The 55,908-nt window shown below is 68.5% G+C and carries 51 protein-coding genes and 1 pseudogene (1 of these 52 only partly in view); 19 read left to right on the forward strand and 33 right to left on the reverse strand.

The window, feature by feature from the left end; translation table 11 throughout:
- From RGD00_RS14185 to RGD00_RS14245, 13 genes and pseudogenes are all read right to left on the reverse strand, one after another.
- Positions 1 to 98, reverse strand: a pseudogene (locus RGD00_RS14185) (electron transfer flavoprotein subunit beta/FixA family protein); the annotation flags it as partial.
- Between the two features lie 12 nt (positions 99 to 110).
- Positions 111 to 1,313 carry a 3-oxoadipyl-CoA thiolase gene (pcaF, locus tag RGD00_RS14190; protein ID WP_310457999.1) on the reverse strand — a complete coding sequence of 401 codons (1,203 nt, stop codon included), beginning with the start codon at positions 1,311 to 1,313 and terminating at the stop codon, positions 111 to 113.
- Positions 1,310 to 3,379, reverse strand: coding sequence for a 3-hydroxyacyl-CoA dehydrogenase NAD-binding domain-containing protein (locus tag RGD00_RS14195; protein WP_310458000.1), 2,070 nt, complete (start codon positions 3,377 to 3,379; stop codon positions 1,310 to 1,312). The genes pcaF and RGD00_RS14195 overlap by 4 nt, the downstream gene beginning before the upstream one ends.
- Before the next feature lie 40 nt (positions 3,380 to 3,419).
- The gene (locus tag RGD00_RS14200) at positions 3,420 to 4,181 is read right to left on the reverse strand and encodes an SDR family NAD(P)-dependent oxidoreductase (protein ID WP_310458001.1); all 762 of its coding nucleotides are present in this window, start codon (positions 4,179 to 4,181) and stop codon (positions 3,420 to 3,422) included.
- Positions 4,178 to 5,818 (reverse strand): cyclohexanecarboxylate-CoA ligase, encoded by a 1,641-nt coding sequence (gene aliA / locus RGD00_RS14205; protein ID WP_310458002.1) that lies wholly within the window; start codon positions 5,816 to 5,818, stop codon positions 4,178 to 4,180. Before aliA ends, RGD00_RS14200 begins: the two co-directional genes overlap by 4 nt.
- A gap of 23 nt (positions 5,819 to 5,841) precedes the next feature.
- A complete protein-coding gene (gene aliB, locus RGD00_RS14210; RefSeq protein WP_310458003.1) occupies positions 5,842 to 7,002 on the reverse strand; it encodes a cyclohexanecarboxyl-CoA dehydrogenase in 1,161 nt (386 codons plus the stop codon).
- Positions 7,003 to 7,017: 15 nt separating this feature from the next.
- The gene (locus RGD00_RS14215; RefSeq protein ID WP_310458004.1) at positions 7,018 to 7,725 is read right to left on the reverse strand and encodes an ABC transporter ATP-binding protein; all 708 of its coding nucleotides are present in this window, start codon (positions 7,723 to 7,725) and stop codon (positions 7,018 to 7,020) included.
- Positions 7,725 to 8,474 (reverse strand): ABC transporter ATP-binding protein, encoded by a 750-nt coding sequence (locus RGD00_RS14220; RefSeq protein WP_310458005.1) that lies wholly within the window; start codon positions 8,472 to 8,474, stop codon positions 7,725 to 7,727. The genes RGD00_RS14215 and RGD00_RS14220 overlap by 1 nt, the downstream gene beginning before the upstream one ends.
- Positions 8,471 to 9,421 (reverse strand): branched-chain amino acid ABC transporter permease, encoded by a 951-nt coding sequence (locus RGD00_RS14225; RefSeq protein WP_310458006.1) that lies wholly within the window; start codon positions 9,419 to 9,421, stop codon positions 8,471 to 8,473. The genes RGD00_RS14220 and RGD00_RS14225 overlap by 4 nt, the downstream gene beginning before the upstream one ends.
- Positions 9,418 to 10,290 (reverse strand): branched-chain amino acid ABC transporter permease, encoded by an 873-nt coding sequence (locus RGD00_RS14230; protein ID WP_310458007.1) that lies wholly within the window; start codon positions 10,288 to 10,290, stop codon positions 9,418 to 9,420. Before RGD00_RS14230 ends, RGD00_RS14225 begins: the two co-directional genes overlap by 4 nt.
- 57 nt (positions 10,291 to 10,347) lie before the next feature.
- Entirely contained in the window at positions 10,348 to 11,571 is a 1,224-nt protein-coding gene (locus tag RGD00_RS14235) for an ABC transporter substrate-binding protein (RefSeq protein ID WP_310458008.1), read from the reverse strand.
- A gap of 31 nt (positions 11,572 to 11,602) precedes the next feature.
- The gene (badI, locus tag RGD00_RS14240) at positions 11,603 to 12,385 is read right to left on the reverse strand and encodes a 2-ketocyclohexanecarboxyl-CoA hydrolase (protein ID WP_310458009.1); all 783 of its coding nucleotides are present in this window, start codon (positions 12,383 to 12,385) and stop codon (positions 11,603 to 11,605) included.
- A 4-nt stretch (positions 12,386 to 12,389) separates the two neighbouring features.
- Positions 12,390 to 13,157 (reverse strand): SDR family NAD(P)-dependent oxidoreductase, encoded by a 768-nt coding sequence (locus RGD00_RS14245; RefSeq protein ID WP_310458010.1) that lies wholly within the window; start codon positions 13,155 to 13,157, stop codon positions 12,390 to 12,392.
- 209 nt (positions 13,158 to 13,366) lie between these two features.
- On the opposite strand from RGD00_RS14245, the gene RGD00_RS14250 reads away from it, so the two are divergent.
- Positions 13,367 to 13,867: a MarR family winged helix-turn-helix transcriptional regulator gene (locus RGD00_RS14250; RefSeq protein ID WP_310458011.1), complete on the forward strand. Its 501-nt coding sequence runs from the start codon at positions 13,367 to 13,369 to the stop codon at positions 13,865 to 13,867.
- A gap of 18 nt (positions 13,868 to 13,885) precedes the next feature.
- Here the strand turns inward: RGD00_RS14250 and RGD00_RS14255 are convergent, their stop codons facing one another.
- The gene (locus RGD00_RS14255) at positions 13,886 to 15,052 is read right to left on the reverse strand and encodes an acyl-CoA dehydrogenase family protein (protein ID WP_310458012.1); all 1,167 of its coding nucleotides are present in this window, start codon (positions 15,050 to 15,052) and stop codon (positions 13,886 to 13,888) included.
- Positions 15,053 to 15,207: 155 nt separating this feature from the next.
- Between RGD00_RS14255 and RGD00_RS14260 the strand changes: the two genes are divergently transcribed.
- Positions 15,208 to 16,251, forward strand: a complete 1,044-nt coding sequence (locus tag RGD00_RS14260) for a zinc-binding dehydrogenase (RefSeq protein WP_310458013.1) — start codon at positions 15,208 to 15,210, stop codon at positions 16,249 to 16,251.
- Positions 16,248 to 17,024 carry an enoyl-CoA hydratase-related protein gene (locus RGD00_RS14265; protein WP_310458014.1) on the forward strand — a complete coding sequence of 259 codons (777 nt, stop codon included), beginning with the start codon at positions 16,248 to 16,250 and terminating at the stop codon, positions 17,022 to 17,024. Before RGD00_RS14260 ends, RGD00_RS14265 begins: the two co-directional genes overlap by 4 nt.
- Positions 17,025 to 17,203: 179 nt before the next feature.
- Here the strand turns inward: RGD00_RS14265 and RGD00_RS14270 are convergent, their stop codons facing one another.
- The 4 genes from RGD00_RS14270 to RGD00_RS14285 form a co-directional block, all read right to left on the reverse strand.
- Complete coding sequence (locus tag RGD00_RS14270) at positions 17,204 to 18,124, reverse strand: LysR family transcriptional regulator (RefSeq protein WP_310458015.1); 921 nt, start codon at positions 18,122 to 18,124, stop codon at positions 17,204 to 17,206.
- A gap of 54 nt (positions 18,125 to 18,178) precedes the next feature.
- Positions 18,179 to 19,957, reverse strand: a complete 1,779-nt coding sequence (locus tag RGD00_RS14275; RefSeq protein ID WP_310458016.1) for a hydantoinase B/oxoprolinase family protein — start codon at positions 19,955 to 19,957, stop codon at positions 18,179 to 18,181.
- A gap of 4 nt (positions 19,958 to 19,961) precedes the next feature.
- Positions 19,962 to 22,061 carry a hydantoinase/oxoprolinase family protein gene (locus RGD00_RS14280; protein ID WP_310458017.1) on the reverse strand — a complete coding sequence of 700 codons (2,100 nt, stop codon included), beginning with the start codon at positions 22,059 to 22,061 and terminating at the stop codon, positions 19,962 to 19,964.
- A gap of 673 nt (positions 22,062 to 22,734) precedes the next feature.
- Complete coding sequence (locus RGD00_RS14285) at positions 22,735 to 23,196, reverse strand: Lrp/AsnC family transcriptional regulator (protein ID WP_310458018.1); 462 nt, start codon at positions 23,194 to 23,196, stop codon at positions 22,735 to 22,737.
- Positions 23,197 to 23,334: 138 nt separating this feature from the next.
- On the opposite strand from RGD00_RS14285, the gene cobA reads away from it, so the two are divergent.
- The 6 genes from cobA to RGD00_RS14315 all read left to right on the forward strand — a co-directional run bounded on the left by cobA (position 23,335) and on the right by RGD00_RS14315 (position 28,228).
- On the forward strand, positions 23,335 to 24,099 hold the full coding sequence (cobA, locus tag RGD00_RS14290; protein ID WP_310458019.1) for a uroporphyrinogen-III C-methyltransferase: 765 nt from the start codon (positions 23,335 to 23,337) through the stop codon (positions 24,097 to 24,099).
- Positions 24,096 to 24,425: a DUF2849 domain-containing protein gene (locus RGD00_RS14295; protein ID WP_310458020.1), complete on the forward strand. Its 330-nt coding sequence runs from the start codon at positions 24,096 to 24,098 to the stop codon at positions 24,423 to 24,425. The genes cobA and RGD00_RS14295 overlap by 4 nt, the downstream gene beginning before the upstream one ends.
- 71 nt (positions 24,426 to 24,496) lie before the next feature.
- Positions 24,497 to 26,167: a nitrite/sulfite reductase gene (locus tag RGD00_RS14300; protein WP_310458021.1), complete on the forward strand. Its 1,671-nt coding sequence runs from the start codon at positions 24,497 to 24,499 to the stop codon at positions 26,165 to 26,167.
- Positions 26,157 to 26,930, forward strand: a complete 774-nt coding sequence (locus RGD00_RS14305; RefSeq protein WP_310458022.1) for a phosphoadenylyl-sulfate reductase — start codon at positions 26,157 to 26,159, stop codon at positions 26,928 to 26,930. Before RGD00_RS14300 ends, RGD00_RS14305 begins: the two co-directional genes overlap by 11 nt.
- Positions 26,927 to 27,385: a DUF934 domain-containing protein gene (locus tag RGD00_RS14310; protein ID WP_310458023.1), complete on the forward strand. Its 459-nt coding sequence runs from the start codon at positions 26,927 to 26,929 to the stop codon at positions 27,383 to 27,385. Before RGD00_RS14305 ends, RGD00_RS14310 begins: the two co-directional genes overlap by 4 nt.
- Before the next feature lie 6 nt (positions 27,386 to 27,391).
- Complete coding sequence (locus tag RGD00_RS14315) at positions 27,392 to 28,228, forward strand: ferredoxin--NADP reductase (RefSeq protein WP_310458024.1); 837 nt, start codon at positions 27,392 to 27,394, stop codon at positions 28,226 to 28,228.
- Positions 28,229 to 28,309: 81 nt separating this feature from the next.
- Here the strand turns inward: RGD00_RS14315 and RGD00_RS14320 are convergent, their stop codons facing one another.
- On the reverse strand, positions 28,310 to 28,942 hold the full coding sequence (locus tag RGD00_RS14320) for a hypothetical protein (protein ID WP_310458025.1): 633 nt from the start codon (positions 28,940 to 28,942) through the stop codon (positions 28,310 to 28,312).
- Positions 28,943 to 28,967: 25 nt separating this feature from the next.
- On the opposite strand from RGD00_RS14320, the gene infC reads away from it, so the two are divergent.
- Complete coding sequence (infC, locus tag RGD00_RS14325) at positions 28,968 to 29,675, forward strand: translation initiation factor IF-3 (RefSeq protein ID WP_310458026.1); 708 nt, start codon at positions 28,968 to 28,970, stop codon at positions 29,673 to 29,675.
- Positions 29,676 to 29,923: 248 nt separating this feature from the next.
- Positions 29,924 to 31,501: a TerC family protein gene (locus tag RGD00_RS14330; RefSeq protein WP_310458027.1), complete on the forward strand. Its 1,578-nt coding sequence runs from the start codon at positions 29,924 to 29,926 to the stop codon at positions 31,499 to 31,501.
- A gap of 53 nt (positions 31,502 to 31,554) precedes the next feature.
- Here the strand turns inward: RGD00_RS14330 and RGD00_RS14335 are convergent, their stop codons facing one another.
- The 3 genes from RGD00_RS14335 to RGD00_RS14345 all read right to left on the reverse strand — a co-directional run bounded on the left by RGD00_RS14335 (position 31,555) and on the right by RGD00_RS14345 (position 34,936).
- Positions 31,555 to 33,186 (reverse strand): alpha-D-glucose phosphate-specific phosphoglucomutase, encoded by a 1,632-nt coding sequence (locus RGD00_RS14335; RefSeq protein ID WP_310458028.1) that lies wholly within the window; start codon positions 33,184 to 33,186, stop codon positions 31,555 to 31,557.
- A gap of 73 nt (positions 33,187 to 33,259) precedes the next feature.
- Complete coding sequence (locus RGD00_RS14340) at positions 33,260 to 33,607, reverse strand: DUF5368 domain-containing protein (protein ID WP_310458029.1); 348 nt, start codon at positions 33,605 to 33,607, stop codon at positions 33,260 to 33,262.
- 12 nt (positions 33,608 to 33,619) lie between these two features.
- Complete coding sequence (locus tag RGD00_RS14345; protein ID WP_310458030.1) at positions 33,620 to 34,936, reverse strand: NAD(P)/FAD-dependent oxidoreductase; 1,317 nt, start codon at positions 34,934 to 34,936, stop codon at positions 33,620 to 33,622.
- Between the two features lie 137 nt (positions 34,937 to 35,073).
- Between RGD00_RS14345 and RGD00_RS14350 the strand changes: the two genes are divergently transcribed.
- On the forward strand, positions 35,074 to 35,505 hold the full coding sequence (locus RGD00_RS14350; protein ID WP_310458031.1) for an RrF2 family transcriptional regulator: 432 nt from the start codon (positions 35,074 to 35,076) through the stop codon (positions 35,503 to 35,505).
- A gap of 109 nt (positions 35,506 to 35,614) precedes the next feature.
- On the opposite strand, the gene RGD00_RS14355 is transcribed toward RGD00_RS14350, so the two are convergent.
- A complete protein-coding gene (locus tag RGD00_RS14355) occupies positions 35,615 to 37,648 on the reverse strand; it encodes a polysaccharide biosynthesis protein (protein WP_310458032.1) in 2,034 nt (677 codons plus the stop codon).
- Between the two features lie 313 nt (positions 37,649 to 37,961).
- Here RGD00_RS14355 and guaB point away from each other — a divergent pair, with 313 nt between their 5' ends.
- Positions 37,962 to 39,410 (forward strand): IMP dehydrogenase, encoded by a 1,449-nt coding sequence (gene guaB, locus RGD00_RS14360; protein ID WP_310458033.1) that lies wholly within the window; start codon positions 37,962 to 37,964, stop codon positions 39,408 to 39,410.
- Between the two features lie 284 nt (positions 39,411 to 39,694).
- Here guaB and RGD00_RS14365 read toward each other — a convergent pair whose 3' ends face one another.
- Complete coding sequence (locus tag RGD00_RS14365; protein ID WP_310458034.1) at positions 39,695 to 40,591, reverse strand: LysR family transcriptional regulator; 897 nt, start codon at positions 40,589 to 40,591, stop codon at positions 39,695 to 39,697.
- A gap of 99 nt (positions 40,592 to 40,690) precedes the next feature.
- On the opposite strand from RGD00_RS14365, the gene RGD00_RS14370 reads away from it, so the two are divergent.
- Positions 40,691 to 41,911 (forward strand): acyl-CoA dehydrogenase, encoded by a 1,221-nt coding sequence (locus RGD00_RS14370; protein ID WP_310458035.1) that lies wholly within the window; start codon positions 40,691 to 40,693, stop codon positions 41,909 to 41,911.
- 177 nt (positions 41,912 to 42,088) lie between these two features.
- On the opposite strand, the gene RGD00_RS14375 is transcribed toward RGD00_RS14370, so the two are convergent.
- Entirely contained in the window at positions 42,089 to 42,799 is a 711-nt protein-coding gene (locus RGD00_RS14375; protein ID WP_310458036.1) for an NIPSNAP family protein, read from the reverse strand.
- Positions 42,800 to 42,922: 123 nt separating this feature from the next.
- Here RGD00_RS14375 and RGD00_RS14380 point away from each other — a divergent pair, with 123 nt between their 5' ends.
- The 3 genes from RGD00_RS14380 to RGD00_RS14390 all read left to right on the forward strand — a co-directional run bounded on the left by RGD00_RS14380 (position 42,923) and on the right by RGD00_RS14390 (position 46,380).
- Complete coding sequence (locus RGD00_RS14380) at positions 42,923 to 43,723, forward strand: sugar phosphate isomerase/epimerase family protein (protein ID WP_310458037.1); 801 nt, start codon at positions 42,923 to 42,925, stop codon at positions 43,721 to 43,723.
- Positions 43,724 to 43,851: 128 nt separating this feature from the next.
- The gene (locus RGD00_RS14385) at positions 43,852 to 45,126 is read left to right on the forward strand and encodes a cytochrome P450 (protein WP_310458038.1); all 1,275 of its coding nucleotides are present in this window, start codon (positions 43,852 to 43,854) and stop codon (positions 45,124 to 45,126) included.
- A gap of 117 nt (positions 45,127 to 45,243) precedes the next feature.
- Positions 45,244 to 46,380 carry an iron-containing alcohol dehydrogenase gene (locus RGD00_RS14390; protein ID WP_310458039.1) on the forward strand — a complete coding sequence of 379 codons (1,137 nt, stop codon included), beginning with the start codon at positions 45,244 to 45,246 and terminating at the stop codon, positions 46,378 to 46,380.
- A gap of 218 nt (positions 46,381 to 46,598) precedes the next feature.
- Here RGD00_RS14390 and RGD00_RS14395 read toward each other — a convergent pair whose 3' ends face one another.
- The 6 genes from RGD00_RS14395 to RGD00_RS14420 form a co-directional block, all read right to left on the reverse strand.
- A complete protein-coding gene (locus tag RGD00_RS14395; RefSeq protein WP_310458040.1) occupies positions 46,599 to 47,390 on the reverse strand; it encodes an SDR family NAD(P)-dependent oxidoreductase in 792 nt (263 codons plus the stop codon).
- Positions 47,391 to 47,399: 9 nt separating this feature from the next.
- A complete protein-coding gene (locus RGD00_RS14400) occupies positions 47,400 to 48,080 on the reverse strand; it encodes an NIPSNAP family protein (RefSeq protein ID WP_310458041.1) in 681 nt (226 codons plus the stop codon).
- On the reverse strand, positions 48,080 to 48,778 hold the full coding sequence (locus RGD00_RS14405; RefSeq protein ID WP_310458042.1) for a hypothetical protein: 699 nt from the start codon (positions 48,776 to 48,778) through the stop codon (positions 48,080 to 48,082). Before RGD00_RS14405 ends, RGD00_RS14400 begins: the two co-directional genes overlap by 1 nt.
- A gap of 9 nt (positions 48,779 to 48,787) precedes the next feature.
- A complete protein-coding gene (locus RGD00_RS14410; RefSeq protein WP_310458043.1) occupies positions 48,788 to 49,990 on the reverse strand; it encodes a cytochrome P450 in 1,203 nt (400 codons plus the stop codon).
- 15 nt (positions 49,991 to 50,005) lie between these two features.
- Positions 50,006 to 50,803, reverse strand: a complete 798-nt coding sequence (locus tag RGD00_RS14415) for a shikimate dehydrogenase family protein (protein ID WP_310458044.1) — start codon at positions 50,801 to 50,803, stop codon at positions 50,006 to 50,008.
- 65 nt (positions 50,804 to 50,868) lie between these two features.
- Positions 50,869 to 51,912, reverse strand: a complete 1,044-nt coding sequence (locus RGD00_RS14420; protein WP_310458045.1) for a TRAP transporter substrate-binding protein — start codon at positions 51,910 to 51,912, stop codon at positions 50,869 to 50,871.
- 171 nt (positions 51,913 to 52,083) lie between these two features.
- Between RGD00_RS14420 and RGD00_RS14425 the strand changes: the two genes are divergently transcribed.
- Positions 52,084 to 52,815, forward strand: a complete 732-nt coding sequence (locus RGD00_RS14425; RefSeq protein ID WP_310458046.1) for a glutathione S-transferase N-terminal domain-containing protein — start codon at positions 52,084 to 52,086, stop codon at positions 52,813 to 52,815.
- 5 nt (positions 52,816 to 52,820) lie between these two features.
- Here the strand turns inward: RGD00_RS14425 and RGD00_RS14430 are convergent, their stop codons facing one another.
- Complete coding sequence (locus RGD00_RS14430) at positions 52,821 to 53,726, reverse strand: aminotransferase class IV (RefSeq protein WP_310458047.1); 906 nt, start codon at positions 53,724 to 53,726, stop codon at positions 52,821 to 52,823.
- 344 nt (positions 53,727 to 54,070) lie between these two features.
- On the reverse strand, positions 54,071 to 54,919 hold the full coding sequence (locus RGD00_RS14435; RefSeq protein ID WP_310458048.1) for an SDR family NAD(P)-dependent oxidoreductase: 849 nt from the start codon (positions 54,917 to 54,919) through the stop codon (positions 54,071 to 54,073).
- Between the two features lie 192 nt (positions 54,920 to 55,111).
- Between RGD00_RS14435 and RGD00_RS14440 the strand changes: the two genes are divergently transcribed.
- Positions 55,112 to 55,908 carry the 5' portion of a TRAP transporter substrate-binding protein gene (locus tag RGD00_RS14440; RefSeq protein WP_310458049.1) on the forward strand. 238 nt of this gene lie beyond the right edge of the window, so the window shows 797 of its 1,035 coding nt (coding positions 1-797); its start codon is at positions 55,112 to 55,114; the stop codon falls past the right edge of the window.

Here is a 55,908-nt window from a genome sequence, read left to right on the forward strand (position 1 = left end):
ATCTTCACGTTCGACAGATCAACTCCACCCCCATCCGCACGAACACGCACCTTAACGTTGTAGTCAATAACTCGCTTGACGGCCACCAAGACCTTCATATCCTTGTCCTTTCACACACGTTCCAGCATCAGCGCGACGCCCTGGCCGACGCCCACGCACATCGTGGCCAGGCCATGGCGGCCCCCGCTGCGGTTCAATTCAAGCGCCACCGTCCCGGCGATGCGCGCGCCCGACATGCCCAGGGGATGGCCGAGCGCGATCGCCCCGCCGTTGGGGTTCACGCGCGGATCGTCGTCGGCCAGCCCGAGGCCGCGCAGCACGGCGAGGCCCTGGGCGGCGAAGGCCTCGTTGAGTTCGATCACCGACAGGTCGTCCAGCCCCACCCCGGTCTGGGCGCAGAGCTTTTTCACCGCCGGGACGGGCCCGTAGCCCATCACCCGGGGCGCCACCCCGGCCGAGGCCGCGCCGAGCACGCGGGCGAGCGGGCGCAGCCCGTATTGCCGCACCGCCGCGCCCGAGGCGACGATCAGCGCCGCCGCGCCGTCGTTCACGCCCGAGGCATTGCCGGCCGTCACCGTGCCGTCGGGGCGGGTGATGGGCTTGAGCCGCGCCAGATCCTCGGCCGTCGTCGGGCGAGGATGTTCGTCCTGCGTCACCTCGGCGGTGCGGCCACGGCCGAGGGGCACCGTGACGGGCAGGATTTCCGCCGCCAGCCGCCCGTTCGCCTGCGCCGCCGCCGCACGCATCTGCGAGCGCAGGGCGAAGGCGTCCTGATCGGCCCGGGCGATCCGGTATTCGTCGGCCAGATTCTCGGCGGTTTCGGGCATCGACTCCACCCCGTATTGCGCCTGCATCCGGGGGTTGACGAAACGCCAGCCGATGGTGGTGTCGTGCACCTCGGCCGCGCGGGCCCAAGGGGCAGATGCCTTGGGCATCACGAAGGGCGCGCGGGTCATGCTTTCGACGCCGCCGGCGATGGCCAGCGCGATTTCCCCGGCCCGCACGGCACGGGCGGCGGCGGCCACCGCCTCCATCCCGGAGCCGCAGAGGCGGTTGACCGTCACCCCCGGCACGGTGTCCGGCAGGCCCGCCAGCAGCACCGCCATGCGGGCGACGTTGCGGTTGTCCTCGCCCGCCTGGTTGGCGCAGCCCATCCAGACCTCCTCCACCGCCGCCGGATCCAGCCCCGGGTTGCGCGCGATCAGCGCGGCCAGCGGCAGGGCGGCCAGATCGTCGGTGCGCAGCGGGGCCAGCGCGCCGCCGTAGCGGCCGATGGGGGTGCGGATATAGTCGCAGATGAAGGCGTCGGTCATGTCTTCTCCTGGTTCAGGCTGGCGAGCGTGTGGCCCTGCGCGACCAGATCGCGCAGCAGCCCGGGCACGCGCCAGGACAGCGGGTCGGCGGCGGCCAGCGCGTCAAGCCGCGCCAGCACGGCGGGCAGGCCGAGGCGGTCGGCGGCAAACATCGGGCCGCCGCGCCAGCGCGGGAAGGCATAGCCATGCACCAGCACGAGGTCGATGTCGGCGGGGCGGCGGGCGATGCCTTCGGCAAGGATGTACAGCCCCTCCTCGATCATCGCCAGCAGGGCGCGGTCGGCGATCTCTGCGGCGGTGAAGGCGCGCGGGGTCACGCCCGCCTCGGCCGCGGTGCGGCGCACCAGATCGTCCACCACCGGCGAAGGGCTGCGGCGGCCGTCGGTATAATCGTACCACCCCGCCCCGGTCTTGCGGCCGAGGCGCTTCAGATCCTCCACCATCCGGTCGGCGATGGGGACATAGCGGATTCCGGGCTGCGCGCGCAGGTTCTTGCGCTGGCGGTTGGCATAGGCGATGTCGAGGCCCGACAGGTCCTGCACCGCATAGGGGCCCATCGCCATGCCGAAGGCTTCCATCGCCGTGTCGATCTGCGCGGGCAGCGCGCCCTCGATCAGCATCAGGTCGGTCGTCTGGCGATAGCGGGTCAGGATGCGGTTGCCGATGAACCCGTCGCAGACCCCGGCCTCGACCGGGATCTTCCGCAGCCGTTCGGCCAGGCGGAAGGCGGTGGCGAGCGTGGCGGGGCCGGTGCCCTCGGCGCGGACGATTTCCAGCAGTTTCATCACATGCGCGGGGGCGAAGAAGTGGAGCCCGAGGCAGCGCCCCGGCGCGCGGATGCCGGCGAAGATCGCGTTCACATCCAGATAGCTGGTGTTGGTGGCGAGGATCGTGGTCTGCGGCAGGCCCGCATCCAGCGCGGCAAAGATGGCGCGCTTGACGGAAAGATCCTCGAACGCGGCCTCGATGGCGATGTCCGCGGGGGGCAGATCGTCATAGCCCGCGACGAAACGGAAGCGCGCCGCAAGATCCGCCGCCGCCTGTTCCGCCGTGGTCTTGGCGCGCTTCACCGCCTCGTCGAACAGCTTTTCGACATTCGTGCGGGCGCGGGCCGCGGCCTCGGGCGTGGTTTCGACCAGCGTCACCGCGATGCCGAGGCCCGCGAGCGCATAGGCGATGGCCGCGCCCATCGTGCCCCCGCCGACGACCACGGCGGTCTTCACCTCTGCCGGGGTGACGCCGAGGGTCCTGGCGCGGCCGGTGGCGGCGCGTTCGGCGAAAAACAGATGGCGCAGGGCGGCGGCCTGTTCCTGCCGGCGGATGGTGAGGAAAACCTCCCGCTCGGCGGCGAGCCCCTGATCCATCGGGGCGGCGGCGGCCATCGCCACGAGGTCGATGGCGCGCTGCGGGGCGATCTGGCCGGGGGCGCGTTTCGCGGCGGCCTTGCGCGCAGTGTCCAGCGCGGCATCGTCGGGTGCGGGCGCCGGGCGGTCGCAGAGCGCCTTTTCAGGGCCGAAATCCGCCGCCGGCAGGGCCAGCGCCGCGGCCAGCGGGTCATCGGCCAGCGCATCGACAAGGCCGAGCGCCAGCGCCTGATCCGCCCCCACCACGCGGCCTTCGGAAATCAGCGCCACCGCCTGCGCCAGCCCCAGAAGCCGGGGCAACCGCTGCGTGCCCCCCGCCCCCGGCACGACGCCCAAGGTGACCTCGGGCAGGCCGAGGGTCGCGCGCGGATGGGCGATGCGCGCGCGGCAGGCGAGCGCGATTTCCATCCCCCCGCCAAGGGCCGCGCCGTTGATGGCGGCGATGGCGGGCAGGCGTTCCAGCCGGCGCAGGATGTCGGGCAGATGCGGGGCCACCGGATCGCCGTCGAATTCGCGCGCATCGGCCCCGGCAACAAAGGCCCGCCCCGCCCCCGTCACCACCACGCGCGCGACGCCCGCGGCCTCTGCCGCGTCCAGCGCCGCCACCAGCCCCTCGCGCACCGCAAGGCCGATCACGTTGACCGGCGGGTTGTCGATGGTGATGACGCAGGTGTCGCCGGTGATGCGGTGGGTGACGGGCATGGCTATCCTTTCACAGATGCGGGCGGATCCCGCGGGCCTTTCACAGATGCGGGCGGATCCCGCCGGACACCGAGATCATTTCCCCGGTGACGAAGCGGGCGCGGTCGGACAGGAAAAAGGCGATCGCATCGGCGGTTTCCTCGGGTTCGGCCATCCGCCGGTGCATCGCCGCGGCGACCAGCCGGTCGCGTTCGGCGGACGGGATGTTGCGCGTGACCGAGGTGTTGGTCAAGCCCGGGGCGACGGTGTTCACCGTCACATGTGGAGCAAGTTCCATCGCCAGTGTCCGCGACAGCGAGGCGACCGCCGCCTTGGCCGCGGCATAGTCCGCCTGCCCCGCCTCGCCGCCATAGACGATGCTGGCGATGTTGACGATGCGGCCCCATTCCCGTGCCAGCATGCCGGGCGCAAAGGCGCGCACCAGATGGAAGGCGGGCATCAGGTTGATGTCGAAGGTCGCGCGCCACTGGTCCTCGTCCATCTCGAGGAAGGGGGTATAGAGCCGGGTGGACCGGATCCCGCCCACGAGGTTCACCAGCGCATCGACGCGCCCCAGATCCGCCAGCGCGGCGGCGGCGAAGGCCCCGGCCTCGTCGGCGCGGGTGACGTCGCCGCGCAGCGCCACCACCGGCAGGCCAGGTGCGGCGGCAGCCAGTGCCGCCACCGTTTCCGCCAGCCGCGTGCCGGAAATGTCGGTCAGCGCCAGACCCGAGGCACCCTCGGCCACCAGCCGGTCCACCGTGGCGCGGCCCATCGGCCCGCCCGCCCCGGTGACGGCCACCACCCGCCCGGCAAGGGTCACAGCCCCGCCTCGTCGCGCAGCATCTTGCGCAGGGCGAACTTCTGGATCTTGCCCGAGGCCGTGGCCGGCAGCGTTTCGCGGATTTCCAGCCGTTCGGGCCAGTACTGGATCGCCAGATGGTGCGACCGCAGGAAATCCTGCATCGCCGCGAAGGTCAGCGCCTGCCCGGGTTTCGGCACCACGAAGGCGCAGGCGCGTTCGCCGAGGCGTTCGTCGGGATAGCCCACGATCGCCACCGCCTGCACGGCGGGATGCTTGAACAGGATCGATTCCACCTCGATCACGGGGATGTTTTCCGCCCCGCGGATGATGATGTCCTTGGACCGGCCGCAGATGCGGATATAGCCTGCGGCATCCATGCGGGCGATGTCGCCGGTGTCGAACCAGCCGTCGTCGTCGACATTGTTCAGATGCGGGCGCTTCAGATAGCCGCCGAAGTTGGAACAGCCGCGCACGTAAAGCTCGCCCTCCTCGCCCGCGGGCAGGGGTTGGCCGTCCTTGCCGCGGATCTGCAATTCGATCCCCGGCAGCGGCACGCCGTCGGAATTGACGGACCGTTCGTCCGGGTCCGTGGGCAGGACCAGCGTGACGGCGCCGTTTTCCGTCATCCCCCAGGCGGAAATCACCTTGGCGCCCAGAATCCGCTGCGCCCGTTCCACCACCGGCCCCGGGATCGCGGTGCCGGCACAGAGGAACACGCGCAGCGACGAAGGATCGGTGCCGCCCTCCTCCACCGCGGTCGAAAGATCCATCAGGAAGGGGGTGGAGGCCATGGTGAAGCTCACCCGGTCGGTCTCGATCACCCTTGCGGCCTGCGCCTTGTCCCAGTTGTCCATCACGATGAAACGCGCGCGCAGCATCAGCGGCAGCAGCAGCCCGTACATGAACCCGGTCTGGTGCGCCATGGGCGAGAACATCAGCACCACATCCCGCCCCGACAGGCCCAACCGTTCGGCAAAGGGGGCGAGGTTGGAATACATCGTGTTGGCGGTATGCATCACCCCCTTGGGCTCGCCCGTCGTGCCCGAGGTATAGATCAACTGGCAGACATCATCGGGGCCGAGGCGGCTGTCGCGGGTGATCGTGGCGCGTTCGGCGTCGAAGGCGGGGTTCAGCAGCGCGGTGTCGAAACCGTTCGGCCCCGCGCCCCCGGCGACGATGATGTGGCGCAGATCCGGCAGGTCGGGGCGCATGCCCTCTGCCATCGCCTCGTGGTCGAAGCCGCGGAAGAGTTTCGGCACCACGAAGACCTTCGATTCCCCATGGCGCAGCATGAACGAGAGTTCGTGTTCGCGGAAGATGTGCATCACCGGGTTGAACACCGCGCCGAGGCGCGAACAGCCCAGATAGGTGACGACGAACTGCCAGCTGTTGGGCAACTGGCAGGTGACGACATCGCCCCGCCCCACGCCCAGTTTGCGCAAACCCACCGCCACGCGGTCGGCAAGCAGATCGAGTTCGGCCCAGGTCAGGTCGCGCCGTTCGCCCGTCGCGACCGAAAGCGACGACAGCGCAAGATCCCCCGGCCCCGCCGCCAGCGCCGCATCGAAGTAATCGTCCGCCGTCTTGTTGCGCCAATGGCCTGCCGCCACCATGGCGGCGCGGCGCGGCTCGATCAGGATCGCGTCGAATTTCATGGCTTCCTCCCCTGTTCCCCGCCTCAGGCGCCGGTGGCGCTGCGGCCCGCGCGTTCCCGCGCGATGATGTTCTTCATGATATGCGCGGTGCCGTCCCCGATCTGGAGCCCGAGCACATCGCGCAGCCGCTGTTCGAACGGCAGTTCGTTCGAATAGGCGGCATGGCCGTGGATCAAGAGGCAAGCGTGGATCGCCTCATAGGCCAGCAGCGGCGGCCACCATTTCGCCATCGCGGCCTCTGCCACATGCGGCAGCCCGTTGTCCTTGAGCCAGAGCGCGTTCATCGACAAAAGCCGCGCGCCCTCGATACGGGTGTCGAAATCGGCCAGCTGATGGGTGATGCCCTGAAACGCCGCCAGCGGCTTGCCGAAGGCCTTGCGCTCGCCGATATAGGCCCAGGTTTCGTCCAGCGACTGCCGCGCGGTGCCGAGGCATTGCAGCCCGATCAGGCTGCGCGAAAAGTCGAAGCCCTGCATCACCTGCACGAAGCCCTTGCCCTCTTCGCCCAAAAGGTGATCGGCCGGTACGCGCACATTGTCGAAGAAGATCGAGCCGCGGCCGATGGCATGCTGGCCCAGATCGGTGAAGCGGGTGGTGGAAATGCCGGGCGTGTCCATCGGCACGAAAACGGCGGAAATGCCCTTGGCCTTGTCCTCGGGCCGCCCGGTGCGGGCAAAGACCACCGCGCCCTTGGCCTGATCGGCGGCAGAGATCGAGGTCTTTTCGCCGTTGATGACGTAATGCGCCCCGTCGCGTTCCATGCGCAGCCCGAGGTTCGCGGCATCCGATCCCCCGCGCGGTTCGGTCAGCGCGATGGCCAGCATCAACTCGCCCGCGATCAGTTTCGGCAGCCATTCGCGCCGGATTTCCGGGTTGGCGAATTTTGCGACGATCTGGCCGTTCAGCGAGGCGAGGATGTTGACATACCCCATGTTGAAATCGCCGCGCGCGATTTCCTCGATGATGACGCCAGAATAGATCGAGCCCGCGCCGAGGCCGCCGAATTCCTCGGGCAGTTCCGGCGCGATCAGGCCGAGGCTGCCCATGTCGCGCACCAGTCCGGGGCCGAAGGCGCCGGCCTGTTCGCGGGCGCGATAGCCGGGGGCCAGCCGCTCGGTTGCGAATTTGCGCGCGAGGTCGCGGATCGCGTCCAGTTCCTCGGTATCGAAGATCGTCTTTGCCATGTCCTTCCCCCGGCCCTACTGGACCATCAGATATTTGCGTGCGATTTCCGGGTCTTCGTAGAAACCCGCGACGGTGCCGTTCCACACGGTCATGCCCCGGTCCACGACATGCACCCGGTCGGCGCAGCGCCGGATCGTGTTCAGCGCCTGTTCGGAAATCAGCATCGACACCCCTTCGCGTTTCAGCGCGACGATGGCGTCCACCACTTCCTCGGCCACTTTCGGCGCCAGCCCCTCGTGCGGTTCGTCCAGCAACAGCAGCTTGGGCTGCGTCAGCAGCGACCGCGCGATGGACAGCATCTGTTGCTCGCCCCCCGACATCACGCCCGCGGTGCGGTGGCGATAGTCGTAAAGCTGCGGGAACAGCGCGAACACCTCGTCCAGCGTCCAGCGGCGGCGGTCGGTCGCCGTCACCGGGCGCGGGACGCGCAGGTTTTCCAGCACCGACAGCGAGGCGAAGACGCGCCGGTTTTCCGGCACATAGCCCACGCCCCGGCGGATGATCTCGAACGGGGCGAGCCCGGTCAGGGGGGCGCCGTCGAACACCACCTCGCCGGCGGTGACGGTGATCTGCTCGCGCACGATCGCCTTCATGGTCGAGGATTTGCCCACCCCGTTGCGGCCGATCAGGCAGACGACCTCGCCGGCGCCGATGGTCAGGTCGATGCCGTGCAGCGCCTCGGATTTGCCATAGGCGGCATGGATCGCGGTCATGGTCAGCATCAGTGGTGCCCCCCCAGATAGACGGCCTGCACCTCGTCGTTGGCGGCGATTTCCTCGGGCGAACCCGCGGCCAGAACCGCGCCGCGCACCATGACGGTGACGCGCTGCGCGATCTTCAGCACCACGTCGATGTCATGTTCCACGAACAGCAGCGTCTTGCCGGTTGCGTCCACCCGCGCGGCGACCAGTTCCATCAGGTGATGGCGTTCCTTGATCGACATGCCGGCGGTGGGTTCGTCCAGCAGCAGAAGGTCGGGGTCGGCGGCCAGCGCCATGCCGAATTCCAGCCGCTTGCGGTCGCCGAGGCTCAGGTCCGCCACCCGCGCCGCCAGCCGGTGGGTCAGCCCCACGGTGTCGATCATGTCGGCGGCGCGGGCGCCCGCGTCCGACAGCAGGGCGCGCGACAGGCTCGCCCACCGCCCGGCGGCGATGACGAAGGCCGCCGTCATGTTTTCCAGCACCGTCATGTGCAGGAAGGCGCGGCTGATCTGGAAAGTGCGCCCGATGCCGCGTTTGGCGAGGTCAGCGGGCATCAGCCGCGCGACCTCCTGCCCCTTGAAGGCGATGGAGCCTTCGACCCCCGGCAACTGCCCGGCGACGCAGGCGATGAAGGTGGATTTGCCCGCCCCGTTCGGCCCGATCAGCGCATGGCGTTCGCCCCGCGCCAGATCGAAATCCACGTTGTTCAGGGCGACGAAGGAGCCGTAAGCCTTGCGCACCCCCCGCGCGGAAAGAAGCGTGTCGGTCATGCCCGCCCCCCGATACCCAGCATCCGCGACAGCCGCCCTGCGACAGAGGCCAGGCCATGCGGCAGCGCGATGCAGATGACCAGCAGGATGACGCCCAGAAGCAGCCCCCAGTGGCCGGTGATCAGCGGCGCCCAGTGGCGCAGCTGCGTAAAGACGACCGCCCCGATCACCCCGCCCCAGAAGCTGTGCAGCCCGCCGAGAACGACCATGATCAACACGTCCAGCGTGAAGCCGAGCCCCGCGTAATCGGGGAACGCCGCGCCCTGGAACACCGCGAACAGCATCCCCGCGACGCCCGCGAAGGTGGCCGCGACGGTGAAGGCCACCAGCTGCACCCGCCGCGGCGCAAGGCCGAGCGCCTCTGCCCGGTAGCGGTCCTGCCCCACGGCGCGGATCGACAGGCCGAGCGGCGAGGCGATCAGCCGCGCCATCAGCAGCAGGCAGACCGCCAGCACCGCCACGGTGAGGGTGGTGAAATTCGCCTCGGTCAGCCCGAAACGGGCGGGCATGAAGCCGGTGATGCCGGTATCGCCGCCGGTGAAATCGTACCACTGGAACAGCACCGTATAGGTGATCTGCGCGCAGGCGAGCGTCAGCATGGCGAAGTAGATTTCCGTCAGCCGCACGCAGAGCGCGCCGAACACCAGCCCGCCGGCCGCCGCGACCACGGGGCCCATGACCAGCGCGGCCTCGACCGGCAGGCCCGCCTTGGTCACGGCCAGCGTGAAGCCATAGGCGCCGAGCCCGAAGAAGGCCGAATGGCCGAAGCTGACCATATGGCCATAGCTCATCAGCAGGTTGAGGCTGGAGGCGAAAAGCGCGAGGATCACCATTTCCGCCAGCACCAGCGACATCCCCGCCCCGCCGAGCCGGTTGGCCAGTTCCAGCACCACCACCGCCGCGATCACAAGGCCCCACCGCAGGGGCGTCATATGCAGGCCGCTCATCGTGCGGGCCCTCCCTGACGGCCCATGGAGCGGGCGACCAGAACGACGGCCATGATCAGGAAGATCAGCACCATCGACAGGCGCGGGAAATACATCACCCCCATCGCCTTGGTGACGCCCACCACCATCGCCCCCGCCAGGGCGCCGTACAGGTTGCCCAGGCCGCCGATGACGCAGACGATGAAGGCCGACACGATCACCGTGGTGTCCAGCAGATAGTTCACGTCGCCATAGGGCGCGGCCATTCCGCCGGCGAGCCCGGCAAGGAAGGACCCCGCGGCGAATACGCCGGTGAAGATCAGCTTTTCGTTGATGCCCAGAAGCCCCGCCATGCCGCGGTCATCGGTGCCCGCGCGCAGAAGGATGCCCGCGCGGGTGAACCGGATGGCGCCGATCATCGCCAGCACCACCACCAGCCCCGCGCCGAAGATCACGAAAGGGAAGATGGGGAAGTAATTGTCGCCGATCACCAGCGCGCCCATCAGCGCGTCGGGCATCGGCACCATCTGGCTGTTCGCGCCCCAGATCCAGCGCACCGCGTCGCGGATGATGAACACCAGCGCGATGGTGATGATCAGCTGCATCAGCGGATCGGCGCCATAGATGCGGCGCAGCGCCAGCATCTCGAACGCGACGCCCACCAGCGCCGTCACCAGCCCCGCCAGCAGCACCGCGGCAAAGAACCCCGCCACCGTCCCCGGCGCGATCACCGGGACCAGCGCATAGGTCACGAAAGCGCCGAGCATGTAGAGAGAGCCATGCGCGAAATTCACGATGCGGGAGACGCCGAAGATCAGCGTCAACCCCGAGGCGATGAGAAAGAGCATCATGCCCTCCATCAGCCCGTTGACCAACTGGACCCAGATCATGCTGTTGCGCCGCCGCCCCCGCGGGCAGAAGGGCCCCCGGGGGCGGCGGCCCCCCTTTTACTTCGCGGCGTCGCGCATGGACTGGATGACCTCTTCGCTGAACATCAGCGAGTCACCCGCGAAAATCTCGACGTTCTTCATCGTCGGGAAGGGGAAGGCCGGGTCGAAATTGACCTCGCCCACATAGGCGGGCACGTTCATCTGCCCGTCGAAGGCCCGCGTCTTCAACGCCTTGCCCCGCAGCCCGTCGAAGGCGGTTTCATGCACCACCTTCATCACCGCATCGGCCCCGGTCGTGCCGGCCTTTTCCACCGCCTCGGCATAGAACTTCATCGCGTCATAGCCGTTGATCGCCCAGTCGGTCGGGTATTCGTTGTAGGCGGCGCGATAGCTGTCGATGAAGGCGGCCAGTTCCGGCGTCTGGTCCAGCGCGAAGAAGGGCGCGCGGGCGATGCCGAACACGCGTTCCTTGGGCATGGCGTCGCCCATGGATTGCAGCGTGTCCACCGTCAGCAGCGTGACGAGGTTCGACCGCTTGAACATCCCGAAGCTTTCGCCCTGCCGGATCAGGCTGACGAGCCCGCCGCCGAACACGGCGGCAAAGATCGCGTCGGGCTGCGAGTTCAGCGCCGCGGTGATGTAGGGGCCCATGTTGGCCTCGCCCACCTTGGTGAAGACGGGGTTGGCGATCTCGATGTCGGGGCGCAGTTCCTTCAGCCGGCCGACGAAGGCATCGACCGAGGTGTGGCCCCATTCGTAATCGTAGCCCATCGGGGTGATGCGCTTCCATTCCGCCTTCTTGGCCACATATTCGGCCGCCGCGATCGCCTCCATCGTGGCATTGGCCTGGGTCTGCCAGAAATAGGGGTGGAACGCCTCGATATTCGCCTTCTGGGTGGACCCGATGATGGCCGAATGCGGGATCTTGAATTCGCCCGCCACCGCGTTCACCGCCAGCAGCACCGCCGAGGAACAGACACCCGTCAGCAGTTCCACCTTTTCCGCCGCTGCCAGTTCGCGCGCCTGCTTGCCGCCCTCTTCGGGCTTGGTCTGGCTGTCGCGCACCAGTAGTTCGATCTGGCGGCCAAGGACGCCGCCCCTGGCGTTGATTTCCTGCACGGCGATCTTGGTGCCGTTCAGCCCGTCCTCGGAAATCGGCGCGCAGGCGCCGGTCAGGCCGGTGACATAACCGACCTTCAGCGCATCGGCGGCAAAGGCGGGCGCGGTGAGCGCGGTGGCCATCGTCAGGGCGACGGCGATCCGGCGGGTGTTCTCAAGCATGTATTCCTCCCGTTTTGTGCTTGATTTTCGGTTATTCGGCGAATTTGCGGAAATCGGGCTTGCGTTTCTCCTTGAACGCGACGCCGCCTTCCTTGCTTTCGTCGGTGTCGTAATAAAGGCTCAGCGCATACATCCCGAGGCCGGCGATCCCGCGCTGGTGTTCGGTGTCGACGTTGAAGCTGCGCTTGGCGATGGCGATGGCGGTGGGCGATTTTTCCATGATCTCGGCGCACCAGCGGTCCACCTCGGCGTCCAGCTGGTCGTCGGGCACGACGGCGTTCACCAGACCCATCGCCAGCGCCTCGGGCGCCTTGTAGCGCCGGCACAGATACCAGATCTCGCGCGCCTTCTTTTCGCCGACCACGCGGGCCAGAAAGGCGGTGCCGAAGCCCGGATCGACCGAGCCGACCCTGGGTCCCACCTGCCCGAACTGCGCGCTTTCCCCGGCGATGGTGAAATCGCAGATTGTGCACAGCACGTTGCCGCCGCCGACGGCATAGCCGCGCACCTTGGCGATCACGGGCTTGGGCACGTCGCGGATGATGGAATGCAGATCCTCCATCGGCAGGCCGATGGTGCCGCGGCCGTCGTACTGGCCTTCATGCGCCGACTGGTCGCCGCCGGTGCAGAACGCCTTTTCCCCCGCGCCGGTCAGCACGATGACGCCGATCTTCTTGTCCCACCCGGCCTTGTTGAAGGCGTGGATCAGTTCCTCGCAGGTCTGGCCGCGGAAGGCGTTCATCCGTTCGGGGCGGTTGATGGTGATCGTCGCCACGCCGTCTTTGACGGTGTACAGAATATCCTGATATTCCATTGTCTTATCCATGCATCGTCAGGCCGCCGGACACCGAGATGACCTGGCCGGTAATGAAACTGGCCTCGTCCGAGGCAAGAAAGGCGATGATGCCCGGCAGATCCTCGGGCCGGCCGAGCCGGCCCATCGGCACCGCCTTGGTGAAGGCGTCGCGCAGCTTTTCCTTGTTGCCCGCGCTGTCCATGAAGTTTTCCAGCATGCCGGTTTCGGTCACGCCCGGGCAGACGCAGTTGAAGGTGATGCCGTGGCGCGAATTCTCGCGCGCCAGCGTTTTGGAAAAGGCGATGACCCCGGCCTTGCAGGCGGCATAGACGGATTCACCCGAAGACCCGCCGCGCGCGGCATCGGATGCGATGGACACCACCCGCCCCGATTTGCGCGCCACCATGCGCGACAGCACCGGATGGGTGATGTTCAGCACCCCGCGCAGGTTGATGTCGATCAGCTTGTCCCAGAACGCGGGTTCCGATTTCAGGAAGGGCACGAACAGGTCCCAGCCCGCGTTGTTCACCAGAACCTCGACGGGGCCCACGCTGTCCTCGATGTCCGCCACCGCCGCGCCGGTGGCGGCGAAATCGGTCAGGTCGAAGCTGCGCGCGACGGCTTCGCCCCCCGCGGCGCGGATGCGGTCGGCGGTGGCCTCGGCCGCATCGGCATTGATGTCGCAGACGACGACCCGCGCGCCGGCTTCGGCAAAGCGCAGGCAGGTGGCCGAACCGATGCCGCCGCCGCCGCCCGTTACGACAACTACTTTACCTTTCAGTCCTTTCAAGACGATCCTCCTGACGTGCCGGGACAGCCGTTCTGCGCCGCAGAAAGCATCTTTCATGCCTTTCTGCGCTTGCGAATACCGCGAATCTGGTGCTGTTCTCCTGTTCCCGTCATAAACCGGGCACGGGATTTGTGTCAACTTGTTTACTTAATATTCATCACCCGCCCCCGGCGGGCCAGCTTGACGCGCCGCGAAAAAAGGCGGACAACATGAATATGGCGCAAGACCTTGACACATCCGACATCCTTTCGGCGGGGCTCAGCAACCGGCTCGCGTTCCGGCTCTATCAATGCGCGAACCTGCTGAACAAGACCGGCACCAAGGCGCTGGAACGCCATCAGGTGACGACCCAGCAATGGGCGATCCTCGGCGCGCTGGTGCGCGACCGCTGGATCGACGGCATCGCGGTGGGCGATCTGGCGGCGCTGCTGATGGTCAGCCGCCAGAACCTGTCGGGCGTTTTGTCGCGGATGGAAACGCGCGGGCTGATCGAGCGGGCGGTGGATCCGCAGGACAACCGCTCGCGCCTGATCCGCATCACGGGCGAGGGGCGGCAGCGCTGGTCCGACATGCAGACCGAAATCAAGCAGTTCTATGCCGAGGCGCTTCAGGGCCTGTCGAACAACGACAAGATCCACATGCTGCATTACCTTGGCCTGCTGCGCGACAATTTCAGCGCCATCGACCGCCGTCAGGGCGGCGAGGACTGACCCCGCCGCCCTGCCCGGTCATGTCCCGGCGCGGGCCTTCGCCTCTGCGATCAGGGTCTTGGCGATGATCGTCTGCTGGATCTGGGTCGTGCCCTCGTAGATGCGGAACAGCCGCGCATCGCGGTAAAGCTGTTCGGCGCGATAGTCCTTGATATAGCCCGCCCCGCCATGCACCTGCACATTGCGGTCGGCCACCCGGCCCACCATTTCGGACGCGAACATCTTGGCGCAGCTGGCCGCCATCGACACATCCTCGCCCGCATCGCGCCGGCGTGCGGCATCCAGCACCAGCGCGCGGGCGGCCAGCGCCTCGGCCTTGCTGTCGGCGAACATGGCTTGCAGCAATTGAAAATCGGCGATGGCGCGGCCGAACTGCCGCCGGCCCACGGCATAGTCCAGCATGTCGTCGATGATGCGTTCGGCCAGCCCGGTGCAGGCGGCGGCGATATGCAGGCGGCCCTTGTCCAGAACCTTCATCGCGGTCTTGAACCCCCGCCCCTCGACCCCGCCGATCAGCGCCTCCGCCGGCACGCGGGCATTGTCGAAGATCACGTCGCAGACATGCGCGCCCTGCTGGCCCATCTTGCGCTCCGGCTTGCCGAGGCTCAGCCCCGGCACCCCCGCCTCGACCGCAAAGGCCGACACGCCCGCCGCCCCCTTGGCCGCGGGGTCGGTGCGCGCCATCACGGTGAACAGGCCGGCATGCGGGGCGTTGGTGATGAACCGTTTCGTGCCGTTGAGGATATAGTGATCCCCCTCGCGCCGCGCGGTGGTGCGCACCGATCCGGCGTCCGACCCCACCTCGGGTTCCGTCAGCGCGAAGGACCCGATGATCGCGCCCGAGGCGAGCCCGGGCAGGTATTTCGCCTTCTGCTCCGGCGTGCCGTCGATGGCGATGCCCTGGCTGCCGATGCCGACATTGGTGGCGAAGATGGACCGGAAGGCAGGTGCGGCGCGGCCGATCTCGAAGATCACCAGCGCCTCTTCCTCCATGTCGAGGCCGAGGCCGCCATAGTCCTCGGCGATCGACAGGCCGAAAAGGCCCATCCCGCGCATCTCGTCGATGATGTCGGCGGGCATGGCGTCGGCATCGGCCACCTCCGCCTCGCGCGGGATCAGGCGGTCGTCGACGAAGCGGCGGATCTGGTCCACCAGTTGCGCACGGGTTTCGGGATCGAGCGGCATGGGTCCTCCTCCGGGATTTTATGTCAATATATTGCCTGTATTTCCGCCACCAGGCGGAAAGGCCGCGCCGGTCATGCGGCAATCAACACCGAAACAACGCATACCCCTTGCACGATCAATGTCAATATGTTTGCATATATCGAGGGAGGACTCAGATGAAAGCCATCGTTCTGGAACATCGCGGGCCCGATGGCCCGCGCCTTGCGGATATCCCCGCCCCTACGCGCCCCGAGGGCGGCGCGCTGGTGCGGATGCTGGCGGCCTCGGTCAACCGGGTCGATCTTTACATGCGCGATTCGGGCGCGGGCATCACCCATACCCTGCCGCAGGTGATGGGCGTCGACGGCGTGGGCGAGGTGCTGGAGGCCGGCCCCGGTTCCGCCCTGCGCCCCGGCCAGCGCGTGATCCTTTATCCTTACGAATTCTGCGGCCGCTGCCGCCATTGCCTCGCGGGCGACCAGCCGCTGTGCACCCGCGCGCGGATCTTCGGCGAACACCGCGACGGCACCTTTGCCGAGGTCGTGGCCGCGCCGGAAACCGCGCTGGTCCCCCTCGCACCCGATACCGATGCGGCGGGGGCGGCGGCGCTTGGCGTCGCCTATCTGACCGCCTGGCGCATGGTCTTCGGCAAGGCCCCGGCGGGCCCCGGGCAGGTGGTTCTGGTGCAGGGCGCGGGCGGCGGCGTGGCGCATGCGGTGGTGGAACTGGCGCGCATGGCGGGCGCGCGGGTGATCGCCACCACCACGGGCGCGGAAAAGATCGCGCATTTCCGATCGCTCGGCGTCGAGGTGATCGACTATCGCGCGGGCGATCTGCCCAAGGCCGTGCAGGCGCTGACCGGCGGCGACGGCGCCGATCTGGTGATCGACAACGTGGGGGAAAAGACCTGGGGCGCCTCGCTGCGGTCGCTGGCGCGCGGCGGGCATCTTGTCACCTGCGGCGCCACCACCGGCGCGCATCCTTCCGCCGACATCCAGCGGCTCTTCGTGCGGCAACTGTCCGTCCACGGTTCCACCATGGGCGGGATGGACGAATTCCGCCGCCTGATCCGCGCCTTCGAATCGGGCGCGATCCGCCCCCATATCGACAGCACCTTCCCGCTGGATCAGGCCCGCGCGGCGCTCGACCGGCTCGAACACCCCGCGCGCATGGGCAAGATCGTCCTGACCATCGCCGCCCCGACAGAAGGCAGACCATGACCCAGAGCACCATCCTGACCCGCGTCGAGACCGGCGTGGGCATCATCACCCTGAACCGGCCCGAGGCGCTGAACGCGCTGAACGCGCAGATCACCCGGGAAATCGCCGAGGCCGTGGATACGTTCGAGGCCGACGACGCCGTGGGCGCCATCGTCGTCACCGGGTCCGACAAGGCCTTCGCCGCCGGCGCCGACATCAAGGAAATCAAGGACAAGACCTTCATCGACGTGTTCGGCGAACAGTTCATCACCCGGCACTGGGAACGCCTCGCCAGCGCGCGCAAGCCCACCATCGCCGCCGTGTCGGGCCATGCCGTGGGCGGGGGCTGCGAACTGGCGCTGATGTGCGACACCATCGTCGCGGCCGAATGCGCGCGCTTCTCGCTGCCCGAAACCCGGATCGGCGCCATCCCCGGCGCGGGCGGCACGCAGCGGCTGACCCGCGCAGTGGGCAAGGCGCTGGCGATGGACATGATCCTGACCGGGCGCGTGCTGACGGCGCAAGAGGCGCGCGCGGCCGGGCTGATCGCCCGCGTGGTGCCCGACGGCACGCATCTGGCCACGGCGGTAGAGATGGCGGCGACCATCGCCCGATCCTCGCGCCCCATCGCCATGCTGGCGAAAGAGGCGGTGAACAAGGCTTACGAGACCCATCTGGCCGAAGGCATCCACCTGGAACGCCGCCTGCTCTACGCCACCTTCGCCACCGAGGACCGGCGCGAGGGCATGAACGCCTTCGCCGAAAAGCGCAAGCCGCAGTTCAGGAACCGCTGAGGGCCCGCCAGGCGTTCCGGTCGGCGCCGGGGCGCTGCCCCGGACCCCGGGATATTTAGAGACAGAAAGTGAGCAGGGATCTACGCAAAACCCCTTCTTCTTCACTTTCTGTCCTTAAATATCCCGGGGGTCCGGGGGCGGGCCCCCGGCGCCACGCCCCCCACCGGAACGGCCGCCGGTCAGATCCGCCCCACCCAGTCGCCCGCGCGCACCAGCGCCTCGATCTGCGCGCGGATGTGGCGGACCACGGCGCGGGTCGCCGGGGCGGCGGCGCGTTGGGGGGCGTGGGCGAGGATCAGTTCGCGGCTGATCACCGGCCCCACGATCTTCTGCGCCACCAGCGCGCCGTCCTTCAGCCGCGCCTGCACCGCCGTCAGCGGCAGCACGGTGCGGATCGTCCCCGTCGCCACCAGGTCGCAGATCGTCGGCAGGGTTTCCAGTTCCATCGCCACGTTGAGCGGCACGCCCGTCTGCGCCGCGGCCTCGTCCACCAGCAGGCGCAGGCCGTGGGGCTGGCCGGGCAGCACCAGTTCCAGATCGGCCAGCGCCGGCAGCGGCACGGTCTCTGCCGCCCCGGCGGGGGCATTGGCGGCGGAAATCAGATACATGTCCTCGAACAGCAGATGTTCGGCATCCAGCAGCGTGCTGGTGCGGGTCTTGTAGAGCACCGCCAGATCCACGCGCCCGTTCACCATCCATTCGGCCACATGGCCGCTGAACCCTTCCAGCACCCGCATGCGGATCCCCGGATGTTCCGCCCGGATCCGCGCCAGCAGGGGCGCCAGCAGCGCGAGCCCGACCGAGGGCGGCACGCCCAACGTCACCGTACCCCCGAGGACGCCGCGTTGCTGGCCCAGTTCCTGGCGCAGGCTTTCGACATCGGCCAGCACCACGCGGCCGCGCGCCAGCAGGGTTTCGCCCGCCTCGGTCGGCACCACGCCGCGGCCGTTGCGGTAGAACAGCGTCACCCCCAGATCCGATTCCAATTCCCGGATCCGGCGCGACAGCGCGGACTGCGCGATGTTGTTCTTCAGCGCCGCCTTGGTGAAGCTGCCGGTTTCGGCGATGCTCACGAAATAGCGCAGGTCGAGAAGTTCCATACCTTCCCCATCGGTTCCGCCCGCCCGGGACCATGGCCCGGGCGGGCGGTCTGGTCAGGCGGATTGGGCGCGGCGCGCGCGCAGGGCGTCGGTCGCGGCCGTATCGAGGCCCCACCGATAGCCGTTCTGCACCTCCTGCACAACGACGCCATAGACCTCGCGCGCATGGTCGGGGGTGATGTAGCCGTCGAGCAGATCGTCCAGCACCTTGCGCGGGTCGCGCCGCAGCGGGTCGCCATAGCCCCCGCCGCAGGGCGACAGATACGTCACCACATCGCCCAGTTCCGCCCGCATGCCGGAAAACTTGGCCGGCACGTCCTGCGGGTCGGTGCCGCGGTCGTGGTTGTGGATGCGCACCGCCGCCGTCGCGCCCTCGTGCCCGCCGAAGATGCCCCAGGGGGTATCCTCGTTGCGGTCGGATTCGTGGGTCATGAAGCCCGGCGTCAGGAAACGCTGCGATTTCACCACCCCCATGCCGCCCCGGTATTCGCCCGCGCCGGGGAAAACATCGTCGCGGATCTCGTAGCGGTCGCAGATCATCGGCAGGTGCATGCCGAGGTCTTCCAGCGGGTTGTTGCGGGTGTTGCGCATCAGTTCCTCGATCGTGTCGGGGCCGTCCGATGCGGGGCGCCCGCCCATCGCGGCCTCGTTCACCTCGATCAGCACCCAGTAGTCGCCCGAGGGCCGCACACCCGAATAGCTGGCAAACGACAGGCAGGCGGCGTTGCCGGCGGTGCATTTGTCGGGCAGCACCGGGGCCAGCGCCTTGATGATCAGGTCCACGATGCGCTGGATCTGGTTGAAGCGCGCCTCGCAGGCTGCCGGCGCGATGGGGTTGAAGATGGACCCCAGAGGCGCCGTCACCTTCACCGGGCGGAAGGACCCCTCGTTCTGGGGGATGTATTCCTGATTGGTGTAGGTATCCAGCAACAGCGCGCGGAAGGCGAAATAGCAGGCCACCTTGGTCGAGCCCTCGAAGGGCACGTTGAAGGCGGTCGGCACCTGCGGCGAGGATCCGGTCAGGTCCACCTCCACATCGTCGCCGCGCACCCGCACCGTCACCTTGATCGGCAGATGCTTGCCCCGCGTGCGGCCGTCATCGTCCATGAAACCCTCGGCGGTATAGTCGCCGTCGGGGATCTTGGCGATTTCCCGCCGCAGCATGCGTTCGGAATAATCCATCAGCTGCTTGCAGGCCTGTTCGACGGTCCCGCGCCCGTAGGTGTCCATCAGTTCGCAATACCGGCGCACGCCCAGTTCGGCGGCGGCGATCTGCGCCTCCAGATCCCGCATCACCAGCCCCGGCACGCGGGTGTTGCCGCTGATGTAGCGCCAGAGCGTCTCGTTCCGCTTGCCGGCCTCGTAGAGTTTCAGCCCGTTCAGCAGCATGCCTTCGGCAAACACGTCCGGCACATCGATGATCAGCCCCGGCGTGGCCGCGCCGATGTCGAGGTGATGCGCGGTATTGGCCGAAAATCCCACCAGTTCACCATGGTAGAAGATCGGCATGACGATGCCGATGTCCGGCGAATGGCTGGCGCCGTAATAGGGGTGGTTGTGGATCACCACATCCCCTTCCTTCCACGACGACTTGGGGATGCTTTTCTCGATCCCGCGCATGTAGCCGGGGATCGAGCCGATATGCATCGGCGTCGAATCGGATTCGCACAAGGTGTTGTAATCCAGATCGAACAGCCCCGCGCCCAGGTCCTGGCTTTCGCGGATGATCGAGGAATAGGACATGCGGTACAGCACGTTGCCCATCTGCTCGGCGATGGCATGCAGCGCGCCGCCGATGACCTGGAGCGTGATCGGGTCGATAGTCTTGGTCATGGTCTCAAGCCTCCGCGCGGCTGCGGCTGATGACGAGATCGCCCAGTTTCATCACCGTGGCGGTGAATCCGGGCGGGACGATGGTGGTGGAGTTCTGCTGCACCACCACGGCGGGGCCGGTGATCGTATCCTCGGCGCGCAGCTTCATGCGGTCGAAGCGCGGCGTGGGCAGGGTCTGGCCATCGTCGAAGGTGGTGGGGCGGGCATAGAGCGCGGCCTCGGACGGGTTGTTGCGCCCGCCCTTGGGCAGGGCCGGCAGGCGCAGGGTTTCCGATTTCGAGGTGCCGATGACGCGCAAAGTGACCATCTGCACCGGCTGGTCCTCGAAGGCATGGCCGTATTCGGTGCGGTGGATGGCGAAGAAGCGTTGCTGCACCTCGCGCGCGGTGTCGGCGGTGAAGGGGCCGTCCGGCACCTCCACCCGCAGTTCGAACCCCTGGCCCACATAGCGGCATTCCGCGATGCGGGTGAAGGTCTGGTCGCCGGGCGCGATGCCGTCGGCGGCAAGCTGCGCCGCGGCCTCTGCCCGCAGCCGGTCGAAGATGCCGCCCACGGCGGCGAAGGCGTTGTCGTTCTGGCCCTCGAGGATGGTCAGCGCCGACTGGGTGAATTCATAGCGCGGTTCCGTCACCAGAAGGCCCATGGCCGCGGTGATCCCGGGATGCAGGGGCGAGATCACGTTCTTCGCCCAGATCATTTCCCCCAAGGCCACGCCATGCAGCGGCCCCGCGCCGCCGAAGGCCATCAGGCTGTATCCGCGCGGGTCGATCCCCTTGGCGACGGAGTTCGACGCGATGGCCAGCGCCATGTTGTTGTTGACGATCTTCAGCACACCCAAGGCCGCATCGCGCACCGACAGGCCAAGAGGTTCGGCCAGCCGTTCCCGGATCGCGCGTTCCGACAGGGCCGGGTCGATCTTGAGGCCCCCGCCGAGGAAATGTTCGGGGTCGAGCCGGCCCAGAACCACCTGCGCATCGGTCACGGTGGGCTCTTCCCCGCCCTTGCCATAGCATGCGGGCCCGGGTTCGGCGCCCGCCGACCGGGGGCCGACGCGGAAGGCGCCGCCACTGTCGACATAGGCGATGGATCCGCCCCCTGCCCCGATGGCGTCGATGTCGATCATCGGCACCAGCACCGGCAGATGCGCCACCTCGGTGTCGCGCGGGTTCTTGATCGTCAGGTCCCCGCCCCGGATGACCGAGATGTCGGCGGATGTGCCGCCGATGTCGATGGTGATGATCTCGTTCTGCCCGCAGGCCTCGCCCGTCCAGCGCCCGCCGATCACGCCGCCCGCAGGCCCCGACAGCAGCAGGCCCACCGGGTTGCGGCTGGCCTGTTCCACCGTGCTGACGCCGCCGTTCGACTGCATCATCCGCACATATGCGTTCACGCCCGCCTCGCCCAACCGGCGTTGCAGGTTGTCGAGATAGCGCGCCGTGCGCGGCCCGATATAGGCGTTCATCGCCGCCGACGAGAAGCGTTCGTATTCGCGGATCGTGTTCACCACCTCGGACGAGGCGCAGACGAAGGCGTCGGGCATCACGCGCTGGACGATTTCCTTGGCGCGCAGTTCGTGTTCGTTGTTGAGGAAGGAAAACAGGAAGCCGATCACCACCGCGTCGAGCTTGCGTTCGGCGAACAGTTCCGCCGCGCGTTCGACCTCGGCCTCGTCCAGCTTCGTCTCGATCCGCCCGTCGGGGGGCAGGATGCGTTCGCTGACCGCGATCCGGTTGCGGCGCTTGATCAGCGGCGCGCTCTGCCAGGGCACGTCGAATTGCAGGGAAAAGTTGTGCGGCCGCTTGTGGCGCCCCATGTGCAGGATGTCGCGGAAGCCCTTGGTGGTGATCATCCCCACCTCGGCGCCGTTCCGTTCGATGACGATATTGGTGGCCACGGTGGTGCCGTGGAACAGCGCATCCACCTGCCCCGGGTCCACCCCCGCGATCCGGCACAGTTCCACCACGCCCTGCACCACGCCCACCGACTGGTCGGCCGCGGTGCTCGGCACCTTGTGCGTATAAACCCGCTGCCCGCCCGCGGCATCCACCGCCTCGAGCACGAGGTCGGTGAAGGTTCCGCCGACGTCGACGCCTACCCTGATCATTCTGCACTCCCATGTCCCGGCCACCGGCGGACACCTGCCCGCCGCCGCGCCCGGGGTCCGGGCGCTGGCCTGTCGTTGTTGATGGCGACAGGAAAGCCGATGCGGGCGGACCTGCCAAACGGAATTTTTTCCCGCCCGGCGGCGGGGGCGGAGGGGGCGTGAGAGGCGGTGAAACGAGGGGTCTCGGGTAAACCTATGATATGTACAGGTTTTCCCGTATACTTTCGGGGAAGCCATGCCTTTTCGGGCAGTGCAGTCGGCCCCGCCATCTTTTGATGCGATAGCTGGTTTGCAACAGCCTGCAATTCGGGGGACAGGCGAGGTGCGGCAGGCTTGGGCGGTATGCAAAATGGAGATATAGAGGTATTAATCCATAAACAATCGGCATATCCCATCGCGCTGCCGTTCTGGCCGGGCGGGATCAGGAAACGCACCGCGTCTCCCCCGCCCGTTCGCGCGACAGGGCCGCAGGGGCGGCGATGCCGGGGAAAATGGTTAGGCCAGCGCCTGCCCCGGCGGGCGAGTAGCGCCCGCCATGGGCGGGGCGGGCGCTGGCCGGGGGCTTTGGGCCCCCGGCCGGGGCAACTCCACCTGTATTGGAGTGGCGAAGGCGCGCGCCTTCGCCAGACAGACCTTAGCGTGAATACCTGCCCGCCCTACACCGCCAGAATTCCTACACCGCCAGAATCGTCGTCGCCTTGATCTCTTCCATCGACAGCAGCGCGGTGACGTTGTGGATCTTCACCTCTGAAATCAGCGCCTGATAGAAGGCGTCATAGGCGCGCGCGTTCGCCACCCGGACCTTCAGGATATAGTCGATATCGCCCGCCAGCCGGTGCGCCTCCAGCACCTCGGGGCGGGCGCGCACGGCGGACAGGAACTTGCGCTGCCAGTCGGGCTCGTGCTCGCTGGTGCGCACCAGCACGAAGAAACAGGCCTCCAGCCCGAGCGCCTCGGGGTCGAGGATCGCGGTCTGGCGCAGGATCACGCCGGCCTCCTTCAGCCGCCGGATCCGGTTCCAGACCGGGGTCTTGGACGAGCCCACCCGCCGCGCGATCTCGTCCAGCGACAGGCTCGCATCCTCCTGCAGCGCGGCAAGGATTTTCCTGTCGATCTCGTCCAGACGGACATTCATTCGCCGATCCCCTTCGAAGCGGAACATGGGTTTCGTCCTGCCGGAATGGCGGAACAGAGTTCCTTATTTGCCCCGAGGTATCGCCTTTGACAAGAATTTTGTCCTATATTGCCCCAACCCAACCTGCCGGAGCCCGCCATGACCACGCGCCCGCATATCCCCGGAACCGTCGCCCTTGTCGGCGCGGGCCCCGGCGACCCCGACCTGCTGACGCTGCGCGCGCTGCGGCTGATGACGGGCGCGGATGTGGTGATCCACGACCGGCTGGTGGGGCAAGGCATTCTCGACCTCATCCCCCCTCATGTGCAGCGGATCGACGTGGGCAAGGAAGGCTTCGGCCCCTCCACCCCGCAGGTGGACATCCATACCGCGATGATCGCCGCCGCGCGGACCGGCGCGCGGGTGGTGCGGCTGAAGGCCGGCGATCCCGGCATCTTCGGGCGGCTGGACGACGAGATAGAGGCGCTGGACGCCGCCGGGATCGGCTGGGTGATCGTGCCCGGCATCACCGCCGCCGCCGCGGCCGCCGCAAGCCTCGGCCAGGGGCTGACGGCGCGGGGGCGCAACGGGTCGGTGCGGCTTCTGACCGGGCACGACGTCAAGGGTTTCGCCGAACAGGACTGGCGCGGCCTCGCCCGCCCCGGGGCCGTCGCCGCGATCTACATGGGCAAGCGCGCCGCGCGTTTCGTGCAGGGCCGCCTGATGATGCATGGCGCCGCCCCCGACACGCCCGTCACCATCGTGGAAAACGCCAGCCACCCCGATGAACGCATCCATCCCGCCACGCTCGCGACCCTGCCGGCCAGCCTCGAATCCGTGACCGGGCCCGCGGTGCTGCTGCTCGGGCTGTCGCCCCGCGCCGCCGCGCACGCCCTGCAAGACCTCAAGGAGATCGCTCTATGAGCACCCCCGCCCCCCGCGCCGCCGCGCGCAGCCGCTTCACCCCCAAGGTCGTCACCGCCAACGACCTGCGCGAGGGCGTTTCCGTCTGGCTGACCCCCGACGACCGCTGGAGCCGCGACATGCACGAGGCCGAACTGATCGAGGACGAGGCGCATGCGCAACTGCGCCTGCTGTTCGCGGCGGCGCAGACGGGCGTGGTGGTCGGCCCCTATCTGGCCGATGCCCGCCCGGGCGCCGAGGGGCCCGAACCCACGCATTTCCGCGAAATCTTCCGCACCCGCGGCCCGTCCAACTATCCGCACGAATGGCAGGCCCGTTCCGCCTGACCCCATCCGCCCTTGACCATCCCCCGCCGCAGGGCCATCGGCCCTTCCACGCAGGTGCAGAAGAGACGCCCATGTACAGCTATTCAGAATTCGACGAAGCCTTCGTCCGCACCCGGGTGGCGCAGTTCAGCCAGCAGGTGGAACGCCGCCTCGACGGCAGCCTGACCGAGGATGAATTCCGCCCGCTGCGGCTGATGAACGGGCTCTATCTGCAACTGCACGCCTACATGCTGCGGGTGGCCATCCCCTATGGCACGCTGAACCCGCGCCAGATGCGGCAACTGGCCCATATCGCGGAAACATGGGACCGCGGCTATGGCCATTTCACCACGCGCCAGAACATCCAGTACAACTGGCCCCGCCTGCCCGACGTGCCGGCGATCCTGACGGCGCTGGCGGATGTGGGGATGCATTCCATCCAGACCTCGGGCAACTGCGTGCGCAACGTGACCGCGGACCATTTCGCGGGTGCGGCGGCGGACGAGATCGAGGACCCCCGCCCCTATGCCGAACTGCTGCGCCAGTGGTCGACCGACCACCCGGAATTCCAGTTCCTGCCGCGCAAGTTCAAGATCGCCATCACCGGCGCCGCCGAGGACCGCGCGGTGACGCGCGCGCATGACATCGGGCTGCGGCTGGTGCGTAACGACGCGGGCGAGACCGGGTTCGAGGTGCTGGTGGGCGGCGGCCTTGGCCGCACGCCGATGATCGGGCAGGTCATCGCCCCCTTCGTGCCCACGGCCGACCTGCTGCCCTATATCGAGGCGATCCTGTCCACCTACAACAGCCGCGGGCGGCGCGACAACAAGTTCAAGGCGCGCATCAAGATCACCGTGTTCGAGGAGGGGCTCGACGCCTTCCGGGCCGAGGTCGAGACCCGCTTTGCCGAGATCAAGCCGCAGTTCGGCGGCGCCGACCTCGCCCTGCTGGATGAAATCCGCGCGGCCTTCGCCGCCCCGCAGTTCCGCAGCGGTGACACCGCGGCGCATGACGGCGCGCTGCGGGTCGATGCGCTCTACCGTGCCTGGGCGGAACGCAACCTGTCCGCCCACCGCCACCCGGACCATGCGATCGTGACCATCAGCCTCAAGGCCCATGGCGCGACGCCGGGCGACGCCAGCGCCGATCAGATGCGGGTGATGGCGGATCTGGCCGAACGCTATGGCTATGGCGAATTGCGCATCAGCCACGAACAGAACGTCATCCTGCCGCATGTGCACAAGGGCGACCTGCCCGCGGTGCATGCCGAACTGCTGCGCGCGGGGCTGGCGACGGCGAATGTGGGGCTTTTGTCCGACATCATCGCCTGCCCGGGGATGGATTATTGCGCGCTGGCCACGGCCCGGTCGATCCCGGTGGCGCAGCAACTGGCAAGCCATTTCAAGGCCATCGGGCTCGAGGACGAAATCGGCGCGCTGAAGATCAAGATCTCGGGCTGCATCAACGCCTGCGGGCACCACCATGTCGGCCATATCGGCATTCTGGGTCTCGACCGCGCGGGGGTGGAAAACTACCAGATCACACTCGGGGGCGACCATTCGCTCGACGCCGCGATCGGCGAACGGGCGGGGCCGGGCTTTGCCTATGACCAGATCGTGCCCGCGATCGAACGGCTCTTGCGCGCCTATCTGGATCTGCGCACCGCCCCCACGGAAAGCTTCATCGACGCCTTCCGCCGGCTCGGCCCCGCGCCGTTCAAGGCCGCGCTCTATCCCGACGAAAGGGAACGCAATGCGGCTTGACCTGCACGGCTCCGGCGCGGGGCTGGCGCCGGTGGCCGAACGCGTCGCGGCGCTGAACGCGCGCTATCGCCATCACGCGGCGGTGGCGGTGCTGGAACATGCGTTGGGCGACCCGGATCTGGGGCGGGTGGCGCTGGTGTCGTCCTTCGGGGCGGAATCGGTGGTGCTTTTGCATCTGGTGTCCATCGTCGCCCCGCGCACCCCGGTGCTGTTCATCGACACGCGGCTGCTGTTTCCCGAAACGCTGGCCTATCAGACGGAACTGGCGCAGACGCTCGACCTGCGGGACCTGCGGGTGATCCGCGCGGGCCTGCCGGACCTTGCGCTGCGCGACCCCGATGGCCTGCTGCACCAGACCGATACCGACGCCTGCTGCGCCCTGCGCAAGACCGAGCCGCTGGAAAACGCGCTGGCCGGGTTCGACGGCTGGATCACCGGGCGCAAGCGGTATCAGGGCGGCACCCGCGCGGCGCTCGACTTCTTCGAAGAGGAAGAGGGCACCGGCCGGATCAAGGTCAACCCGCTGGCGCATTGGGGGCGCGAGGATGTGGCCGACTACATGCTCAACAACCGCCTGCCGCGCCATCCGATGGTTGCGCGCGGCTACCCCTCCATCGGCTGCGCGCCCTGCACCTCGCCGGTCAAGGCGGGTGAGGATGAACGCGCAGGCCGTTGGCGCGGCAGCGAAAAGACCGAATGCGGTATTCACTTCATCAACGGCCGCGTGGTGCGCGGCCCGATGACCAAGGAGGACGCGGCATGAGCGTCATCGTCACCGACCGGGGCTTTGCCGCCGAGGATTTCGGGGCCGAGATCATCCCCCTCGACGCGATCGAGGGCCGCAACGACATCGCGGCAGTGGACCTGCCCCCCACCGCCGACCCGCTGGCGCTGCGCGACCTCTTGCCGGGGTTGAAGCTGATCCGCGTGGCTTTCCCCGCCTTCAGCGACGGGCGCGGCTTCACCGTCGCGCGGCGGCTCCGGGCGATGGGTTATGCCGGACGGCTGCGCGCCGCGGGCCATGTGCTGGCCGACCAGTACACGATGGCCCGCCGCGTCGGCTTCGACGAGGTGGAGATTTCCGACGATCTGGCCGCCCGCCAGCCCGCCGACCAATGGGCCTTCCGCACCGACTGGAAGGCCCATGACTATCAGTCGCGGCTGCGCGCCCGCCTTGCGGGTTCCGCCGCGGCGCCCGACATTGTAGAAGGGGCCTGAGCCACAATGAACGAGCAGACCAGCGTGACCACCGCATCCGCCACCCCCGCCGCCGCCCCCGTGCGCACCCTGCCCGACGCGCAGACCGTGACCGCCGTCACGCACTGGACGGACAGCCTGTTTTCCTTCCGGGTGACGCGGCCGAAATCGCTGCGCTTCCGGTCGGGCGAATTCGTGATGATCGGGCTTCTGGACTACAAGGGCAAACCCCTGCTGCGCGCCTATTCCATCGCCTCGCCGTCGTGGGACGAGGAACTGGAGTTCTATTCGATCAAGGTGCCCGACGGCCCGCTGACCTCGCGCCTGCAACATATCCAGCCGGGGGACGAGATCATCCTGCGCCCCAAGCCCGTGGGCACGCTGGTGCTGGATGCGCTGCTGCCGGGCAAGCGGCTGTGGTTTCTGGCCACCGGCACCGGCATCGCGCCCTTCGCCAGCCTGATGCGCGACCCGGAAACCTATGAACGCTACGATCAGGTCATCATGATGCACACCTGCCGCACGGTGGCCGAGCTGGAATACGGCCGCCAGCTGGTCGCGGCGCTGCGCGAGGATCCGTTGATCGGCGAATTCGCCGACAAGCTGGTCTACTACCCCACCACCACGCGCGAGCCGTTCGAACGCATGGGCCGCGTGACCGACAACCTGTCCTCGGGCAAGGTGTTTTCCGACCTCGGCATCCCGCCGATGGACCCGGGCACCGACCGCGCGATGGTCTGCGGCTCGATGGCGCTCAACGTCGATATCAAGGCGATCCTCGAAGGCTTCGGCCTGCGCGAGGGCGCGAATTCGGAACCGCGGGAATATGTGGTCGAACGCGCCTTCGTCGGCGACGGGATCTGAAGATCGCCGCGCAAGCCACCGGCACAAAATGAAAACGCCGCGCGAATGGATCGCGCGGCGTTCGCGTTTCCGCCCGTTGGCTCAGAGGCCGAGCGCGGCGCGGATCTGCGTCAGCGCGGCTTCGACCAGCACCGGGTTGCCGGCGGCGTTCGTGACCAGCGCGCTCAGCGTGGCCTTGGTGCCGGCGTCGAGCGACGAGCCTTCGATCAGCGCGATCACCTTGGCGGCGTCGAAATTGGCCGGGTTCAGCACCGCGGCGGCATCCTCTGCCGCGCCCTGCGCCGCCGTACCCGCGGCCTCGGCAGCCTCCTGCGCGGCTTCGGCAGCAGCCCCGGCCGCCTCGGCGGCGCCCTCTGCGGCCTCTTGCGCGGCCTCGGCGGCCCCCTGGACGGCTTCGCCGGCGGCGTCGGCGGCACCCTCGGCCGCTTCCTGGGCGGCCTCGGCGGCGCCCTGCGCGGCCTCGGCGGCTTCCTTCGCGGCGGCTTCGGCCTCTGCCGCGGCGGTGGCGGCGGCTTCTTCCTCTGCCTTCTTCGCGGCTTCTTCGGCGGCGGCGCGGGCGGCGGCCTCTTCCTCGGCCTTCTTGGCGGCGGCATCGGCCACGGCGCGGGCGGCAGCCTCTTCCGCGGCGCGCTGCTGCGGCAGGTAGCTGAACTGGTAGTAGCCCGCGGCGGCCAGAAGCACCACGACGGCCCCGATGATAACACCCTTGTTCATGGATCCACTCCTCTCATGCGGCAGGATGACTGCGCCCGCCTTCTGGCAGAGCCGGGCCGCAAAGGAAAGAACAATCGCCGCAGCGCGGCGCCATCGCCCGGAATACGGCCCCGCCCACGGGAATCCGGTTGAAACCCCGGCGCGTCAAGAGTATTTTTCAGCCGCATCCGGCAACTTCAGAAGGAACGCCACCATAGCCCGCAGACCCCACAACGCCCCGCCGCAACGCGAAACGGGCCCCCGCGTCAACGATCGCATCCGCGCCCCGGAAATCCGGCTGATCGGCGCAGAGGGCGAGAACATCGGCGTCGTCACCCCCGCCCGCGCCATGGCGCTGGCCGAAGAAGCGGGGCTCGACCTGGTGGAAATCTCGCCGACCGCGGTGCCCCCGGTCTGCAAGATCATGGACTTCGGCAAGTTCAAGTACGAGACGCAGAAGAAAGAGGCCGAGGCACGCAAGAAGCAGAAGGTCATCGAGATCAAGGAAATCAAGTTCCGCCCCGGGACCGACAGCCATGATTACGACGTCAAGATGCGCTCGGTGCTGAAATTCCTCGACGAGGGCGACAAGGTGAAGATCACCCTGCGATTCCGCGGCCGGGAAATGGCGCACCAGCAACTGGGGATGGAACTGCTGAACCGCGTCGCCGCCCATGTGGCAGAGGTGGGCAAGGTGGAATCGATGCCCAAGCTGGAAGGCCGCCAGATGGTGATGATGATCGCGCCGAAATAGCGCCCGCAGGCCCCGCCCGACGGCGGGGCCCTTGCCCGCGGCAACCGGGACGCGAAAGCGCCGTTGAACGGCGCCGCGGAAACCCTTACCTTTCCCCTGCCGCCGGAAACAGGAAAACCGCCCGATGCCGTCATCTTCGGAATCCTCCAGTACCCCAGAGGGCGACTGTAGCAGCGGTGATTCCGACCCGGCCGGGCTGACCGCCCCCCGGCGCACCTGCGCCCCCTTCCATACCGGAAATTCCGCCGATGCTGTTTGAATGGATGGCCGACCCCGCCGCATGGGTCGGGCTTGTCACGCTTGTGATCCTGGAAATCGTTCTGGGGATCGACAACCTCGTCTTCATCGCCGTGCTGGCCGACAAGCTGCCGGCGCATCAGCGCGAAAAGGCGCGGCTTCTGGGCCTGTCGCTGGCGCTGGCGATGCGGCTGGTGCTGCTGGCGTCGATTTCCTGGATCGTGACGCTGACCGCGCCGATCTTTTCGCTGTTCGACAAGGGCTTTTCGGCGCGCGACCTGATCCTGATCGTGGGCGGGCTGTTTCTGCTGTTCAAGGGCACGATGGAACTGCACGAACGGCTGGAGGGTCACAGCACCCAGAAATCCGGCGGGCCGGCGCAGGCGGTGTTCTGGCAGGTCATCGCGCAGATCGTGGTGCTGGACGCGATCTTTTCGCTCGACAGCGTGATCACGGCGGTCGGCATGGTGCATCACCTGTCGATCATGGTCATCGCGGTGGTGATCGCGGTGGGCGTGATGATGCTGACCTCCAAGCCGCTGATGGCCTTCGTGTCGCGCCATCCGACGGTGGTGATCCTGTGCCTCGGCTTCCTGATGATGATCGGCTTTTCGCTGATCACCGAGGGCTTCGGCTTCCATGTGCCCAAGGGCTACCTCTACGCCGCCATCGGCTTTTCGGTGCTGATCGAGGCGCTGAACCAGATCGGGCGGCGCAACCGCGAACGGTTCCTGACCACGGGCGACCTGCGCGAACGCACGGCAGAGGCCGTGCTGCGCCTTCTGGGCGGCAAGGGGGGCGAGGGCGATCTGGGCGGGGGCGCCGAGATGATCGCCGAACAGGTGGCGCAAAGCGGCATCTTCGACCGCGAGGAAAAGGAGATGATCCAGGGCGTGCTGACGCTGGCCGAACGCACCGCGACCTCGGTGATGACGCCGCGGACGGACATCGACTGGCTGGACCTGTCGCGCCCGCAGGAGGATCTGCGCAACCAGATCCTGCAAGAGGGGCATTCGCGCTATCTGCTGGCGCACAACACGCTGGAAAACTTCGTCGGCATCGCGCTGACGCGGGATCTGCTGCGCGACCTGCTGGAGGAAGGGGCGATCAACCTCGAACGCTCGTTGCGCCAGCCGCTGGTGGTGCACGAGAACATCACCGCGCTGCGGCTGATGGAAAGCCTGCGCAAGTCGCCGGTGCAGATGGCGGTGGTGGTGGACGAATTCGGGTCCTTCGAGGGGATCGTGACCCCCACCGACCTGCTGGAGGCGATCGCCGGCGAATTCCCCGACGAGGACGAGGAACGGCTGGCCATCGAACAGGCCGCGGACGGGTCGTGGCTGGTGGATGGCGGGCTGGATATCCGCCGCGCCTCGAACCTGCTGGACGTGCAGCTGGTGGACGACGCCAACCGCTATTCGACGCTGGCGGGCTATATCCTGTGGCAACTGGGCCGCCTGCCGAAAGAAGGCGAGACGGTGCGCGCGGGCGATCTGGTGTTCGAGGTCGTCAGCCTCGACGGCCGCGCCATCGACCGGGTACGGATCAGCCGCAGCGGCGCGGACGAGCTGGAATATGCGCAGGAGTGATCTTCATCCTTTGGATGAGGATCACCCCGTGACGCATTGTTCCCGCATGGAAATCAGGTGATCACATCCGGCACCGCCCGGCCCGTCAGCCGCGCGATCCCGGCCAGATCCTCGGCCGCCGCGATCAGGGGGGCAAGCGCCTCCTGCGGATCCTGCGCCATCCTGTCGGGGTCGTCCTCCATCCGGTCGAGGTAGAGCCGCAGCGTCGCGCCCTCTGTCCCCGTGCCCGACAGGCGCAGCACGATCCGCGCGCCGCCTTCGAACGCCACGCGCAGGCCCTGCCCCGCAGAGCTTGAGCCATCCACCGGATCGCGATAGGCGAAATCGTCCGCCGCGGTGACGGTCATCCCCGCCACCACCCGCCCCGGCAGCCCCGGCAGCGCGGCGCGCAGGCCCGCCATCACCGCCTCTGCCGCCGCGACGGGCAAGGCCTCGTAATCGTGGCGGGAATAGTAGTTGCGCCCGAACTGCCGCCAATGGCCGTCCAGCACCTCTGCCACCCCCTTGCCGCGCGCGGCGAGGATGTTGAGCCAGATCAGCACGGCCCAGAGCCCGTCCTTTTCGCGCACATGGTCCGACCCGGTGCCAAAGCTTTCCTCGCCGCAGATCGTGGCGCGGCCGGCGTCCAGCAGGGTGCCGAAGAACTTCCACCCCGTGGGGGTCTCGTGCAGGTCCACCCCCAGATGGGCGGCCACGCGGTCGGCGGCGGCAGAGGTCGGCATGGACCGCGCGATGCCGCGGATGCCGCCGGCGTAACCCTTGCACAGATGCGCATTGGCGGCGATCACGGCGAGGCTGTCGGAGGGGCTGACATAGACCCCGCGGCCCAGGATCATGTTTCGGTCGCCGTCGCCGTCGGACGCGGCACCGAAATCCGGCGCGTCCGGGCCCATCAACTCATCCCAAAGGTCGCGGGCATGGGCCGGGTTCGGGTCGGGGTGATGGCCGCCGAAATCGGGCTCCGGCACGGCATTGACCACGGTGCCGGGCGCGAAACCGATCCGGTGTTCGAGAATCTCCACCGCATAGGGCCCCGTCACCGCCGACATCGCGTCGAACCGCATGCGGAACCCGCCCGCCACCAGCGCGCGGATGGCGTCGAAATCCACCAGCCGTTCCATCAGCGCGGCATAATCCGTCACCGGATCGACGACCTGCACCACCATGCCGTCCAGCCGCGATTCGCCGATGCGATCCAGATCGGGCGCAGGCGCCCCGGCGATATGGTAGCCCGTCACCCGTTCCGTCGCCGCATGGATCGCCGCCGTCACCGCCTCTGGCGCCGGGCCGCCGTTGGCGATGTTGTACTTGACGCCGAAATCGCCGTCCGGCCCGCCGGGGTTGTGCGAGGCCGACAGAATCAGCCCGCCATCCGCCGCATTCAGCCGGATCAGATGCGAGGCCGCGGGCGTGGACAGGATCGCGCCGCGCCCCACGATCACCCGCGCCGCCCCCCCGGCGGCGGCCATGCGCAGGATCGTTTCCGCCGCCTGCCGCCCGAAATAGCGCCCGTCGCCGCCCAGGACCAGCACCTTGCCCGACACCCCGCCGATGGCGTCGAACACCGCCTGCACGAAGCATTCCAGATAGCCCGGCCGCATGAATTCGGCCGTTTTCTTGCGCAGGCCCGAGGTTCCGGGTTTCTGCCCCGCAAAGGGGCCGGCGGCGACGAATGTGCTGGTCATGCGGATCTCCTGGGCCGGAATGGCCGCAGGTAGAGCGGATCGCGCCGCCGCATGCAAGGCCCCTGCGCGCCCCCTAGCGGGGACGCGCCACCAGCGACTGCACCGTATAGACGAGGATCGCCGCCCCCACCGCGCCCAGGACCGCGACGCCCAAAAGCACGATCACGTCGATGGGCCCGCCGATGTTGCGCAGGCCGGAATTGGTGATCTGGAACACGAACACCACCGCCGCCACCGCGCCCACCGGCATCGCCAGCTGCGCCAGCAGGAACTTGCGCCAGGATACCGCCCGGTCGCGGACCAGCACGAAAAGATAGGCCAGCGTCACCACCACGGCGGCGGCGACCATCGCCCAGAACAGGCCCCGGCCGAACATGTCCTCGAACACGGCGATCAGGGTTTGCAGCGTCAGATCCTTCATGGCGGGTCCTCCTCAGGCCTTGCCGCTCAGCATGGCGTTATAGGTGGGTTTCAGCGCCACCTCCTTCATCAGCCAGGTGATCCACAGTTCTTCCAGCGGCGCGATGACGCCCGGGAAACTGGGGACGAGGTTGTTGTGATAGTCGAATTCCACCAGCATCGCGCGGCCGATGCGGGTGATCAGCGGGCAGGATGTATAGCCGTCATAGATCGCCGTGCCCTCTGCCCCCGCGATCTGGGCGACCAGATGGTCCTCGATCACCGGGACCTGCCATTTGACGCTGGCCGCGGTCTTGCCCTTGGGCACCCCCGCCACGTCGCCGAGCGCGAAGATTTCCGGGAAACGGGGATGGCGGAGCGTCTTCTGATCCGCCTCGACCCAGCCCTGATCCGTCCATTTGTCGGCCCATGGCAGGGGCGAGTTGCGCACCGCATCGGGCGCGCGCATGGGCGGGATGACGTTGATGAAATCGTAACCCAGTTCCTTGTCGCCGTCGGGCGTGGCGTAGGTGGCGATCCTGCGGCCCGGGTCGATGGCCTTCAACACATGGTCATAGGCCGCGTCGATCCCGCGTTCGGCGAACAGCATGCGCACCTTTTCCGACACGATGGGCACGCCGAAGAGCGTCTTGTTCTGCGCCGCATAGGTGATCTTCACCTTGCCGCGGTTGCCCTTGCGGGTGGCGTGGTCCTCGGCCAGGAAGGCGAGTTTCAGCGGCGCGCCGGCGCATTTCATCTCTGTCGCCGGCCGCCCGATCAGCGCCTGCCCGCCCGTGTCGGTGAAGGCGTCGAGCGCGGCCCAGGTTTTCGCGGCATAGTCGGGCCCGGCGTAATGCGCGCTGATGCCGTCGCGCCCCACCATGTCGAGCGAAAAGCCCTCCACCGCGTCCCAGTCGAGCTTCAGCCCGGTGGCGACGATCAGGAAGTCATAGGGCAGTTTCTGCCCGCCGGTGGTGGTGACGACCTTGGCGAAGGGGTCGATCTCTGCCGCGGCCTCTGCCACCCATGTCGCGGATTTCGGCAGCCAGCGCCCGGTGTCGGACACCGAATAGGACGCGGGTTTCAACCCCGCGGCGATCAGGGTGAAGCCGGGCTGATACCAGTGTTCGCGGCGCGGATCGACCAGCGTGACCTGCGCGCCGTCCAGCCGTTCGGCCAGCCGGTTGGCCAGCGCCGCGCCGCCCGCCCCGGCGCCGAGGATGACGATGCGCGCCTGTGTGCGCAGCGGCGCGGCGCGCCCGGGCGCCGGGACCGACAGCGCGGCGATTCCGCCGGCGGCGAGACCCAGGAAGGCCCGGCGCGAGGCGGAAGGGGATGACAGGGGCTTCATGGGCTCTCCTCACATATTCCGGTTCGTGAATGTCGCAACATATGCACATTATGGAATGATCGGAAATATACCTCTTTGACTCAAGTCAAGACGTCTGCCGCGCGGTCATGTCACAAAGATGCAAACAGGAGGTGAAGATGCGGCTGACGATCAGAACGAATCTGGCGATGCGCGTGCTGATGTATTGCGCCGTCAACCCCGGGCAGACGGTGCGCAAGCAGGACATCGCGGCGCGGTGCAACGCCTCGGAAAACCATCTGGCGCAGGTGATCCACAGTCTGGGGCTGCTCGGGTTCATCAAGACCCATCGCGGCCGGGGCGGCGGGATGCAGCTGGCGCGCGATGCGGCGGAAATCAGCGTGGGCTCGGTGATGCGCGCGATGGAGGGCGACCTGCCCTTCACCGAATGCTTCGCCGGCGGCGGCAACACCTGCCCCCTGTCCGGGTCCTGCCGGCTGAGCTGCGTGCTGGCCGATGCGGTCGAGGCGTTCTATGCCCAGCTCGACCGCCAGACGGTCGCCGATCTGGTCAAGGACAACAAGGGGCTGGAGGCGGTGCTGGCGGCCTGAACACGGGCCAGCCGGGGGAACGATGCCGGGGCAAGACCTGTGAACGGCGGGGCGGGGCCGGTTCGGATGCCCCTGCGATCACAGGGCGGGGCTTGCCCCGCCATGCGGCCTAGCTGCCCGCGCCGCCCATCACCGCCGACGGGTCGCGCCGCCCGGGCACCGGGGCGGCAGCCTCGGCCTTGCGCACCGCGGCCGCCGTCCCGGGGGCCTGCGGCGCGGCATCCGCGGGCCGGGCCCAGGTGAGATCGGCGATTTCCTCTGCCGGGGTATAGCCGGTGGGGGCGGCGGCGAAGATGTCGCGGATCGCGGGGATGTCGTCGGCCCGGCAGGCCTCTGCCAGCCGGTCGAGCAGCGGCGCGAGGCCGCCCCAGTCGAGCGAGCTTTCCGTCGCCGTCATGATCCGCGGATGCCGCGTGGTGGTGACATTGGCGCCGATCAGCAGTTCCTCTGTCAGCTTCTCGCCCGGGCGTAGCCGGGTGAACACCACCGGAATGGTGTCATGCCCGCGCGGCACCGGCCGGCCGCCGGCGGGATCGTGGATCACCGGGTTGAAACCCGACAGCCGCACCATGCGCCGCGCCAGATCGGCGATCTTGACCGGCCGGCCCATGTCCAGCACGAAGACATCGCCCCCCTGCGCCATCGCCCCCGCCTGGATCACCAGTTGCGCGGCCTCGGCGATGGTCATGAAATACCGCTCGATCTGCGGATGCGTCACCGTCACCGGCCCGCCCGCCGCGATCTGTTCGCGGAACAGCGGAATGACCGACCCCGAGGATCCCAGCACGTTGCCGAAGCGCACCATGGAAAACCGCGTCCGCCCCGGCCCCGCCGCCAGCGCCTGAAAGATCAGTTCGGCCATCCGTTTCGACGCGCCCATCACGTTCGTGGGCCGCACCGCCTTGTCGGTGGACACGAGGATGACGCTTTCCACCCCCGCCGCCACCGCCGCCCGGCCGAGCGTCAGCGTGCCGAAGACGTTGTTCGTCACCCCCGCGACGATGTTCTGTTCGACCAGCGGCACATGTTTGTAGGCCGCGGCGTGATAGATCGTCTGCACCCCGAACTGGTGCAGCAAGGCCGCCACCCGGTCGCCGTCGCGCACCGATCCCAGAAGCGGCACGATCCGCGTCGCCCGGCCCTCGGCGACGCAGAGCGCGCGCAGTTCCTGTTCCACCCGGTAGAGCGCGTATTCCGACAGTTCCAGCAGCACCAGCGTATGCGGGTCGTGCCGCAGGATCTGGCGGCAGAGTTCCGACCCGATGGAGCCGCCGGCGCCCGTCACCAGCACCGATTTCGCCCCGATCGTGGCGCCCATCAGCTGCGGGTCGGGCGGCACCGGATCGCGGCCCAGAAGATCCTCGACCGTGACCTCGCGCACCTCGCTGATGCGCGCGCGCCCGCCCACCAGATCGGCCATGCCGGGGATGGTCTGCACCCGCACCGGCAGGTTTTCCAGCTGTTGCAGGATCGCCGCCCGCGTCGCCCGGCTGGCCGAGGGCATGGCCAGCAGCACCACCTTGGCGCCGTAATCCGCGATCAGCCGTTCCAGCCGCGCGGGCGCGAAGACCATCAGCCCGGCGATCTGGGTGCCGTGCAGTTCGCGCGCATCGTCGACAAAGGCCACCGGCGCGTAATCCGGCCCCTGCATCAGCGAGACCAGCAACTGCCGCCCCGACTGCCCGGCGCCGTAGATGATGACCCGGGTCTTGAGCCGCGACTGCGTGCGCAGGTAAAGCGCGCGCAGCGCCGCGCGCACGCCGCCCACGGTGCAGAAGGCGATCAGCGCATAGATGAAGGGCACCGCCGCCGGGATCGGCGGCGCGAAGGCATAGAGCAGCAGCCCCAGAACCGCGCCCGAGGCCGCGACCCCCGCCACGATGGTGAACAGGGCCCGCGTGCTCATGTACCGGATGACGGCGCGGTAGAAGCCGAGCTTGATGAACACCGCCAGACTGACCGGCAGCATCGTCAGCAGGGCCGCCCAGAAATGCCAGTCGATCAGGAACGCCGGCGTTTCCAGCCGCAGCAGCATCGCCAGCGCAAAGCTGAACGCGATGAGCACGCTGTCGGCAAACAGTTGCAGTAGCCGTTTGTAGGGCCGCGGCAGACCGAACAGGGCGTTGAGCCAGTTCTGTGTCATCTCGATCGCCTCGCCGTTCCCTGGTCGTCATGCGGTCCGGTTACTGCCGGCTCACTCGAAAATCACGCTGCGAAAAGTGCCTACCTTCAAGGAATGGCAATACTCACTCCGTTGCACAGCATTACTGCGCCCGCAGCAACTTGCAAAGCGGTTTGATCGCCGTGGCATGCCGGGACAGGCAATTCCCCGCTTGCGGGCGATGCTGCGGGCGCGCGGTGCCGAAAGCCCGGGCACCTGCGCGGAACGGGCTTGCCTTCGCGCCCCCGGCGTGAAACAGGGAACCGCCAAACGATTCCTGACCGCGGAGTGAGTCATGCAGATTCGAGAGGCCCTTACCTTCGACGACGTGCTTCTGGTCCCCGCGGCCTCGAACGTCCTGCCGGCAGAGGCGGATGTGGGCACCCATGTCACCCGCGCGATCCGCATGAACATCCCGCTCCTGTCCAGCGCGATGGACACGGTGACAGAGGCGCGGATGGCCATCGCCATGGCGCAGGCGGGCGGCATCGGCGTGATCCACCGCAACCTCGGCGTCGAGGAACAGGCGCGCGAGGTCAGCCGCGTGAAGCGGTTCGAAAGCGGCATCGTCTATGCGCCCATCACGCTGCGCGCCGACCAGACGCTGGCCGATGCCAAGGCGCTGATGGAACGCTACAACATCACCGGCTTTCCGGTGGTGGACGACGCGGGCCGCGTGGTCGGCATCGTCACCAACCGCGACATGCGTTTCGCCAGCGACGACAAGACCCCCGTGCGGGTGATGATGACGGCCGAAAACCTCGCCATCCTTCAGGAACCCGCCGACCGCGACGCCGCGATCAGCCTGATGAAGGCGCGGCGGATCGAAAAGCTGCTGGTGACGGATGCCGCCGGCAAGCTGACGGGCCTTCTGACGCTGAAGGACACCGAAAAGGCGGTGCTGAACCCGCAGGCCTGCAAGGACGAGATGGGCCGGCTGCGCGTCGCCGCGGCCTCGACCGTGGGGGATGCGGGGTTCGAACGGTCGCAGGCGCTGATCGAGGCGGGGGTGGACATGGTGGTGATCGACACCGCGCATGGCCATTCCGAGGGCGTGGCGCTGGCCGTCGAACGCATCAAGAAACTGTCGAACACCGTGCAGGTGGTCGCCGGCAACGTCGCCACGGCAGAGGCGACGCGCGCGCTGATCGGCGCGGGGGCGGATGCGGTCAAGGTCGGCATCGGGCCGGGTTCTATCTGCACCACGCGGATCGTGGCGGGCGTGGGCGTGCCGCAGCTGACCGCGATCATGGATGCCGCGGGCGCGGCCGGCGATGTGCCGGTGATCGCCGACGGCGGCATCAAGTTCTCGGGCGATTTCGCCAAGGCGATCGCGGCGGGCGCGTCCTGCGCCATGGTGGGGTCCGCCATCGCCGGAACCGACGAGGCCCCGGGCGAGGTCATCCTGTGGAACGGCCGCAGCTTCAAGAGCTATCGCGGCATGGGCTCGCTCGGCGCGATGGCGCGCGGATCGGCCGACCGCTATTTCCAGAAGGACGCGGCCAGCGACAAGCTGGTGCCGGAAGGCATCGAGGGCCAGGTGCCCTACAAGGGCGCGGTGGCGGCGGTGCTGCACCAGATGGTGGGCGGGCTGCGCGCGGCCATGGGCTATACCGGCTGCCGCACCGTGGCCGAAATGCGCAAGAACTGCCAGTTCGTGCGCATCACCGGCGCGGGGCTGAAGGAAAGCCACGTCCACGACGTGCAGATCACCCGCGAAAGCCCGAACTACCGGCTCGGTTGAGGCGCGGCCACGCGGGGGAACCGATCCCCGTCACTCTGTCTGGCGAAGGCGCGTGCCTTCGCCACGGCGATGCAGATCGCGTTGCCCCGGCCGGGGGCCCAAAGCCCCCGGCCAGCGCCCGCCCCGCCCATGGCGGGCGCTTCTCGCCCGCCGGGGCAGGCGCTGGCCTATCCGGTGTTCCCGGCATCTCCGTCCCTATTGGCACCGCCGCGCGACGGGCGGGGGAAACGCGGTGCGTTTCCTGATCCCGCCCGGCCCGGCGGCAGGATCATCCCCGCCCCGCCCTACCGCAGCCCCGCCGTCACCCCCGCCAGCCAGTCGCGGAAGGCCGCCAGCGGCGGATAGGTCGCCCGCGCCTCGGGCCAGACCAGCCAATAGCTCCCCACGCCGCCGAAGGCGGGGCCGAAGGCCGGGACCAGCCGCCCCTCGGCCAGTTCGGGTTCGGCCAGGAAATCGGGCAGCAGCGCCACGCCGAGCCCGTGGACCGCCGCCTGCGTCATCGGCGCGAACTGGTCGAACAGCATCCCCCGCGGCGGCGGCGCATCCACCCCCTGCGCCTGGAACCAGCGCGCCCAGGCCGTGGGCCGCGTCTCGATCTGCAACAGCGGCAGGTCCAGCAGATCCGCCGCCCCCGCCACCGGATGCGCGGCCAGAAAGGCGGGCGCGGCGCAGGCGATCAGCCGTTCCTGGAACAGGTGCAGATGCCCCGCATCGCGCCAGTCGTCGCGGCCGAAATGGATCGCGGCATCGAACCCCTCGGCGGCGAAACTGAACCGTTTCAGCCGCGTCGCCAGATTCACCGTGATCCCCGGATGCGCCGACAGGAACCCCGCCAGCCGCGGCGCGAGCCACCGGGTGCCGAAGGCGGGCAGGATCGCAAGGCTCAGCACCCCCCCGCCCGGGTTCGCCGCCACCTCCATCGAGGCCCGCGCGATCAGGTCGAGCGCCCGGGTCACGTCGCGGCCATAGGCGCGCGCGGCCTCGGTCGGGATCAGGCGGCGGCGGTCGCGCAGGAACAGCGGCCGGCCCAGTTGCGATTCCAGGTTCTGCACCAGCCGGCTGACCGCGCCCTGCGTCAGGTCCAGCTCGCGCGCCGCCGCCGCCGTCGATCCGGTGCGCAACACCGCCTCGAAGGCCGTCAGCAGGCTGACCGAGGGCAGAAAACGCCGCGGGCGCGTCATTGGATATGCCTTCCATGCATATACTGCGGTACAAATAGCGTTATCGCCGCCACGCCCACAAGCCTATAACGCCCGCAAACGCCCCCAAGGAGAGACCCGATGACCGACCGGCCCAAACTCAAGCCCAAGGACGCCCCCGACCTGACCCGCTTCGACTGGGAAGACCCGTTCCGGCTGGAAGATCAGCTGACCGAGGACGAACGCATGATGCGCGACAGCGCCCGCGCCTATGCGCAGGAAAAGCTGATGCCCCGCGTGCTGACGGCCTTCCGCGAGGAACAGACCGACCCGGCGATCTTCCGCGAAATGGGCGAGATGGGCCTTCTGGGCGTGACCGTGCCCGAGGAATACGGCGGGCTCGGCGCCAGCTACGTCGCCTACGGCCTGATCGCGCGCGAGGTGGAACGGGTGGATTCCGGCTATCGCAGCATGATGTCGGTGCAGTCCAGCCTCGTCATGTACCCGATCTACGCCTACGGGTCCGAGGACCAGCGCAAGAAATACCTGCCGAAACTGGCCTCGGGCGAATGGATCGGCTGTTTCGGCCTGACCGAACCCGACGCCGGGTCCGACCCCGCGGGAATGAAGACGGTGGCGAAAAAGACCGCGGACGGCTATGTGCTGAACGGATCCAAGATGTGGATCTCGAACGCGCCGATCGCGGATGTGTTCGTGGTCTGGGCGAAATCCGAGGCGCATGGCGGCAAGATCCGCGGCTTCGTGCTGGACAAGGGGACGAAGGGCCTGTCGGCGCCCAAGATCGGGGGCAAGCTGTCCTTGCGCGCCTCGATCACCGGCGAGATCGTGATGCAGGATGTCGCGGTCGGCGAAGACGCGCTGCTGCCGCATGTCGAAGGGCTCAAGGGCCCCTTCGGCTGCCTCAACCGCGCGCGCTACGGCATTTCCTGGGGCGCGCTCGGCGCGGCGGAATTCTGCTTCCACGCGGCGCGGCAGTATGGCCTCGACCGCAGGCAGTTCAACAAGCCGCTGGCGCAGACGCAGCTTTACCAGCTCAAGCTCGCCAACATGATGACGGAAATCACCCTCGGCCTGCAGGCGTCGCTGCGCGTCGGCCGGCTGATGGACGAGGCGCAGGCCGCGCCCGAGATGATTTCGATCATCAAGCGCAACAACTGCGGCAAGGCGCTGGAGATCGCGCGGTGGGCGCGCGACATGCATGGCGGCAACGGCATCCAGGAGGAATTCCACGTCATCCGCCACATGGTGAACCTGGAAACGGTGAACACCTACGAGGGCACCCATGACGTGCACGCCCTGATCCTGGGCCGCGCGGCGACGGGGTTGCAGGCGTTCTTCTGAGCGCGAAGCGAACGGTGAGGGCGGCGCCGGGGCGCTGCCCCGGACCCCGGGATATTTGGGGACAGAAAATGAAAATGACCGTTTCCTGTCTTTCACCGTGATCCAAATATCCCGGGGGTCCGGGGGCTGGCCCCCGGCGCCGCCCTCTTCCCCCGCGCCACCGCCGGGCGATGGCCCTCAGGGCGCCAGCAGCGCGCGCATCCAGGGCACGGGCGAGGGCGACATCAGCGTCACCCGGTTGGCGCGGATCAGGGGTGCGGTCGCCGCGCGGGCGGCAACCCAGGCGGGATGGCCGGCGCGGGCCGCCTGATGGGCGCGGAAGGCCGCCATGTCGGGGAAAAGCCGCAGTTCCAGCACCCGGTGCAGCTCTCCGGTCAGCGACTGGAACATGCCCACCAGCCCTTCGGCCTCCACCCCGCCCGCCGCGGCGCAATCGCGCAGCGCCGCCCACCAGGCGGGGCCGGTGCCGGGCATCAGGTCCACCGTTTCCTCGGCCAGCACCGCCGTTTGCGCATCGAACGGCCCGAGACCCGGTTGCCCCGGCCGCCAGTCGCGCCCGGCGTGCCACAGGGGGCTCAGCGCCGCATCGGGCGCCGGGGTGAAGAAGGCGTTTTCCTGTGCGCGCAGCAGGGCCCGCGCCTTGCCGTAATATTCCCCCCGCCCCGGCACCGCCTGGTTCGCCGCCACCCGCGCCCGCCAGTCGGCGAAATCGTCATAGCGTTGCAGGTGCACGACCTGTTCCGCGGGGCCGGCCTGCACCTCGAAATAGCCCAGGTTGCATTCCAGATAGCCCTGGATCTGGTCCGGCCGGTTCCAGTCGTGCTGGAGCGCCCAGAACTCGGCCCCGCAGCCCCGGCGCAAGGTATAGGCCCGGCGTTCGATCAGCATCGCATCCTCCCCGTTCTTTTGCCGCCGATGCTAGGCCCCGCCCGCCGCCCGCGCTTCCCCGCCCGGGGGGACGCCGGGCCATGCGCTTTTGCCGCAGGATGGGGAAAACGGAAGAGGGATGGCATGCGACCCCTGTGCATCGACTGGCTGACCGCGCCCGAACTCGACGCCCCCGGCCTTGTGCGCGCCGCCGCCGCCAACGGGGTGGAACGCGTCAGCCTGATGGTGCAGACGATGTATCCCTTCGCCGACCGGACCCTGTTGGGCGACACCGCCGCGCGGCGCGAAACCCGGCGGCTCTGCCGCGATCTCGGCGTCAGGGTCGACTGCATGGAGGTGCTGCGCCTGCATGGCGACACCGACCCGCAGAGCCTGCGCCCGGCCTTCGACAGCGGCGCCTATCTGGATGCGCGCACCGCGGTGGTGCTGGCCTTCGACCCCGATGAATCGCGGCTGGCCGATCTGATGGCGCTGACCTGCGAGGTGGCGGCGGACTACGGCATCGCCGTGGTCACGGAACTCAACCGCCGCTTCACGCTGAAATCGCTGGAGGATGCGGCGCGGCTGATCGGCCGGATGGGGCGGGACGACCTCGGCGTGCAGATCGATTCGATGCATTTCTACCGCTATGGCAGCAAGACCGGTGACATCGCCCCCCATGCCCATCTGATCGCCCGCGCGCAGATCTGCGACGGGCCGCTGGCCGGGCCCGAATCCGCGCATGACCAGATGATCGAGGGGCGCACCAACCGCCTGCTGCCCGGCGAGGGCGAACTGCCGCTGGCCGGCTGGCTGGCGGAAATCCCGCGCGATGTGGTGGTGGCGCTGGAAAGCCCCTTCCTGCGGCTGGAGGTGCACGAACGCCTGCGCCGCGGCGTCGCGCGGCTGCGCGCGCTGGTGGCGCAGGTGGACGGCCAGCCGTGACGTCACGTCATGTCCCCTTGGCGGGGGAAGGGCCCGGGTGGGGGGGCTGGCCATATGGCGCTTGAAGCGGCCCCGCCGCACCCGGATCCGGCCCGGACCGGACCGGAAACAGACAGGAGGAGGTACCCATGACCAGCCCGACCGCCACCGGCACCTGCCCGTTCCACACCGCAGGCGGGGAAAAACCCGTCGGCCCCCTGCCCTATTACCGCGACACGCTCTATGCCGAACAGGCGGCGGCGCGGGCGGAAATGCCGGTCTATTACGTCCCCGACCTCGACTACTGGGTGGTGACGAAATACGAGGATTGTTTCCGCATCCTCAACGATCACGAGCATTTCAATTCCGTCAACGTCGCCGAACGCCCTGTGCCGCTGCATCCCGATGCGATCAAGATCCTGCAAGAGGGCGGCTTCGCGCCGGAACCGAGCCAGGCGAGCCTGTCGGCCCCGCGCCATACCCGCATCCGCAACGCGATGAACTCCATCCTCAACGTCAAGACCTTCCTGCCGCTGGAACCGCAGATCCGCGCGCTGACGGTCGAGATGCTTGACAGGTTCGAGGGCCGCAACCGCGTGGACCTGCTGGAGGAACTGACCTACGAGCTGCCCGCGCATGTGATCTTCCTCATCCTCGGCATCCCGTCCAAGGACGTGCAGGCGGTCAAGACCTGGGCCGGCAACCGCACGGTGATCGACTTCAGCCCGTCCACGACCGAACAGCAGATCGACGGGGCGAAGAACCTCGTCGCCTACTGGAAATACATCAAGGCGCTGGTGCAGGACCGGCTGGAAAACCCGCGCGACGATTTCACCAGCCGCCTGCTGGAATGGCGCAATGGCGATGACGGGATCCTGACGCTGAACGAGATCGCGACGCTGACCTATTCGCTGTCCTTCGCGGGGCACGAGACGACGACGAACCAGCTGACCAACCTGATCCGCGAACTGATGCACCAGCGCGCGGCCTGGGATGCGATCTGCGCCGATCCCAAGCAGATCCCGAACGTGATCGAGGAGGGGCTGCGGCTGGACGGGTCGGTCATCCACTGGCGGCGCACGGTGATCAAGGATACCGAACTGTCGGGCGTCGCGCTGCCCGCGGGGGCGCGGCTGATGATGTCCTTCGCCGCCGCCAACCGCGACCCCGACCAGTTCCCCGAACCCGACCTGCTGGACCCCGCGCGCAAGAACGCGCGCAAGCAACTGACCTTCGGCCACGGGATGCATGTCTGCCATGGCGCGGCGCTGGCGCGGCTGGAAATGAAGGTGGTGCTGGAGGAACTGACCAAGCGGTACCCGGACATGCATCTGGCCGCCGACAAGCCGGTGGATCACCTGCTGTCCTACGTGTTCCGCGCCGCGACCGCGCTCTGGGTCGATCTGGGGCCGAAGGCGGGGTGATCCCGCCCCCCGGGCCGGGCGCCATGGGCCGGAGGTGACGGGCCGAAGGAGGGGGGGCCGAAGGACGGGGGGCGGGCCGCACCGCCCGCTTCTCGCATCGACCAACGGAGGCGATCCATGCAGACCGGCGATTACACCACCCCGGCGCGGCAGCGCGTGATCTATGGCCAGCCGGTGGCGGCGGCACTGCCCGCGGCGCTCGCGGGCCTTTCGCGCGTGGCGCTGGTGACGACGGCCAGCCTGAACCGCCCCGGCGGGCTGGCCGACCGGGTGGAGGCCGCGCTCGGCCCCGCCTGCGCGGGCCGCTTCGCCGCGATCCGCGCCCATACCCCGCGCGGCGATGTGGTGGCGCTGGCGCGGTTCCTGCGCGAAACCGGGGCGGAGGGCGTCGTCTCGGTCGGCGGCGGGTCGGTCTGCGATGCGGTCAAGATCGCGCGGCTGCTGCTGGCCAACGATGTCCATGAGGCGGCGGGCATGGACCGCCTGCGCGCGCCCGCAGCCATCGAAGGGCCGCGGATCCCCTATGCCTGCATCCCCACCACGCTGTCGGCCGGCGAATACACCGCCTATGCGGGATCCACCGACGAACGCGGGCCGCTGAAAGAGGCCTATCACCACCCGATGCTTGCCGCGGAAACGGTGATCCTCGACCCCGCGATGACGCTGGCCACACCGCGCGATCTGTGGTTCAGCACCGCCATCCGCGCCGTCGACCACGCCGCCGAGGCCTTCTGCGCCGCCAACACCACGCCCATGGCCGAGGCGACGAGCCTGCATGCCCTGCGCCTGCTGTTCCGCGCCCTGCCCCGGCTGGCCGAGGCGCCCGGGGACATCGGGGCCCGGCTCGATGCGCAACTGGGCGCCTGGCTGTCGATCCAGGGCTTCTGCGCCGGGGTGGATCTGGGCGGCAGCCATGCCATCGGCCATGCGCTCGGCGGTACCGCGGGGATGAGCCACGGCCATACCTCCTGCGTGATGCTGCCGCATGTGCTGCGCTGGAACGCCGCCGTGAACGCCGGCCGCCAGCAGGCCATCGCCGAGGCCGCGGGCGCCCCCGACCGCCCCGCCGCCGATCTGGTGGCGGAACTGGTGGCCCGCCTCGGCCAGCCCGGCCGGCTGCGCGACGCGGGCGTGGCGCGCGAGATCCTGCCCAAGGTCGCCGCCGCCGCCCTGCACGACCCCTGGATCGCCACCAACCCCCGCCCGCTCGGCGGCGAGCCCGGCATCCGCGCGATGCTCGAGGCCGCCTGGTAGCGCACCCGCCCTGCCGCCGGGTGGCGTCGAGGACGGCGCCGGGGGCCAGCCCCCGGACCCCCGGGATATTTATGGACAGAAAGTGAAAGGGGCAATTTTCTCTTCGGACAGAACCCTTTGCGGCTTCACCTTTTCAAAAATACTCCGGGGATCCGGGGGCTGGCCCCCGGCGCTGCCCCCTCCATCACCCCGCCGCCGGGGGTAAAGCCCCGTATGGCTCAGCCGTTCGCCGGATGGACCTCGGGCGGGAACCAGCCCGAGGACAGCGCCATGTTGCCGCCGTCGACCGGCATGATCACCCCGGTGACATAGGATGCCTCGTCCGAGGCGAGGAAGGCCATCACGGTGGCCTGTTCGCGCGGATCCGCGCCGCGGCCCAGGGGCGTCTTGCGGGCGCGGAGCGCGAAACGGTCGGGTTCCTCCTTCGTCACCGCCTCGAAGATGCCGGTCATGGTGAAGCCGGGGCAGATGCAGTTCACGCGGATGTTGTGGCGCGCCCATTCCACCGCCAGCGACTTGGTGATGCCCACCACGCCGTGCTTGGCGGCGATATAGCCGATGTCGTTGGGATGCGCGACCAGCCCGCTGAGCGACGAGACGTTCACGATCGCGCCCTTGCGGTTGGGGATCATGCTCTGCCTGGCCACCTCGCGGCAGAAATAATAGGTGCCGCTCATGTTGACGCCGACCATCTCGTCCCAGACGTCATAGGATTCTGCCGGGCCATAGGCGGCATAGCCCGCGACGTTGAACAGCATGTCGACGCGGCCGAAGTCGTGCACCGCCTGCGCGGTGGCCTCGGCCACGAAGGCGCGGTCGCCGATGCTGCCGGGAATCGCCAGCACCTGCCCGCCAGCATCGCGGATCTCGTCGGCCACCGTAGCGAGGCCCTTTTCGTTCACATCGTTGATGACCACGGCGGCGCCGCGTTCGGCCATCAGCCGGGCGGTCGCCCGCCCCATGCCGGATGCCGCGCCGGTGACGATGGCGGTCTGGTTGTCGAAACGCATCGGGGTTCCTCAGGGTTGGGGATGGGGGGCGAAATCGGCGCGCGCCCGGCCATAGGGCGCGGGGCGCAACAGGAAGGCGTCGTGCGGGGGGCCGGCGGGTTCATCCGCCGCGCCATGGGCGGCAAGCGCGGTCACATCGCGCCACGCGGTGACGCTGACCAGCCGCTGCACCGGCGCGCCGATGATGGTTTCGAACACGCCCAGAATCTGCCCGCCCGCGGCCTGCATGGCGTCGAGCTGCCCGGCCACCTGTGCCTGCGCCGTCGCGCGGTCCTGCCCGGACAGATCGTGGCGGCGCAGTTCGTAGATGCCGTCCACCAGCCCGCCACCATCCGCCGATCCGGCCCCGCGATAGCGCGCCCACAGGGCCGCGGCGCGCATGAAGGCGATATGCGCGCGTTCCACACGCTGTTCGCCCTGATAGTTCGCCGTCATCTTCGCGATCCATTCCGGGTCGGAATAGAACGCGCCCCAGGCCCGCATGCGGTCGTCGAGGTTCCGCCAGCGCAGAAGATAGCCGTAGATCGGCCCGAACGGCCCGCCCACGCCCTCGTAATGCATCAGCGGCACGTCGAACCCGTGGCGGCGGAACAGCGGCGGCACATCCTCGCCCATCTGCTGCGACAGGCCCTGCCAGCGCGCCTGCGCGGTTTCGTAGATGCGCAGTTCGTAGAAATCGTCGTCCTGCATTACGGGGCCTCCACGGGTTGCAGCAGGATCGGTTCCACCAGCCCGATCAGGCGGCGGCGGTGGCGGGCGCGTTCGGCCAGCCGCCGGGCGCCGGTATCGGCGCGGGCGTCGAGTGCCAGCCAGACATCCGCCGGCAGCACGCCCGGGGGCCAGGCGAAGGTGGCCGCGATCAGCGGGCGTTCGGGGCCGATGGCGATCTCGTAAAGCCCGGTCGGCTGTGCCCCGGCCTCTTGCGCCGCCGCAAGGTCGTGGTCGGCAAGCGCCTGCGCCGCCTCTGCCACCGAACCGTTCAGGGCACGGTAAAGGCGCATCTCGTGCAGGCCCCCCGCGACCGTCGCGGGGCCGACCCGCCCGGCGCCTGCGGGGGAATCGATCAGGATCCAGCTTTCGGCATCGCGGATCAGGCCGCGCGCGCCATCCCACAACTGCCCCCGCGCCGCCGGCGTATCCAGCCATGCGCCGAGCGCCGCCTGCCGGTCGGTCAGCGAGGGCCAGCGGGTCAGCGTCACCAGCCCCGGGCCCCGGCTGCCGAGGCGCACCGTCCAGACGCCTTCGGGCGCGGGCACGCCTGCCGCCGCACGCCCCGGCGCGCTGTCCAGATGCCAGGCGCGCAGGTCCGCGATGGCGCGGCCCGGGGCCAGCATGTCGAACCGCAGTTCGAACAACTGCCGCTTCGTCGTATCAAGCCATGTCGTCATCGCCCGCCCCTACCGCAGCCGCAGCGGCAGCGCCGCCAGTTGCCGCATCTGGTTCACCGGCTGGTAGACTGGCGGCCCGGCCAGCGTCATCGTCTCGAACGCCCGCGACAGCGCGGTCAGGATCACATCGGCCTCGTGCCGCGCCAGCATCTGGCCCAGGCACATATGCGTGCCATGCCCGAACGACACATGGATGCCCGCCGTATCGCGCGAAAGGTCATAGCGGTCGGGCGCGTCGAACTTGCGCGGGTCGCGGTTGGCGGCGCCCAGAAAGACGCCGATCTTGGCATCCTTCGGCAGGCGGATGCCCGAGACATGGGTTTCCCGCGTCGTGGTGCGGTAGATCATCTGGAACGGCGCCTCCAGCCGGATCGCCTCTTCCACCGCCACACGGGCCAAGCCGCTGTCGGCGCGCAGCCGCGCCCATTGGTCGGGGTTGCGCGCCAGCAGGTGGAGCGTGTGCGACAGCGAGGTGATGGTGCTGTCCGTCCCGCCCCCGACGAAGGTCAGCAGCATGTTGGCGGCCACGCCGGGCTCGATCTCGCCCCGGTCCTCGCATGCGTAGAGCAGTTCGCCGATGGAACCGGGCGCGACCGATTCCCGCCGCGTCAGGCCCTGGAACCAGTCCAGATAGGGTTCGGCGCGTTTCATCGATTCGCGCAGGGTCTCGTTGTCGGGGCCGACCTGGTTGAAGCGCATGTTGGAAATCGCCATCGTGTTGTCGCGCGGCAGCGCGATCCCCACGGCGCCGGAAAAGGCGCGCAAGACGAAGGCTTCGGCGATGTCGCGCACGCCGTCGATGGTATCGGCCTGCCGCAATTCCTCGATCAGGTCTTCGGCCACGGTCTCGAACCCCTGCCGCCAGCCGCGGATCTTGATGGGCGACAAGAGCCGCGACAGCACCCCGCGCAGGGCGGTGTGCTGCGGCGGGTCGACCTCGTTCAGGCGGTTCGGGATGCGGAAGTTGCCGGGCTTGCGGATATCCTGGATCCCCACCCCGCCGGTCGAGGTGAAGCGGCCGGGATCGGACAGGATTTCCAGCCCCTCGGCATGCCGGCCGGTGGCATAGACGCCATGCGCGGTCAGGCGGACGACGGGGGCCAGTTCCCGCAGGGTGTGCTGGAACGGATAGGGGTTCATCAGGACGGGGACCGAATAGGGGTCGATGTCCAGATCGGGGGCCTCTGTCAGGGGGTGGTCAAGCTGGGTCATGGGTCCTCGCGGGGGTCAGAAGCCCCAGAAACGCATCATCTCGCCGCGCTGGCCGTCGGCCATGGCGCGGAAATCGAAGGTGCGGCAGCCGAAGGACTGGGCCTGCCGCACGAAGGGGGTCGGGGGCTTCGGCACGATGTCCACGACCACCGTGGCGGGGTCGAGCCGGGCAAAGGCCGCGGGCAGCGGGTCGGCCGGGTCCATGCCCATGGGCGTGGCGTTGACGATCAGGTCATGGCCCGCGGGGTGGGGCGCGCCGCGCGCGGCCCGGCAGGCGGGATAGGCCGCAGCCACGCCCGCCGCCACGCGGTCGGCCCGCGCGGTATCGAGGTCCACCAGCGTCAGCGCGGCGGCGCCCGCCTCGGCAAAGGCGAAGGCGACGGCGGTGCCCGCGCCGCCGGTGCCGATCAGCAGCACCCGGCGGCCCTTCAGGTCCACGCCCCCCTCGGCCAGCCCCGCGACAAGGCCCCGCCCGTCGAGGATATCGCCCGACCAGCCGCCATCGCCGTCGCGCCGCATGATGTTGATCGCGCCGACATGGGCGGCGGCGGGCAGAACGCGGTCCACCACCGCCAGCGCCTCTGCCTTGAAGGGATAGGTCACGATCAGCCCGTGGAAATTCGGCATCGCCATCAGCGCGCGGGCGGTGTCGGCGAACCGGCCCGCGGGCACGTGCAGCGGCACCACCACCGCATTCGCGCCCCCCGCCGCCAGCCGGGGGTTGAGCGCCTGCGGCGTCTGCGTCTGGCGGATCGGATCGCCCGCGATGGCGTAAAGACGGGTGTCACCGTCGATGAAGGGCATGTCGGGCATGATCGTCCTGCGGTCTGGAATACGGATGGCGCGCGGGACCGGGGCCCCGCGCGCCGGTGCCGGCATCAGTTGGTCGCGGCCTCTGCCGCCGCGATCTCGGCGCGCAGCTGTTCCAGCACGCCGGCCGGATCGGCCAGCCCCGCGGCCTTGGCGCGTTCCACCCAGGCGGCTTCCAGCGGTGCGGTGCGCTCCTTCATCGCCGCCACGAACTCGGGGCTCGCATCGACGATCTGGATGGTGCCGCGGGCCTTGGCCTCTTCCATCGCGGCGTTGTCGGCGCGGTCATAGCCCTGTCCCACGACCTTCGCCAGAACCTCGCCCGAAATCGCCTCGATCGCGGCCTGATCCTCGGCCGAGATCTTTTCCCAGGCGCCCTTGTTCATGATCACCGACACCGGCGAGTGATAGAGCCCGCCGGGGATGATCGTGCCGTATTTCATCACATCGACCAGTTTCGACACGACAAGGTTTTCCGGGCCCGACAGGCTGCCGTCCAGCGCGCCGGTGTTGATCATCTCGAACACCTCGCTCGACGGCTTGATGACCGGCACGGCGCCGAAGGCTTCCAGCGTCGCCGTCGTCCCCGCGCCGACCGAGCGCAGCTTGAGCCCCGCCCAGTCCTCCATCTTCTCGATCGGGCGCTGGCGGTTGAACGCATGGCCCGAAGAGGTCAGGAACATCGACAGCACCTTGATCTCGTCATATTCGCCGACGGGCTGAAGATGTTCCGTGAACAGCCGGTGGAAGATCGGCGCGATGATCTCGACGCTGTTGGTTTCCAGGAACGGCAGTTCGCCCAGTTCGGTCGTCACGAACCGGCCCGGCGTATAGCCCGGGATCTGCAGGGTCACATCCGCCAGCCCGTCGCGCACCACGTCGAACTGCGCGGCGGCGGCGCCCACGGTCTTGGGCAGCATCTCGATCACCACGCGGCCATCGGTGACGCGCTTCACGTCCTCGAAATAGGGCAGCAGCAGATCAGTGTTCACCCAGCTGGTCGGCGGCAGCCAGGACGAGTATTTGAGGTTCAGCGTCTCGGCCCCCGCGACACCGCCGCCAAGACAGACGCCCGCCGCCAGAACGGCGGCACAGATCCGGTTCAGTCCCATAGTCTCCTCCCGTTGGATGCAGGACGCATGTCGTTGGTCCGCCGCGGTCCGGCGGGTGCTGTCCATGGGTCCAGCGTTGTGGCGATATGACGCGGCGTCAGTCCCTGCGCAAAGGGACTGATCCCGGCGCCGGCAAAGGATGGTCTATGCGGCAGACATGGAGGAACCGGGATGATCGACCTGCACTATGCCGCGACGGGCAACAACCTCAAGGTCGTGATCATGCTGGAAGAGGTGGGCGTGCCCTACCGGCTGGTGAAATACGACATGTTCGCGGGCACCCATCTGACGCCCGAATTCCGCCGCATCAACCCCAACGCCAAGCTGCCCGCGATCGTGGACCATGCGCCCGCCGATGGCGGCGCGGCGCTGCCGGTGTTCGAAAGCGGGGCGATATTGATGTATCTGGCGGAAAAGACCGGGCGTTTCCTGCCCGCGGACCCGCGCGGACGGACCGTGGCGCAGCAATGGCTGATCTGGCAGATGGCGGGGCTCGGCCCCATGCACGGGCAGGCGCACCACTTCGTCCGCTATGCGCCCGAGGGGCAGGACTACGGCATCGAACGCTACACGCGCGAGGCGCGGCGGCAGTTGAACGTGCTGGAATACCGGCTGGAAGAGGCCGACTATCTGGCGGGCGACTATGGCATCGCCGACATGGCGGCGTATCCCTGGACCACCGGCACCCATCTGATCGGCATCGACCTGGCCGATTTTCCCCGCATCGGGGACTGGGGCGAACGGATCGCCGCCCGCCCCGCGGTGGCGCGGGCCAAGGCCGCGATCCTGGATGAAAACCGCGCGAGCTATACCCAGACCCGCGCGAAGCTGACGCCGGAACAGTGGTCGAACATGTTCGGCGACCGGATGCACGCCACCGCGACGACGCGGCCCGGGTCCTGAACCCGTCAGGCCAGCGAATAATCCACCGGGGTGGCGTGCCAGCCCTCTGCCCGCTTCTGCCAGAACCTGTCGCGCAGGCGGGTGGACACCGGGCCCGGGCGGTCGTTGCCCATGATCCGCCCGTCGATGCGGCTGACCGGCATGATGCCGCCGGCGGTGGAACAGACGAAGGCCTCGTCCGCCTGCCGGAATTCGGCCACCGGAATATCGCGCAGCTCCAGCGGCAGGCCCAGTTCGGCGCACAGATCCATCACCGACTGGCGGGTGATCCCTTCCAGCGCGCCGCACCGGGGGGTGGCGATGGTGCCGCCGGTGATCGAGAACACGTTGAACCCCGGGCCTTCGGTGATCATGCCCCGCGCATCGGCCAGCACGGCGGTATCGGCGCCTGCGTCATGGGCCTGGAACAGCCCCGCGGTCAGGTCGCCCCAGTGGAAGTTCTTCACCCGCGGGTCCACCGCCTCGGGCGCGATGCGCTGCACATCGGGGATGACGACATGCAGCCCGCGCGCCATCTGGCCGTCATCGGCCAGCGAGATCCACGGCACCGCGAAACACGACAGATAGCTGGGCGCGAAGGCGGCGGATCGCGGCGCGCCGGGGGGCGGGCTGGCGCGCAGGCAATCCATCGCCACATAGGCGCGCCGCAACCCCGACAGCGCGACGATGCGGTGCAGGATGCGGCGGATGTCGTCGTCGCTTTCGGGCGGGGTCATCCGCAGTTTCACCATCGAGGCGCGGAAGCGGCGGATATGGTCGTCGAGCCGGAAGAACGCGCCGTCCCAGACCCCCACGACGTCATAGCACACGTCGGACCGGCGAAAGGCGAAATGGGTCACGGGGATGCGGGCGCGGTCCAGCGGCATGTAGTCGCCGGACAGATAGGCCGCCCCTTTCGAATAATCGTCCATGCCGCCCTCCCCCGGTGCCGAGGCCCCCAGAATGCGCATCGGGGCGGGAAAGGCCAGAGGCTGCGGCGACGCAGCCCCATGTTCGGGCGGGGCGGGATCAGGAAACGCACCGCGTTTCCCCCGCCCGTTCGCGCGGCGGTGCCGTTAGGGACGGAGATGCCGGGAACACCGGGGAGGCCAGCGCCTGCCCCGGCGGGCGAGAAGCGCCCGCCATGGGCGGGGCGGGCGCTGGCCGGGGGCTTGGGGCCCCCGGCCGGGGCAGCGGAGTCCGCAGGATATGGCGAAGGCGCGCGCCTTCGCCAGCCAGAGCGGCGGTGCTGAACGCGGGCCCGCCGCGTCGGGCGTCAGTCGTTCTTCAGCGCATTGGCCGCATCCGCCACCGCGCCCAACTGCCCCTCTGCCGACGCATAGGAATTGCGGAAGAGCGACAGCCCCCCGTCCACCGGCAGCGCCACGCCCGTCACCCAGGCAGAAGCGTCGGAGCCCAGATAGACCGCGGCCTCGGCGATGTTCTTGGTATCGCCCGCCACCGGCAGCGCCTGCATGCGCGCGAAACGGCTCAGGTCCAGGTCCATCGCGTCGCCCATATTGGCGTCGCCCCCCACATGGCCCGACCAGATCGAGGTCGGATAGGCGCCCGGGATGATCACGTTGACGCGGATCAGGTCCTTGCCCAGTTGCAGCGCCGCATAGCGCCCCATGTGGATCACCGCGCCCTTGCCGATCGTATAGGCATAGGGGCCCGACCCGCCGAGCGCCATGCACGACGCCGAGGAGGTCAGGATGATCGACCCGCCGCCGCGCTTGCGCATCGGCGGGATGGCATGCTTGATCGCCAGCATCGAGGCGCGCACCAGCATCGCCTGCGTATCGTCCCAGCCGGTCACGCTGATCTCGTCCAGCGGCGTGTTGTCGCCCACGGCGGCGGCGTTGTGATACATGATGTCGAGACCGCCGAAGGCATCCACCGCCATCGCCACCGCGGCCTTCCAGTCCTCTTCCTCGCGGATGTCGCAGCGGGCAAAGCGCATCGCGCCGCCGAGGCGCTTTTCCATCGCCAGGCCCTTTTCGACCTGGATGTCGGCCACGACGACCTTCGCGCCTTCCTTGACGTAAAGCTCCGCCGCCGTCAGCCCCATGCCCGACACACCGCCGGTGATGATCGCAACCTTGCCTTCCAGACGTCCCGCCATGTTCCTCGCCTTTCGTTTGACCGCTGTCGTTGACCGGCGGCAGGCACCCGCCGGCCGCCCCGCGCCGCACCCTAACGCGGGGCGTGGGGCGGGCCTGTCCCTGTGGCGGGGGGCGGGCGCGACGCTTTGCCGCATATAGGCTGCCCCCACAAGATTCCGCGCGACAGGCGCAACCACCAGGGAGGAACCGCCATGAAAATGTTTCTGGGCATCGCCGCCGGCGCGGCCATGCTGCTGTCCACCGGCATCGCCGGGGCCGAAAGCGTCACGCTGCGCTATTCGTCCTGGCTGCCCCCGACGCATCACGTGAACCTCAACGTGATGAACCCCTGGTTCGAGGAAATCGAGAAGGTGACCGAAGGCCGGGTCAAGGTCGAAACCCTGCCCAAGATGGTCGGCACCCCGCAAAGCCAGTTCGACGTGGTGCGCGACGGGCTGGCCGACATTTCCTTCATCGTGCCCGGCTACAGCCCCGGCCGCTTCGTTCTGGCGGAAATGGCCGAACTGTCCTTCGTCGGCAACGACGCCCGCCTGTTCGCGCCGATCTTCAACAAGATCTACCGCGAGGATCTGGCCGGCGCGAACGAATTCGCCGAGGTGGAGCTGATGACGCTCGTCTCCAACTCTCCGGGCCAGATCGGCACCACGCAGAAGCCGGTGAACTCCATCGCCGACATGAAGGGGCTCAAGCTGCGCTCGACGGGCACCTACACGACCGAACTGCTGAACATCGTGGGCGCCACGCCGATCCTGAAATCCTCGGCCGAAGCCTATGAGATGCTGACCACCGGCACCATCGACGGCAGCATGGCGCAGCGGGAAACCGTCAAGAACTTCAACATGATGGACCTGCTGAAATACTACAACGTCATCCCCGGCGGGGTGTTCAGTTCGGCGCTGGCGATCATCGCGAACAAGGACGCCTGGGGCAGGATCTCCGAGGCCGACCGCGCGGCGATCGACGCGATCTCGCACGAAAAGCTCGCGCT

Origin of the sequence: Ruixingdingia sedimenti, from assembly GCF_031432425.1 — a bacterium.
In the GTDB taxonomy this organism is placed as follows: Bacteria; Pseudomonadota; Alphaproteobacteria; order Rhodobacterales; family Rhodobacteraceae; genus Ruixingdingia; species Ruixingdingia sedimenti.

Coding starts and splice junctions, on each gene's coding strand:
- pcaF (WP_310457999.1), bottom strand. CDS start 1,313: ATGACCGACGCCTTCATCTGCGACTATATCCGCACCCCCATCGGCCGC.
- RGD00_RS14195 (WP_310458000.1), bottom strand. CDS start 3,379: ATGCCCGTCACCCACCGCATCACCGGCGACACCTGCGTCATCACCATC.
- aliA (WP_310458002.1), bottom strand. CDS start 5,818: ATGAAATTCGACGCGATCCTGATCGAGCCGCGCCGCGCCGCCATGGTG.
- aliB (WP_310458003.1), bottom strand. CDS start 7,002: ATGGCAAAGACGATCTTCGATACCGAGGAACTGGACGCGATCCGCGAC.
- RGD00_RS14215 (WP_310458004.1), bottom strand. CDS start 7,725: ATGCTGACCATGACCGCGATCCATGCCGCCTATGGCAAATCCGAGGCG.
- RGD00_RS14220 (WP_310458005.1), bottom strand. CDS start 8,474: ATGACCGACACGCTTCTTTCCGCGCGGGGGGTGCGCAAGGCTTACGGC.
- RGD00_RS14225 (WP_310458006.1), bottom strand. CDS start 9,421: ATGAGCGGCCTGCATATGACGCCCCTGCGGTGGGGCCTTGTGATCGCG.
- RGD00_RS14230 (WP_310458007.1), bottom strand. CDS start 10,290: ATGATCTGGGTCCAGTTGGTCAACGGGCTGATGGAGGGCATGATGCTC.
- RGD00_RS14235 (WP_310458008.1), bottom strand. CDS start 11,571: ATGCTTGAGAACACCCGCCGGATCGCCGTCGCCCTGACGATGGCCACC.
- badI (WP_310458009.1), bottom strand. CDS start 12,385: ATGGAATATCAGGATATTCTGTACACCGTCAAAGACGGCGTGGCGACG.
- RGD00_RS14250 (WP_310458011.1), top strand. CDS start 13,367: ATGAATATGGCGCAAGACCTTGACACATCCGACATCCTTTCGGCGGGG.
- RGD00_RS14255 (WP_310458012.1), bottom strand. CDS start 15,052: ATGCCGCTCGATCCCGAAACCCGTGCGCAACTGGTGGACCAGATCCGC.
- RGD00_RS14260 (WP_310458013.1), top strand. CDS start 15,208: ATGAAAGCCATCGTTCTGGAACATCGCGGGCCCGATGGCCCGCGCCTT.
- RGD00_RS14265 (WP_310458014.1), top strand. CDS start 16,248: ATGACCCAGAGCACCATCCTGACCCGCGTCGAGACCGGCGTGGGCATC.
- RGD00_RS14270 (WP_310458015.1), bottom strand. CDS start 18,124: ATGGAACTTCTCGACCTGCGCTATTTCGTGAGCATCGCCGAAACCGGC.
- RGD00_RS14275 (WP_310458016.1), bottom strand. CDS start 19,957: ATGACCAAGACTATCGACCCGATCACGCTCCAGGTCATCGGCGGCGCG.
- RGD00_RS14280 (WP_310458017.1), bottom strand. CDS start 22,061: ATGATCAGGGTAGGCGTCGACGTCGGCGGAACCTTCACCGACCTCGTG.
- RGD00_RS14285 (WP_310458018.1), bottom strand. CDS start 23,196: ATGAATGTCCGTCTGGACGAGATCGACAGGAAAATCCTTGCCGCGCTG.
- cobA (WP_310458019.1), top strand. CDS start 23,335: ATGACCACGCGCCCGCATATCCCCGGAACCGTCGCCCTTGTCGGCGCG.
- RGD00_RS14295 (WP_310458020.1), top strand. CDS start 24,096: ATGAGCACCCCCGCCCCCCGCGCCGCCGCGCGCAGCCGCTTCACCCCC.
- RGD00_RS14300 (WP_310458021.1), top strand. CDS start 24,497: ATGTACAGCTATTCAGAATTCGACGAAGCCTTCGTCCGCACCCGGGTG.
- RGD00_RS14305 (WP_310458022.1), top strand. CDS start 26,157: ATGCGGCTTGACCTGCACGGCTCCGGCGCGGGGCTGGCGCCGGTGGCC.
- RGD00_RS14310 (WP_310458023.1), top strand. CDS start 26,927: ATGAGCGTCATCGTCACCGACCGGGGCTTTGCCGCCGAGGATTTCGGG.
- RGD00_RS14315 (WP_310458024.1), top strand. CDS start 27,392: ATGAACGAGCAGACCAGCGTGACCACCGCATCCGCCACCCCCGCCGCC.
- RGD00_RS14320 (WP_310458025.1), bottom strand. CDS start 28,942: ATGAACAAGGGTGTTATCATCGGGGCCGTCGTGGTGCTTCTGGCCGCC.
- infC (WP_310458026.1), top strand. CDS start 28,968: ATGACTGCGCCCGCCTTCTGGCAGAGCCGGGCCGCAAAGGAAAGAACA.
- RGD00_RS14330 (WP_310458027.1), top strand. CDS start 29,924: ATGCTGTTTGAATGGATGGCCGACCCCGCCGCATGGGTCGGGCTTGTC.
- RGD00_RS14335 (WP_310458028.1), bottom strand. CDS start 33,186: ATGACCAGCACATTCGTCGCCGCCGGCCCCTTTGCGGGGCAGAAACCC.
- RGD00_RS14340 (WP_310458029.1), bottom strand. CDS start 33,607: ATGAAGGATCTGACGCTGCAAACCCTGATCGCCGTGTTCGAGGACATG.
- RGD00_RS14345 (WP_310458030.1), bottom strand. CDS start 34,936: ATGAAGCCCCTGTCATCCCCTTCCGCCTCGCGCCGGGCCTTCCTGGGT.
- RGD00_RS14350 (WP_310458031.1), top strand. CDS start 35,074: ATGCGGCTGACGATCAGAACGAATCTGGCGATGCGCGTGCTGATGTAT.
- RGD00_RS14355 (WP_310458032.1), bottom strand. CDS start 37,648: ATGACACAGAACTGGCTCAACGCCCTGTTCGGTCTGCCGCGGCCCTAC.
- guaB (WP_310458033.1), top strand. CDS start 37,962: ATGCAGATTCGAGAGGCCCTTACCTTCGACGACGTGCTTCTGGTCCCC.
- RGD00_RS14365 (WP_310458034.1), bottom strand. CDS start 40,591: ATGACGCGCCCGCGGCGTTTTCTGCCCTCGGTCAGCCTGCTGACGGCC.
- RGD00_RS14370 (WP_310458035.1), top strand. CDS start 40,691: ATGACCGACCGGCCCAAACTCAAGCCCAAGGACGCCCCCGACCTGACC.
- RGD00_RS14375 (WP_310458036.1), bottom strand. CDS start 42,799: ATGCTGATCGAACGCCGGGCCTATACCTTGCGCCGGGGCTGCGGGGCC.
- RGD00_RS14380 (WP_310458037.1), top strand. CDS start 42,923: ATGCGACCCCTGTGCATCGACTGGCTGACCGCGCCCGAACTCGACGCC.
- RGD00_RS14385 (WP_310458038.1), top strand. CDS start 43,852: ATGACCAGCCCGACCGCCACCGGCACCTGCCCGTTCCACACCGCAGGC.
- RGD00_RS14390 (WP_310458039.1), top strand. CDS start 45,244: ATGCAGACCGGCGATTACACCACCCCGGCGCGGCAGCGCGTGATCTAT.
- RGD00_RS14395 (WP_310458040.1), bottom strand. CDS start 47,390: ATGCGTTTCGACAACCAGACCGCCATCGTCACCGGCGCGGCATCCGGC.
- RGD00_RS14400 (WP_310458041.1), bottom strand. CDS start 48,080: ATGCAGGACGACGATTTCTACGAACTGCGCATCTACGAAACCGCGCAG.
- RGD00_RS14405 (WP_310458042.1), bottom strand. CDS start 48,778: ATGACGACATGGCTTGATACGACGAAGCGGCAGTTGTTCGAACTGCGG.
- RGD00_RS14410 (WP_310458043.1), bottom strand. CDS start 49,990: ATGACCCAGCTTGACCACCCCCTGACAGAGGCCCCCGATCTGGACATC.
- RGD00_RS14415 (WP_310458044.1), bottom strand. CDS start 50,803: ATGCCCGACATGCCCTTCATCGACGGTGACACCCGTCTTTACGCCATC.
- RGD00_RS14420 (WP_310458045.1), bottom strand. CDS start 51,912: ATGGGACTGAACCGGATCTGTGCCGCCGTTCTGGCGGCGGGCGTCTGT.
- RGD00_RS14425 (WP_310458046.1), top strand. CDS start 52,084: ATGATCGACCTGCACTATGCCGCGACGGGCAACAACCTCAAGGTCGTG.
- RGD00_RS14430 (WP_310458047.1), bottom strand. CDS start 53,726: ATGGACGATTATTCGAAAGGGGCGGCCTATCTGTCCGGCGACTACATG.
- RGD00_RS14435 (WP_310458048.1), bottom strand. CDS start 54,919: ATGGCGGGACGTCTGGAAGGCAAGGTTGCGATCATCACCGGCGGTGTG.